This is a genomic window from Pseudomonas putida (genome assembly GCA_041879295.1).
Lineage (GTDB): Bacteria > Pseudomonadota > Gammaproteobacteria > Pseudomonadales > Pseudomonadaceae > Aquipseudomonas > Aquipseudomonas putida_Y.
The window spans coordinates 1-57,671 of sequence record CP047153.1 but is presented as its reverse complement, the minus strand read 5'-3'; the positions used below and the strand labels follow the sequence as shown (position 1 = coordinate 57,671).

53 protein-coding genes and 3 pseudogenes (1 of these 56 running past the window's edge) are annotated in these 57,671 nt (G+C 56.0%); 17 read left to right on the top strand and 39 right to left on the bottom strand.

What is annotated here, in order from left to right:
• Nucleotides 1-325: the 3' portion of a hypothetical protein gene (locus tag GST84_26620; protein ID XGB15888.1), read on the top strand. It extends 443 nt beyond the left edge of the window; 325 of the gene's 768 nt are visible here — the last part of the coding sequence; its start codon lies beyond the left edge, outside the window; its stop codon occupies nt 323-325.
• Here the strand turns inward: GST84_26620 and GST84_26615 are convergent.
• From GST84_26615 to GST84_26530, 18 genes and pseudogenes are all read right to left on the bottom strand, one after another.
• Entirely contained in the window at nt 320-796 is a 477-nt protein-coding gene (locus tag GST84_26615) for a hypothetical protein (protein ID XGB15887.1), read from the bottom strand. The two genes, GST84_26620 and GST84_26615, sit on opposite strands and share 6 nt — an antisense overlap.
• 5 nt (nt 797-801) lie before the next feature.
• On the bottom strand, nt 802-1,110 hold the full coding sequence (locus GST84_26610; protein XGB15886.1) for a hypothetical protein: 309 nt from the start codon (nt 1,108-1,110) through the stop codon (nt 802-804).
• 17 nt (nt 1,111-1,127) lie between these two features.
• A complete protein-coding gene (locus GST84_26605; GenBank protein ID XGB16081.1) occupies nt 1,128-1,553 on the bottom strand; it encodes a hypothetical protein in 426 nt (141 codons plus the stop codon).
• A 795-nt stretch (nt 1,554-2,348) separates the two neighbouring features.
• Complete coding sequence (locus tag GST84_26600) at nt 2,349-3,194, bottom strand: hypothetical protein (GenBank protein ID XGB15885.1); 846 nt, start codon at nt 3,192-3,194, stop codon at nt 2,349-2,351.
• A gap of 539 nt (nt 3,195-3,733) precedes the next feature.
• Complete coding sequence (locus tag GST84_26595) at nt 3,734-4,141, bottom strand: molecular chaperone DnaJ (GenBank protein ID XGB15884.1); 408 nt, start codon at nt 4,139-4,141, stop codon at nt 3,734-3,736.
• Nucleotide 4,142: 1 nt separating this feature from the next.
• Nucleotides 4,143-4,859, bottom strand: coding sequence for a hypothetical protein (locus GST84_26590; protein ID XGB16080.1), 717 nt, complete (start codon nt 4,857-4,859; stop codon nt 4,143-4,145).
• A gap of 130 nt (nt 4,860-4,989) precedes the next feature.
• A complete protein-coding gene (locus GST84_26585) occupies nt 4,990-5,142 on the bottom strand; it encodes a hypothetical protein (GenBank protein ID XGB15883.1) in 153 nt (50 codons plus the stop codon).
• 88 nt (nt 5,143-5,230) lie between these two features.
• Nucleotides 5,231-5,554: a hypothetical protein gene (locus tag GST84_26580; protein ID XGB16079.1), complete on the bottom strand. Its 324-nt coding sequence runs from the start codon at nt 5,552-5,554 to the stop codon at nt 5,231-5,233.
• Between the two features lie 276 nt (nt 5,555-5,830).
• Nucleotides 5,831-5,989, bottom strand: coding sequence for a hypothetical protein (locus GST84_26575; protein ID XGB15882.1), 159 nt, complete (start codon nt 5,987-5,989; stop codon nt 5,831-5,833).
• 267 nt (nt 5,990-6,256) lie between these two features.
• Nucleotides 6,257-6,508, bottom strand: a pseudogene (locus GST84_26570) (sugar O-acetyltransferase).
• A gap of 22 nt (nt 6,509-6,530) precedes the next feature.
• Nucleotides 6,531-6,764, bottom strand: a complete 234-nt coding sequence (locus GST84_26565; GenBank protein XGB15881.1) for a hypothetical protein — start codon at nt 6,762-6,764, stop codon at nt 6,531-6,533.
• 198 nt (nt 6,765-6,962) lie between these two features.
• Entirely contained in the window at nt 6,963-7,607 is a 645-nt protein-coding gene (locus GST84_26560; GenBank protein XGB15880.1) for a hypothetical protein, read from the bottom strand.
• 370 nt (nt 7,608-7,977) lie between these two features.
• On the bottom strand, nt 7,978-8,901 hold the full coding sequence (locus GST84_26555; GenBank protein ID XGB16078.1) for a DNA cytosine methyltransferase: 924 nt from the start codon (nt 8,899-8,901) through the stop codon (nt 7,978-7,980).
• Between the two features lie 132 nt (nt 8,902-9,033).
• On the bottom strand, nt 9,034-9,183 hold the full coding sequence (locus GST84_26550) for a hypothetical protein (protein XGB15879.1): 150 nt from the start codon (nt 9,181-9,183) through the stop codon (nt 9,034-9,036).
• Nucleotides 9,184-9,253: 70 nt separating this feature from the next.
• Nucleotides 9,254-9,595: a hypothetical protein gene (locus GST84_26545; GenBank protein ID XGB15878.1), complete on the bottom strand. Its 342-nt coding sequence runs from the start codon at nt 9,593-9,595 to the stop codon at nt 9,254-9,256.
• A gap of 187 nt (nt 9,596-9,782) precedes the next feature.
• Nucleotides 9,783-11,330, bottom strand: a complete 1,548-nt coding sequence (locus tag GST84_26540) for a DNA cytosine methyltransferase (GenBank protein XGB15877.1) — start codon at nt 11,328-11,330, stop codon at nt 9,783-9,785.
• 277 nt (nt 11,331-11,607) lie between these two features.
• A complete protein-coding gene (locus GST84_26535) occupies nt 11,608-11,925 on the bottom strand; it encodes a hypothetical protein (GenBank protein ID XGB15876.1) in 318 nt (105 codons plus the stop codon).
• Between the two features lie 643 nt (nt 11,926-12,568).
• Complete coding sequence (locus GST84_26530; protein XGB16077.1) at nt 12,569-13,531, bottom strand: transcriptional regulator; 963 nt, start codon at nt 13,529-13,531, stop codon at nt 12,569-12,571.
• A gap of 709 nt (nt 13,532-14,240) precedes the next feature.
• Between GST84_26530 and GST84_26525 the strand changes: the two genes are divergently transcribed.
• Complete coding sequence (locus GST84_26525; protein XGB16076.1) at nt 14,241-15,119, top strand: hypothetical protein; 879 nt, start codon at nt 14,241-14,243, stop codon at nt 15,117-15,119.
• Nucleotides 15,120-15,183: 64 nt separating this feature from the next.
• Here the strand turns inward: GST84_26525 and GST84_26520 are convergent, their stop codons facing one another.
• From GST84_26520 to GST84_26475, 10 genes and pseudogenes are all read right to left on the bottom strand, one after another.
• Nucleotides 15,184-15,549, bottom strand: coding sequence for a hypothetical protein (locus tag GST84_26520; GenBank protein XGB15875.1), 366 nt, complete (start codon nt 15,547-15,549; stop codon nt 15,184-15,186).
• A 63-nt stretch (nt 15,550-15,612) separates the two neighbouring features.
• Nucleotides 15,613-16,059 (bottom strand): hypothetical protein, encoded by a 447-nt coding sequence (locus GST84_26515; protein ID XGB15874.1) that lies wholly within the window; start codon nt 16,057-16,059, stop codon nt 15,613-15,615.
• A 120-nt stretch (nt 16,060-16,179) separates the two neighbouring features.
• Nucleotides 16,180-16,785, bottom strand: a complete 606-nt coding sequence (locus GST84_26510) for a hypothetical protein (protein XGB15873.1) — start codon at nt 16,783-16,785, stop codon at nt 16,180-16,182.
• A gap of 70 nt (nt 16,786-16,855) precedes the next feature.
• A pseudogene (locus GST84_26505) lies at nt 16,856-17,443 on the bottom strand (hypothetical protein).
• Nucleotides 17,436-18,104, bottom strand: a complete 669-nt coding sequence (locus tag GST84_26500) for a hypothetical protein (protein XGB15872.1) — start codon at nt 18,102-18,104, stop codon at nt 17,436-17,438. The pseudogene GST84_26505 and the gene GST84_26500 overlap by 8 nt, the downstream one beginning before the upstream one ends.
• A gap of 46 nt (nt 18,105-18,150) precedes the next feature.
• A complete protein-coding gene (locus GST84_26495) occupies nt 18,151-18,618 on the bottom strand; it encodes a DUF2726 domain-containing protein (GenBank protein XGB16075.1) in 468 nt (155 codons plus the stop codon).
• A 373-nt stretch (nt 18,619-18,991) separates the two neighbouring features.
• Complete coding sequence (locus GST84_26490) at nt 18,992-19,393, bottom strand: hypothetical protein (protein ID XGB15871.1); 402 nt, start codon at nt 19,391-19,393, stop codon at nt 18,992-18,994.
• 33 nt (nt 19,394-19,426) lie between these two features.
• Nucleotides 19,427-21,298, bottom strand: coding sequence for a UvrD-helicase domain-containing protein (locus GST84_26485; protein XGB15870.1), 1,872 nt, complete (start codon nt 21,296-21,298; stop codon nt 19,427-19,429).
• A 30-nt stretch (nt 21,299-21,328) separates the two neighbouring features.
• Entirely contained in the window at nt 21,329-21,616 is a 288-nt protein-coding gene (locus tag GST84_26480; GenBank protein XGB15869.1) for a hypothetical protein, read from the bottom strand.
• 1,809 nt (nt 21,617-23,425) lie between these two features.
• Nucleotides 23,426-23,953 carry a hypothetical protein gene (locus tag GST84_26475; protein ID XGB15868.1) on the bottom strand — a complete coding sequence of 176 codons (528 nt, stop codon included), beginning with the start codon at nt 23,951-23,953 and terminating at the stop codon, nt 23,426-23,428.
• Nucleotides 23,954-24,177: 224 nt separating this feature from the next.
• Here GST84_26475 and GST84_26470 point away from each other — a divergent pair, with 224 nt between their 5' ends.
• Genes GST84_26470 through GST84_26460 form a run of 3 tightly spaced genes read left to right on the top strand, consistent with a single transcriptional unit; the run spans nt 24,178 to nt 26,450 of the window.
• Complete coding sequence (locus GST84_26470) at nt 24,178-25,215, top strand: hypothetical protein (protein XGB15867.1); 1,038 nt, start codon at nt 24,178-24,180, stop codon at nt 25,213-25,215.
• Entirely contained in the window at nt 25,208-25,900 is a 693-nt protein-coding gene (locus tag GST84_26465) for a hypothetical protein (GenBank protein ID XGB15866.1), read from the top strand. Before GST84_26470 ends, GST84_26465 begins: the two co-directional genes overlap by 8 nt.
• Nucleotides 25,901-25,925: 25 nt before the next feature.
• Complete coding sequence (locus GST84_26460) at nt 25,926-26,450, top strand: hypothetical protein (protein XGB15865.1); 525 nt, start codon at nt 25,926-25,928, stop codon at nt 26,448-26,450.
• Nucleotides 26,451-27,113: 663 nt separating this feature from the next.
• Here the strand turns inward: GST84_26460 and GST84_26455 are convergent.
• The gene (locus GST84_26455) at nt 27,114-27,431 is read right to left on the bottom strand and encodes a hypothetical protein (protein ID XGB15864.1); all 318 of its coding nucleotides are present in this window, start codon (nt 27,429-27,431) and stop codon (nt 27,114-27,116) included.
• 768 nt (nt 27,432-28,199) lie between these two features.
• Here GST84_26455 and GST84_26450 point away from each other — a divergent pair.
• From GST84_26450 to GST84_26435, 4 genes are all read left to right on the top strand, one after another.
• Nucleotides 28,200-28,838: a hypothetical protein gene (locus tag GST84_26450; protein XGB16074.1), complete on the top strand. Its 639-nt coding sequence runs from the start codon at nt 28,200-28,202 to the stop codon at nt 28,836-28,838.
• Between the two features lie 207 nt (nt 28,839-29,045).
• Complete coding sequence (locus tag GST84_26445) at nt 29,046-30,047, top strand: endonuclease (protein XGB15863.1); 1,002 nt, start codon at nt 29,046-29,048, stop codon at nt 30,045-30,047.
• A gap of 1,345 nt (nt 30,048-31,392) precedes the next feature.
• Entirely contained in the window at nt 31,393-31,677 is a 285-nt protein-coding gene (locus GST84_26440) for a hypothetical protein (GenBank protein ID XGB15862.1), read from the top strand.
• A 24-nt stretch (nt 31,678-31,701) separates the two neighbouring features.
• Nucleotides 31,702-32,871, top strand: a complete 1,170-nt coding sequence (locus GST84_26435; GenBank protein XGB15861.1) for a hypothetical protein — start codon at nt 31,702-31,704, stop codon at nt 32,869-32,871.
• An 82-nt stretch (nt 32,872-32,953) separates the two neighbouring features.
• Here GST84_26435 and GST84_26430 read toward each other — a convergent pair whose 3' ends face one another.
• Nucleotides 32,954-33,322: a transcriptional regulator gene (locus GST84_26430; protein ID XGB15860.1), complete on the bottom strand. Its 369-nt coding sequence runs from the start codon at nt 33,320-33,322 to the stop codon at nt 32,954-32,956.
• 111 nt (nt 33,323-33,433) lie between these two features.
• On the opposite strand from GST84_26430, the gene GST84_26425 reads away from it, so the two are divergent.
• On the top strand, nt 33,434-33,757 hold the full coding sequence (locus GST84_26425; protein ID XGB15859.1) for a hypothetical protein: 324 nt from the start codon (nt 33,434-33,436) through the stop codon (nt 33,755-33,757).
• 38 nt (nt 33,758-33,795) lie between these two features.
• Here the strand turns inward: GST84_26425 and GST84_26420 are convergent, their stop codons facing one another.
• Nucleotides 33,796-34,413 (bottom strand): hypothetical protein, encoded by a 618-nt coding sequence (locus GST84_26420; protein ID XGB15858.1) that lies wholly within the window; start codon nt 34,411-34,413, stop codon nt 33,796-33,798.
• A gap of 296 nt (nt 34,414-34,709) precedes the next feature.
• Between GST84_26420 and GST84_26415 the strand changes: the two are divergent.
• From GST84_26415 to GST84_26400, 4 genes and pseudogenes are all read left to right on the top strand, one after another.
• Nucleotides 34,710-35,864 (top strand): annotated as a pseudogene (locus tag GST84_26415) (IS3 family transposase).
• Between the two features lie 93 nt (nt 35,865-35,957).
• Nucleotides 35,958-36,773, top strand: coding sequence for an HDOD domain-containing protein (locus GST84_26410; protein ID XGB15857.1), 816 nt, complete (start codon nt 35,958-35,960; stop codon nt 36,771-36,773).
• Between the two features lie 16 nt (nt 36,774-36,789).
• Nucleotides 36,790-37,446, top strand: a complete 657-nt coding sequence (locus GST84_26405; GenBank protein XGB15856.1) for an XRE family transcriptional regulator — start codon at nt 36,790-36,792, stop codon at nt 37,444-37,446.
• Nucleotides 37,447-37,562: 116 nt separating this feature from the next.
• Nucleotides 37,563-38,510 carry a hypothetical protein gene (locus GST84_26400; GenBank protein ID XGB16073.1) on the top strand — a complete coding sequence of 316 codons (948 nt, stop codon included), beginning with the start codon at nt 37,563-37,565 and terminating at the stop codon, nt 38,508-38,510.
• A 2-nt stretch (nt 38,511-38,512) separates the two neighbouring features.
• On the opposite strand, the gene GST84_26395 is transcribed toward GST84_26400, so the two are convergent.
• Together GST84_26395 and GST84_26390 are read right to left on the bottom strand one after the other, a co-directional pair.
• Nucleotides 38,513-39,808, bottom strand: a complete 1,296-nt coding sequence (locus tag GST84_26395) for a RepB family plasmid replication initiator protein (protein ID XGB16072.1) — start codon at nt 39,806-39,808, stop codon at nt 38,513-38,515.
• Between the two features lie 2,005 nt (nt 39,809-41,813).
• On the bottom strand, nt 41,814-42,281 hold the full coding sequence (locus GST84_26390; GenBank protein XGB15855.1) for a hypothetical protein: 468 nt from the start codon (nt 42,279-42,281) through the stop codon (nt 41,814-41,816).
• Between the two features lie 359 nt (nt 42,282-42,640).
• On the opposite strand from GST84_26390, the gene GST84_26385 reads away from it, so the two are divergent.
• Nucleotides 42,641-42,898, top strand: coding sequence for a hypothetical protein (locus GST84_26385; GenBank protein XGB15854.1), 258 nt, complete (start codon nt 42,641-42,643; stop codon nt 42,896-42,898).
• A 1,598-nt stretch (nt 42,899-44,496) separates the two neighbouring features.
• On the opposite strand, the gene GST84_26380 is transcribed toward GST84_26385, so the two are convergent.
• The 4 genes from GST84_26380 to GST84_26365 form a co-directional block, all read right to left on the bottom strand.
• Nucleotides 44,497-45,534, bottom strand: coding sequence for a ParB/RepB/Spo0J family partition protein (locus GST84_26380; GenBank protein ID XGB15853.1), 1,038 nt, complete (start codon nt 45,532-45,534; stop codon nt 44,497-44,499).
• Nucleotides 45,531-46,652: an AAA family ATPase gene (locus GST84_26375; GenBank protein XGB15852.1), complete on the bottom strand. Its 1,122-nt coding sequence runs from the start codon at nt 46,650-46,652 to the stop codon at nt 45,531-45,533. The genes GST84_26380 and GST84_26375 overlap by 4 nt, the downstream gene beginning before the upstream one ends.
• Before the next feature lie 380 nt (nt 46,653-47,032).
• Nucleotides 47,033-48,184, bottom strand: a complete 1,152-nt coding sequence (locus tag GST84_26370) for a tyrosine-type recombinase/integrase (protein XGB15851.1) — start codon at nt 48,182-48,184, stop codon at nt 47,033-47,035.
• Nucleotides 48,181-48,531 (bottom strand): hypothetical protein, encoded by a 351-nt coding sequence (locus tag GST84_26365; GenBank protein XGB16071.1) that lies wholly within the window; start codon nt 48,529-48,531, stop codon nt 48,181-48,183. The genes GST84_26370 and GST84_26365 overlap by 4 nt, the downstream gene beginning before the upstream one ends.
• A 1,282-nt stretch (nt 48,532-49,813) precedes the next feature.
• On the opposite strand from GST84_26365, the gene GST84_26360 reads away from it, so the two are divergent.
• Nucleotides 49,814-50,839 carry a hypothetical protein gene (locus GST84_26360; protein ID XGB15850.1) on the top strand — a complete coding sequence of 342 codons (1,026 nt, stop codon included), beginning with the start codon at nt 49,814-49,816 and terminating at the stop codon, nt 50,837-50,839.
• A gap of 110 nt (nt 50,840-50,949) precedes the next feature.
• A complete protein-coding gene (locus GST84_26355) occupies nt 50,950-51,405 on the top strand; it encodes a hypothetical protein (protein XGB15849.1) in 456 nt (151 codons plus the stop codon).
• A 60-nt stretch (nt 51,406-51,465) separates the two neighbouring features.
• Here GST84_26355 and GST84_26350 read toward each other — a convergent pair whose 3' ends face one another.
• Nucleotides 51,466-54,006, bottom strand: a complete 2,541-nt coding sequence (locus GST84_26350; GenBank protein ID XGB15848.1) for a hypothetical protein — start codon at nt 54,004-54,006, stop codon at nt 51,466-51,468.
• Complete coding sequence (locus GST84_26345; GenBank protein ID XGB15847.1) at nt 54,003-56,537, bottom strand: DNA topoisomerase; 2,535 nt, start codon at nt 56,535-56,537, stop codon at nt 54,003-54,005. The genes GST84_26350 and GST84_26345 overlap by 4 nt, the downstream gene beginning before the upstream one ends.
• Nucleotides 56,538-57,671 lie beyond the last annotated feature (1,134 nt).

Here is a 57,671-nt window from a genome sequence, read left to right as displayed (position 1 = left end):
GAGCGAGGAGCTGACATACATCAGCGCTGATCGTCTTATCCCCTTCAAAGCTAAGGCCTGGCTCGACTTGTCTCAGCGCAAGGCAAACGGTGAAGCAGTTGACTCGAAGAACGTCAGGAAGCATCGGAACGATGTCCTGGCCCTGGCGGGCCTGCTGACTGGCGAGGTGATTGAGTTGCCCGCAAGCATTACTGCAGACATGGCGCTATTCCTTGAGCGCCTGGCGGTCGAAGAGATCGACTTCAAAGCGCTCAAGATTCGGGGTGACCTCAAGACCATCATCGGCCGAATTGCAGAATCCTTCGGCCTTCAGCCGACCTCATAACGCCGGCAATTCCTCAAAGCCTTTCCCAGCGCCCGGCCCCAGTTCGGGCGCAGCGAAAGCGACGACCGCGTTGATGAACTCCTTCCACTGGTCAAGTGTGAAGCGCATCGGTTCTAACAGCTGGCCGGTTTCTGTCCAGAGCCCGCAGCTATCCAGCTCCAAAAATTCTCCATGCTCAACGCTCCACCAGGATCCGGTCATCGAGGTGCCCCAATCGAGGCGCCCAGCGAAGAATGGCATGTTGAACATCAACAAGAACCAGAGGTGCCCGTCTTTGGTAGTAACGTACTCCCGCATCGTTCGATTGCCCAGCGCAGCGCAGACCTCTACAGCTTTGGCAGCGAACAGCTCGTCAGCACTGGGTGAATCCGTAGTGAACCCGAAAACGTGCTCCGCGAGATATCCCAGGCGGCTTACAGACGTGTGAGCCATCTGAAGAAAGCTCCGCTCAAGCAGTTGCGAGTAATCCATGTTGCTTACCTCGTATGAGCCCGCATTCGCTGGGCATGCGCCAGCAGCTCTGGGCAGATGACCCGCCACACAGGTGCGTCTTCAAAACCAGCAGGTTCAACCCTGCCAGTGTCTTCAAACTTTCCGGATGCCAGGTGCAGATCCAAGACCTGATCGGGCAGTTGCCAGGCGTGGATACACACCTCATCGACCGCCAACTCGGCCTCCACGAGGTTTGTTGTGAGCACGCCCCAGTGCTCACCATCCTCGTAGAGCAGCTCCAGGGCTAGCCGCCCGTTTGGGTACAGCCGTGGCCGCAATTTCGACAGCTGCATGATGCTCTCCCCCGGGGCTATTTGACCGTTGCTGTCTCGGTGACCACAAACGGGACCACGCTGCCCAACGTAACACCGGCCAGGCCTTGTTTGCCGTCTTCACCGATCACATAGCCCTTCAGCTCTCGCTGATCAGCTCCGTCGCAGGACAGTGTGGCGGTAGAAGTCTCATGCTTGAGCTGGCGGCTGTTCCATTTCAGAGGAATGCCCAGGGCGCATTCATTTCCGGCCAGGACCTGAGACATTTCATATTCCACTTTGCCAAACCCTCCAGCCCGGTACTCGGTTGGCAGAACCGAGCCGAGCGCAGGATCACCGAGGTGATACAGCTTGACGTAGAGGGTCGAGCCAGTCGGAATGGTGACATTGATCTTTTTGTCATTGCACCCTGCCAGCGACAGAGCGACACAACCGAGCACAGCAATCTTTCGAAGTGGTGACATGCTTTTTCCAGTGAGTGTATGAACGTTCGAACCTGTGTAGCTGATCAAGCTCACGACAGAGCAGGTGCACAGCCCGGCGAATCTTCGGGGTTGTTGGGGAGTAGCTGGTAAGGACCGTTGCCAGTCGACTGGGCCGAGGGCGACGCTGAGTCTTCTTCCGTACCGTAGTACGTGGCATGCGCAGCTGAATTACATTTTGGGCAGGGAATGTCGCCTCCATGGAGAAGAGCACCTCCAGGCTCATCGCAGCTATCCTCATCCCAGAGAAAACCGTCGACGCACTGCGCATCGGGATAGGCCGCACCGAAATGCCTGCCTTGGTAATCACACCCTAGAGCTTCGTCACTTGCCATACACACCCCCAGACACAAGCAAATTGATACATAACACGTACGTATAACTGATGTTACCACAGCCTGAGGACAGATCAGTATAAGAGCTACAGCTGAAGAATGATCGGATAGCATGCGTTGAGGAAGGGATTTGATGATATGCCGGAAATGCTGAGAGGGTCGGCGGGCAAGCCGGTTGCTTGAGATTCTGATCAGTCATGAGAGTCATGACCAATGAGCAGAAAAGGAGACCCCAAAAATGTAGGAAAACGCGACCAATCCCAAGAGGACTGACCGCGCTCAACGAAACAGACTTGCGTCCTCAGAAATCGCAATGTCTGATTTTTCGAAGCGGCTGTCAATCCTCTCGCATCTTTTCGACCTTAGCGAGGCTACTCGACAGCACTGTGTTGACTGTCACTCCCAGGATTTTCCGGCGCTTCGTGGTTCTGCAGGCTCCTGGTTACATGCCCTGCGTGTGACCAAATGCAAGGAAGCGCTCGCAGGACTCTGGCGACGAATCTCCGAGGTGCCACAAAGAACCTTGCGTAGCGAGGTAGGCCGATGTCTCCTCCTCCGCCAGGACAGCAAAGGCGGTCGTCGAGATGAAGAAGCCATCGCATTTGCCGCTCATGACAGCGTCTTGCAGCACGTCTCGATGACGCTCAATGAAGTCCAGGTTGAACTTGGTCAGAACAGCCTTTGCAAGCTCCTTGGTAGGAACGCTCACAGCTTTCCCGACAGGAACCAAATCGTCCAGATTGAGAGCGATGACCCCGCCATTGTTGAACGGCGCCAGCTGCTTGGCTGCATGGCTAACACGCTTCTCAACTCCGCTCTCAGACCAGATCTTCTTACAAGCGATCGGATAGTCGCCCATGCCGAAGTCAACCAGGATATCGGGTTCTGCAGCTTTGGCTGCTAACCCTCGGCTCTTCAAGTCGGACAGCAGCACCAGCTCCCAGAGAGCGTCCTTCCCTTGGGAGGTGTTCCGATCATCCGGCTGCATGACGCTGCCGGCCATACGCTTGAGCGCCTCTTGAATTCCTGGCTCTTCAGGCAAGTTGGTGACCGCATCAGCCAGACGGTTCACGAACGCCGCTTCCCAGACCACCCGGTCATCTGGCTTCACTTGCTCTGCCCACGCTAGGCTCAGCTTGTCGGCCTGGCTAAGCAGTTGCGAAAGTGCGCTGCCGGACCGCAGCCTCACGTTGCGCTGCTCCAGCACATCCCGCACAAGCTGGGCCTTAGCAGCAATCTCTTCGTATGTATCTGTCCAAGCCTTGCTCACAACATCGACGGACTTCACTTCACAGCTCCTATGGAAATGACAGGTGGTTTCACTGGCATAATGGCTGCGATAGCTGATGCGCTGCTATCGCCACTGACAGAATGGGTGTTCGCCCTGCAACACTCTGCCAGAGCGGTTAACAACCCGCACCTTCAATAGGAGGAAGAACGAATCTGCCCGGCAGGCTGGCCAGATGGGTTGAGGGGATCTGAAGCGCCCCCAAAAACTGCTTGGCCGAGCTGGACCTCTTTAAAACCAGGATGCTCCAGGTTGACCGTCAAGCTGCTCTCAGTGAAATCCTTCCCAACGTACTTCTGCGCCCAGGATCGGCGCTGTGACGGCGATCTGGTCGCACAAGCACGCACGTGGCGGCTAAGCCATGCGTTGCAAAGCCTCTGCATGTCACGCTTGAAGTCGGATGAAAGTCGATAAGCTGCACCACAGTGCGAACAAAGAGCGCTGCCGGTGTTCTGTGTCATGGGTTGAGTCCGTGTCTCAGACGTTTTTTCGCTTGGGCGGTGAAAGTGCCTGTTATTAGGCTGGCAACGTGACGCGCATCATGGCTGCCGCGAGTTGCGAGCACTGAAGTAGTAGGCCAACACCACCCCTATCAAAGGGCCAGAAAAAGCGAGTAATTCAGTAAAGTATTTGCTCTCAGTAGCAGCGCCCAAGAAAACACCAAACAGTAGGATGAACACGACCGCCAGGCCCATAAACAGTGGCAAGCGTTTGTTGAACCGTTCAGTCAGTGGCTCTGCATGACCAATGCCCCCGCAGGTCCCACAAGGTAATCCTACATGGCCCCCTTTCAGCTCATTGGCCTTCACGCAGGCAGCGCAGGATGCGCCTTCAACGGCACGATTGCAGGTGCCCGTGCGGTCACAGTGAGAGCAAGGGTAGAGATTCGATTTTACTTCCATTCTGCCTCTCCTGGCGAAGGGGGTAATTTTTTTGGTGATAGGCATCCTAACGCAACATTGCCCGTACGGCACGAGTTCGCGAGGACTCAAACGGGTTGTCCGGCGGCGCTTGCCGCAATTCCTTAGCCGACAGGCTGATTTGCTTGATGCGGGAGCGCAGCCAGTTTGCATCTGCCGTGTAGATGGCACCGGGATTGTTGGCCAGCAGGGCACGCAGTTTATCGCCCAACTCGGCGTTGATCACCACACGTCCCAGCAGGTGGAAGTCGTGATGGTGCAGGGTTGCACAATCCTCAGCACTCATTGCCGCTAGGTTGGATGGGATGCCCGCGCAGAACTGGTCGGTCTGAAATATCCGCTTTGCATGCGCCAGCATCTCACCGGCAGACAGCTCCCCACACTGCAGGGGAATGATCACACGAGCGCCGGCCGTGATCCACGTGCGAACTCGCTCTGCGTGCACAGCCCACAAGTCGAGGGTTGCCGACTGGTCACCGATGACATCCGGTGCCACGATACTCAGCGCCCCGGGGTAGTCCGTCCGCCCCAGCACGCATTCGTAGGCGAAAAACACTTTCTCCCAGCTCACGAGCTCGCCTTTCTGAAATGCAGAAAAGGCCCCCGAGTCAATGAACACGGCGCCGCCTGCATCCAAATGACGTGGAAGCGTCCGAAGGAGTTTAAGGGTGTCGAGCAGTGTGGCAACAACACCTACTGGGACGCCCTCATCAACGGCAGCCCTCAGGTCCTGAGTGCTGGACATCCCCGAGTAATAAGCAACGTTCCAGGTCAACGGCATGATCTTCCTACCCCTGCTGCGCACGCGAAATCCGCGCCGCTTCCACGGCATCGACCCAGCTCTATGGCTGGGGATGCGTGCTTCAGGAGCTGACCTAGATCTGTACCGCAGACTGGAAGTACACGTTGAGGAGCTTGGCGGACGCCTTGCTGATGGCGTCGCTGTAGGTGGATGCGATCACCTCGACGGTGATGGTATTACCCTGGTTGCCATGGTAGGTAACTCGCCAATTCGGCTGCTGGTCCATGTTGGATCCTGTGTGTGCTGGCGCTGATTATCAGGCCTCGACCCACGCCCTGGTCATGCTTCACGCCCGGGCGCAGAGAGGAGCTCACTCACTGAACAGAGAGAGCGGCCATGGCTTCGAGCAGGGCGCTTTTAACCTCGTCGGTGTCACCCTCCTCCGACACGAAGGCAACGCTGTCCAGCTTCGAGTAGGCCTGCTGCATCGCAGCCAGCGCTTTGGGAGCGGAGGTCACGGCACGAGTGCAGGTATCGGCAAGGAGACGCTCTTGGTCTGGGTCGGCAGCCCGCACGGTGAGGTGCAGAATGTAATCCACGTCGGCCAGGTCCATACTCGGCACTTCGGCATGGCTGTAGAGCTTGGAATCGCTGACGCTCGCACGCTCGGCCGCCGGGAAATTGATCTGCAGCGCCATCGGGCCCTTACCGGCCTCCAGCGAGCTGGCCTGAAGCTGTTCAGCCAGCTGCAGGCCTTCCCACGCCCCACGCACCCACTCGACGGCGTAGCGACCATTACGGTTGCGCTCGATCAGCATGTAGAAGGTGTTGTCATTGGCCGAGTGGCCAAAGCGCTCGACGGCGATCTTCTTGATGCCCTGCTCAAAACCTGCACGCTTGTGCTCAAGCGTCTCCCGCGGATAAACCTGTTCCATCACTATCACCTGTTCTATCTGGGTGGGGCCTGAAGCGCCTTACGCGCCCTTCACTTCCGTGAAATTCCACTCCACGTGCTCGAAGGCAGCCTGCTTGGCTTCGTATTCGACTTCATCCTGGGTGGCGTTGTCTTCGACCTCGAACTCCACATCGGAGCCCTGAACGTCAGTCTTGATGGACCCTTTGAAGGTACGCATTGATTTGTCCTGGTAGATGACTACGGAGAAAAGATTAAACCATAGGACAATTTATGGCAACCATAAGTTGTCCTATACGATAACTTTTTCTGCTGAATCATCGAAACCAGCGGAACCACGGCGGCGGGCAGCGCCCGGCATGGCTTAAAGCTGGGCGATCGAGGGGCAAGTGAGTAAAGGGCATGGGGGACGACTGCCTGGCTCAGCCATCAGGACGCGACTGGGCGCCCACAGGAAGGCTATCCCAGCATGGGAAACCCTCTCCTCTCAAGCTTCTTCAGGAACAACGAGCCACTTCTTGAAGCGTGCCGGCGAACCCGCATAAAGCGCATTCGGCACAACATCCTCGGTGACCACGCTGTTGGCGGCAACCACGCTATTGTGCCCAATGCTGACACCCGGCAGCACCACACACCCTGCGCCAATCCAGGCGTTGTCGCTTACCGTGATCGGTGCTGTGAAGTCGTTGCTCTTGCGCCGCTCTGGATGAACGTCGTGGCTGGTGGTGCACAGTCGCACCTACGACAGAACGAGGCGGTCCTCAATCCAAACCGCGCAGTCTGGCGAGCCCATAATCATCGCGCAGGATCCGCAGCTGCTCTTTGTCCATTTCGTCTAGGGCCGAGCAGTTTGCATCAGTTAGCCCCTGCCGCTTCAGCAGCGCAGCGGCATCGGCCCTGTCGTAGATGTAGCGAGAGAGATCCGCAGCGGCGAGGAGAATGCCAGTCTGCAGCTGAGTCGGTTTGTTGCGAGGTTTGCGCGGGGTGGCAGCCATTTCGAGGCTCTCCATCTTGATGAGTGGCCTGTGATCAGGAATCCGTAAATAGGCACATGTGCCTAGCATGCGAGTAGGCACATGTGCCTATTTTTGCATACCCACCTGACCCCAGTTCGGTCCGAAGACCATCACCAGTGGCCAGTGGGCAATACTGGGCTCTCGGTACCGCGAGAGATCAGTGATCAGCGGGCATGCTCATGCCTTGGCCAGTGCCTCGACCAGCAGCGCCTCAAACTCATCCACGGCCAGCGCATTCCAGCGGTCATCGACCAACTGCTCGTGGTACCACTTGAGTCCGGAGTAGGTAACCCGCACGCACACACCGCCCAGCATCACAAGCGGATGCTGGCGCACCGACGCTGGCAGGAACACGGGTGGGTGGTCGGCCACAGAAGCGCTGATCGCGAGGTTCTCCATCGCCTCACGCAAGGCAACGGCGCTGACCTTCTTGGCCTGCACCTTGGCGGACAGTGCAGCTCGCAGAGTCTCGACAGCGGAACAGGAGCCGCGGTCATCTCCATTGCAGCGCGCAACAAAGTCGTCAAGCCACAGCAGCGACTCTTCAACCTCGCCAGCACTGGCGGACGTTGGGATGGCATCACTGCCCTGGTGCTGAACAGCCTGTTCCTGTCCTTGTTCTGTGAGCCATGCCGCTACCTGGTCGGCGCTCATGATGGCCAGGGTTTCCGAGCATGCATCACAGCCCAGAACCAGCTCGCAGCGAATGTCGCCGGCGCGCAGGCGCCCGTGCTGAGCATCGCTGATGTTCTTGTTGTGCGTTTGCCAAGTCAGCGACTTGCCACCGCACTCCGGGCATTCGGTGATCTTTGTGATGGTCATGCTTTGCCTCCTGTAGGCGTGCGACCTCTGGCGGCAACTGCGCCAGCAGGTCATTGATGATTGTCTTTCTATCGGCGCGACCCAGCTCGGAGACTGGGCATAGCGTGCAGTGGTGCGGACGCCGGCGGTCTAAGCGCCCGGGAGGGGAGCATGATCGCGGGTAACCAGCAGACTGCTTACCTGAACAACCCAGACTGGCCAGCAGCCGCCATCGGCGACCTGCTGCCGGGCACGAGCTCGTGCGCGCATCTCGATGTCCTCGGTTGACTCGTCTCGCTCAACGTTCAAGCCGAAGGTGTGAGTGCCCTTGTAGCTGGCGCCCATACCCTGAGGGGATTACAGTAGGGCGGAGTACAAGTGTGCCCTACGGTCAGGCGGCCTTCATCAAGGCCTCGATGACGCGCTGGCCGGCCAGCGGCGGTACCGCGTTGCCGGCCATGTGCATGGTCAGCCGGTGATTGTCTGGGCGCAGGGTGTCAGCCGGGAACGACATCGCAGCCAGGGCCTCGCTTGCGCTGAGCATCCGCATCCGGTCACCGTCGACTAGGGCCCAGCGGTCCAGGGTGGTTATGGTGCCGATCGGCCGGTTGATGTCCCGGCCGGTGGTGCCTGAGCCCTTGCTGTAGTAGGGCATGATGAAGCGGTCGCCGAACCGCTGGCGGCCATTTCTCACCCGGTCAAGGGTGGCTTGAGCCCGGCCTGGTTTCTCGATCTGTGACCAGCGCCCGGCGTCGAAGTCGAGGAAGCTGGCGGCCGGCACATGCCGCTCGCTCGGCAGTTGCAGCATGAGCGGCGCCTTGCTGCGCGTCAGCACCATGAACAGGCGCACGCGGTGCTGCGGCACTCCGAGGTCGGCGCAGTCGACGATATGCGGCGCTGCCTGATACCCCAGCGCCTGTACCGCTTGCAGCCAGGCCGGGTAGAGCACCCAGTCGGTGAACTCCGGCACGTTCTCGATCACTGCCGCCTGAGGCCGGTGGAACTCCAAAGCCGATACCGGCGCCCAGGCCGTCGAGCGCGATGCATCGTGTTCCGGGTTGCCCGACTTCTTACCTCGTGCCTTGGCGTGGCCCTGGCAACAGGGCGAGGCGAGCAGGATGTCGTGCGCTGGCACCTGCTCCCAGCGCGCTTGGTGCAGATCCTGGCAGACGTGCTGCGTATCGGGGTGGTTGGCGCTGTGCCATTCAACGGCCACCGGCCAGTGATTTGCCGCCCAGAGAACCTGGACGCCTGCGGCGCGCGCGCCGGTGCTCCATCCGCCGAGGCCGGCGAACAGGTCGATTGCTGTGGTCATGGTGATTTCCGTGTCAGGCAGCTTTGGGGATTCGGTCTTGTAGAAGTAGCTCATGGATTTCTCCATTCATGCGGCGCCCTCCGTGGCCGGATGCGGCTGAAGTGGTTGGTTATCTCTTCGTGTAGGTCTGCGTCAGCGCGCCATTGACCACATGCCCTCGGCGTAGCGGCCAGTAGCGAAGCGCAGAGTGGTCGCCGCCGCCAGGCAGTCGCTGCATAGATCTGGATCTGCGTGAATGAAGTAACCGGGCTTGTCCGGGTTGGCCACACAGCGCCCAAGCATGTGAGGTGGCTCATGCGTGCACTGATCAGTGAGAAGCCCTGAACGCTGTCCAGGGCCTCAAGCGGCTGCCTTACCGGCCAAACACCTGGTCAAGCACTGGCCGCGACTCGCTGATCGCAGTGCCCAGCTCGTCGACGGTCGTAGCGCTGGTCAGACGCTCCTCGACAGCAGAAAGCTCGTTCAGCAGCTCATCGTTGCCGCCTTCCTTGTAGAGCGTGTGCTGCAAGCCTTCGAAGGTGCGCTTCACCTCGCGGTGCGTGTCCTGGAAGTTGCTTTGACTGTTGGAGATGGTTGCCTGAGACCAGCTGGTAAGCGGGTTGTGGCGAGCCTCCAACTTGCCGGCACCGAACATGCGGTCATAGGAACCCTGCACGAAGCCTTCGATCAGAAGGCCGTTGTTTCTGTCATCCATTTTTCTACATCTCATCGTGATGACGTGATCTTCACGTCGTAGTGATGACGCCAGGCGCACCCGGCATCGGTTTTGCCGATCATTGGCAGCACTGTATCGGCGGTCTCTAAAGGGTCTTCAGCACGCTGTGCACCGGCTGAGCTGGCGCCTAGGCCGCGGTTACACCGGAGCCGTGGGCCGACCATGATCATTGTGCCGCCAGCTGAGATACGCTCAGGCCTACTGCGACTGGCCGCACCCAGATGGGCATGCTGCTCAGCATGAAAGTCTCCCCTTGAGCGGCCAGCAGCAACGTAGTGCCCATCACATGACCGATGGCTTTCGCTGCCTTCGGGGGAACTGCGTTGCCGATTCGTTCGCGCCAGGCCTGGTCGCTCAACCCGTCCAATTCCAGTTGCTCCTCTGGCTCGACAAGGCTCTGGATCGCCGCCAGCTCCAAGGTCGTGAAGGGCCGGTGCCAGGTACCGTCGAGGGATTCGATGATGCAGGTGAGCTTCTCGTCAGCGCCTGGAAGCTGGGTATCGGCAACGTGCCACCGGCCGTCGTCATGCTGACCGCCCGCGGCGCCCTGCAACGGCACCACGCCGTAGTGCCCGCCAGGCAGGTAGGGTTCGCCATTTGTGCGCATCTTGGCCGCTCGGGGATCAGCGACACTGAATGTGCCTTGCCCTGGGCTCTTGACGCCAATGATGGCGCCGCTGGTGTCTTGCCACCGGCGAACACCGTACTGCTGATACTGCAGGGCGCCGGCCCGGGCTCGCGGGTCAGCCACCGAGAACGCCCCGTTTGTTGGGTTCGATCGTCCAGCCACCGTGCCCATACTTTCGTTCCAGCCATGCACCCCCATGTATCCCGCTCGATATCCAGGGACGATGACCAGGTCACGCAGATACCCATCTTGGATCGCCAGGTTGTTGAGGCTGCGCCAGTCTTTCCCCGCCTCGACCAAAGCCAGGCGGACCCAGGTTTTCCATTGCAGAGCTGGCACTCGGTGCATTGGTCCGGCTCGCTCGATGTCGCCGGCAAGAGGCATGCGGCTGAGGATTTCGCCTACAGAGCGCAGGCTCTTCTTCTCAGGCTCGTACAGGAACGGCGGGACCTTCTCGACATGGCGAGCTACCAACAGAAATCGCTTGCGGCTTTGAGCCAAGCCGCCGATCACCCCGCAGTCATGGGTGGTTTCGGCGACAGCGTACCCATAGTGGCTTAGCAGGGCGCCGATCTGGTCCAGCAGGTGCCGGCCGCGGTTGGCCAGACGCGGGACGTTCTCGAATACCAGCATCGGCACAGGATCGTCGCGCCATGTCTCCGCCATCAGCCAGATGCAACGCAGGGTGAGCTCGTTCAAGGCCTGGTACTTGGGGGTCGCACTCATCTTCTCCGACAGCAGTCCGCTGGCGCCCTTGCACGGGGAGCTGATGAAGACGGTATCGGGCCGGCGGTTCTGTGCTGCACGGCGGATGTCTTCTGTGGTTGCTTCCCTCCATCCGGCTGGCGGTTCCTTGCCGTGGAACCTGATGTACTGCTCGCGGGTGAAGAGATCCAACTGCGTGCCCTCCACACCGGTCAAACGCTTGAAGTCGGCAAGGCCGGCCGGATCAACGTCGACGCCGCCCAGGCACTCCCATTCAGCCTGCATGTTGCCGACGATGGGCTTCGCCTCGTTGAAGCCTTTGGCACCACCGCCCAAGCCGCAACAGAAGTGGAAGTGAGTGAGGATTTTTTTGATCAGCATGCAGCCGTCCTAGAAGAGTTGTGTGGCGCTCGCCAGGTGGATTGGAGCGCCCCTGGCCTGCTTACTTACTGGATACAGAAATTAAACTATAGGACAACATTTATCAACGATTAATTAAACTATACGACAATTTAATTTTTGCCCCATGGGCGACAACCTAGGTCGCCGTACCTTCAGAAGGGCCAAAAAAACTCCGGCCAAACATGGCCGGAGTGGGTGTAGCGTTAATCGGCCGGGCAGCGTGCCGGACCAAAGTGCGGTGCATGCCAACCGATCGCTAAAAGGGTGGGTTCCGCAGGTAGTCGCAGTACTGCGCGTCCAGCAGCGCAGATGGTGAAGGCTCGATCGCAATCAAGGTCCATTCCCCATCGACAAACCGTCCCTCTTCGCCATAGTGGAGCCCGGACAACGAGTAGCTTCGCTCGATCGTCGCCCAGTCCTCGGGGTACTGTGCTTTGAAGGCCTCCTGGAAGGACTTGTTGCCGTAGCTGCCCATGCTGGTAACGACTTCAGAGAACTTCTCGTCTCGGTCGGTGATCAGCTCGATCGACCTGGCCATCAGTTTGGGTGAATCCTGTTCGTTGGGTGTGCGCATCAATGATCTCCGTTGCTGACTTCTGTCAGTAGCAGGATTGAGTAGGTGCGAGGCCGACAGCGCCATCGCGTTCACTGGTCAACTCGATATGGGGAACACCCGCAGATAACGAAGCCCAGACCAGCAAGGCACACTGAACAAGAGGGGGATCCCCAGTGCCGAGCAAAGGCCGGCTATAGCGCTGGCCCCTATTCTTCTCGATCAAGATCAGGCGTTCTGTATGTTTTCCACTGCAGCACCGTGTATCGACCGAGTTTCACCTTCGTCTCGGTAACCACCTGGCCAAAGGCGTAACTACCTGTCTCTGTCACCCAGACCTTAATCAAGTTCTGCCCAATTCAAGCGCCGAAGAGCCGCTGCAGCAGCGTTCGCCGGGGTGGTGCTTCTGGGAGTTGGGGTTTGTTCATGGCCACCTCTGTTGTGCTAGTTGTCCCGATGGCGCCGATATGTGCCATCGCTAGTGTTTGTTGCGGAACCGCCATTTCCAACCTGTAAACACTGGGCTGGCGCCATTCGAAATGTGCCATCGTTAGTTTCTGGTGATCCGCGTGGCACATTTGGTCGAGTCGCCAAAGTGCCACCTGCACGATAGGAGTACATTTGTACTCCTAGCGCCAGCAGCTGATCTCAGGCACCAGATCACTCAAAGGAACACCGTTGGAGCATGTTCCTTGGCCTTCCCCCTTCTCTGCCGCGGGGAGCCCTTTCTCTGTTCGGTCTTGCGCCCGTTCCCAGGACTGTTCAGGTTCACCCCGTAGAGCTCACACAAGCTTGCGAGCTGCTCAGCCGGTATCAAGCGGTGCGTGTTGCTCAGTCGCAGCAAAATGGCCTTGGGAGTGCGCCTGTGAGCCGTAGCCAGAACGTCGATCGCCGAGCCGTCACGGTAGCTCGCAACGAGCCGCTGATCTTCCTCGTCTGTCCATTTGCTGCCTTGGGCGGTCGACTCAGCGCCAGTACTGCTAGGCGCAGGTGCCTGTTGCTGTTGCTGTTGCTGCACCTGCTCAGTTGCCCGGGCTGGCGCCGACGGCGTCAGCGCAGGTACCGCAGGAAGCTCCGAATCAAGGACCGTTGAAAGCATGGCCAACCACCTGGTGCGATCAGTGTCGCGAGAGTGGTGGAAACCAACGCTGCCGATCACCACCATCGGGTTCACATTCAACGCTGCTGCGATCTGCCAGGCGTGGTAGTTGTCCAGGAGGTCCTTGCCGGTACGCCAGCGGGAGAACTGGGTCTGGCTGACACCGAGAAACTCGGCAGCCGAGACGTCTCCGTGGAACCCTTTGACCACCTTCAGCTGGTCAAGCCAGTTAGCAGCGGTCTTGACCAACTTCACATGCGGACTATTCGTCTGGTTCGAGAACGGCGTCGACCGCTTGGCTCGCTGGGATAACGAGGCGGCGCCGGCGGCGGCGGCCAGGCGCAGGTGTGCGGTGAGCGGTACGCGCTCATCGCCGCACTCGATGCCGGCTTCATCCAAGCCCGCAGACAGATTGATCAGGATCGCGATGGATCGATTCGTCATCTCATCTTGTTTGGCCATGCCCCCTCCCCTGGATCCGCTGAGGATCGCTACATGAGGCCCTGGGATACCGAGGGCCGCCTTCAGACCTACATCATAATGGCAAATCTAATTCACCACACGTACCTATACGTCGCGTGAGGTGATTTCTTTTATAGGTGATTGCCGGCCTGTAGTGCGTGGTCCGTCTGTGTGTTTGGTCTAGTCACACACACAGAACGCAGCTTACAATCTCCCATGGCGCCCAGCAGACGCCAGCTACCCGTCATCGCGAAGCTGCACGAGCAGCACTGCCAGCTACTCAAGATTCGGACCATAACTTTGGCCCTGATGCATAGCGGTGGACGGGTGACGCAGCAACAAGTAGGGCCGGAGAGATATCGTGGCAACCGAACACACTCGACCTACCACCGTTGCGCGTATCAAGCGCGTAGCTAAATTAATCAAGCAAGAGAAGAGCATTCCTCATCATGCTGCCCTTGATAAAGCTGCGCAAAAGGCTGGCTTCCAGAACCTCCGGCATGCCCAGTCAGTTTTAGGTACCGCACAGAAACTGCACCAGGCTTTTGTCTCTTTCTACTGGAAAGAACACGGCGAGAGCCCAGAACCCTTCAAACGTGGACCTGAACTTCGATCGGGGCGGACCACCCTGTCATTCCTGCTGCCGCTTCCCCTGAAAGACATCGTCCCAGGAAGCGCCCTAGAAAGGACAGCCTACCTATACGGTTTTCGATTGGAAGCCCCTGACCATCTGGAGCTCAGGGGGGATGCTTATAGCGAGCACGAAGGTCTGAGGATGGCGCAACAAGCCGCACGCGCTCTAAATTTCATAGCTGCGACAGGTTTCCGAGCCCCATTTGCGAACGAAACCTATGGCACAAGCCTGAATCTCTCAAAGAAAGCGGATCACAAGTCTACCTGGTACGACGATGAGTCGAAGTGCATTGTCATTCTGGATGAGCCATATCCGCCTTTAACCCGTGAAGAGATCGACTGGGCTGAAGAGCACGAGTTTCATACAGTTGGGATTAAATGGCGAGGGGTCTACTCGGCCGGCAACGTCCCACGCCTCCACTCGGTCTCAGCCTGTCTAATTGCGCGTACGGCCATTAAGCTCCAGGCCCTCGAAGTCCGGTTACAAGCTGAGAAGTGGACATACAACACTGAGGCATACAACAGCCAATTCATCAGTCCAGCGAGAGCGCTCAGTGGAAAAAAGAAGCGTGCGAGGATAATGCCGCCCCCGCAAGGGATTGAGCAGGATGGAGCTGTGCCTTGTGGTCCCGGTGAGCCAGGATTTCACTCGCGATGGCGGCCGGCTCGCCGCATGGACCTGGATAAGCACATACAAGTCGGCCCTATCTTGGAGAATCTCCCGTTCTCAATGATATTTAACTCTGCGTCAGGGCTTCTCGATGTCCGCATGACCCTAAACAAATGGTTCGAGGAAGAGTACGAAGATGCAGAGCTTCCCGACAAGCAGATGCGCCAGGACTACTACTCACCTTCCCCTACCCCCATCAGAGGAGCAGCAGACGTCCTGGCAGAGCTAGCGGTAGTCAGGCAGACCGTTTCAGTCGGGTATCAAGACTGCAAACCCAAGAAAGACCTTCTTGACCGCCTAGATAGATCCGAGAAGTGGGTTCAACGGTTCGCTGCCCGTAGAAACCCATAGCCACCCCCGCTGCCTCAAACAACAAAGCCCGCCGATGCGCGGCGGGCTTTGGGTTGTGCGAAGCTCAGTGAGCAGGGTTGAAGATGAGCACGCCGACCCCAAGCATGAGGAACGGAAAACCTACCACCGCCATCGTCGTAACCGCATCCTGAGCGTAGAACCGCTCACACGCCGCCCCAGCAACCAGGAATCCCAGCATCAACACGATGAAACCGGCGAATCCCCTCTGGAACAGCACCACACCGGCCGCCGACAGCATAATCACAGCGGTCTTCTCTGGCGACATGTTCAGAGCGATGTTCACCAGCTGCTGATCGATCACCATGGGGCCGATACAAAAAAACCCCAGGGCCACGCAGATTGCGCCCAGCCCCCTGTAAACCATGCTTCGGTCAACACCACTCGTTGCGTCCAACCCAGGCTTATGCATCGCCTAACTCCCTTCTGTTCTGTGTGTTTGGCTGCCTAAAACAGCTGGGCCGCCGTCAATCCGTTAGTCGGTCAGGTAAACCCGCTTCTTCGCCTGCTCTTCCCGCATCCCCATGTAAGCCATCAAGGTGTAGAACAACACCAGACCTCCTGGCGCTAGGTACATGACAGCCTTAGCCCCGAGGACGCCCAAGGCATCCAGCTGAGCTCGGATCTGCTCAACCTGGTCACCTGCAGGTACCGGTTCGATTACCTGGGTCAGTCCTGTTCCCATGATCAAGAATAGGGCCACACCGAACAGCCCCATGAACTTCCACTGACGTCGCGCAGGTTTGGACATTACCAGCATGGTGATACACAGCATCAGGCTAAGGATGTAGTACCTGGCTGTGGCTTCAGTGAACCCTAAGTGTTCAACCCCGGCATCGAACAGGCCGACGATACCAATCATTGCCCCCGCGAGCGCAACCCCTGCAAACCAACCAAAAACGATCCCGAACAGCGATTTCATATCTCGATTCCTTATGGCTGGTGCTCAGCGCATCCAGTTAACTATTAGAGCTCCACCCCTTGTTCGGTGGAGCCTTAGATTCGGAGGTGGTCGGCACCGGCCACCCCGAGACTTCACCGACTACTCGGCGTAAGCGTCCAACTGCTTCTTCAGTTCGGTGCGCTGCGCATCGAGCATTTGGTTGAGCTGATCCGCTTTGAACACATCGAACGGAGCCCGGACAAACGCCAGCACCTCGATCGCCGCCAATGTCTTGCCTTCGACTTTGCTCGACTGCTCAGAGGCCGCGGCGTCGGGAAGGCCCAGCATCTTGGTGCAGGCGCTGCTCGTGTAGTCGTAGCAGCCCACCTTCGCCTCACCTGCCAGAACAGCGCTGCGGAAAGAGACGCTCGGGAAGATAGTGGTACCACTCACAATCCCAGCCATGATCAGTACCAGGCCGAAGGCACTGCCCATAAATGCGCGAAAGGCGCCGATGACGAACGCGAAGACGCTGACACCGGACAAAAAGAACGAGAGGGTTGGAGGAGTTACCAACCACGAGGCATGTTTCAGGTCCTCGGGGCTCACAGGAGCCTTGAAGTTCAGAACGGCTGCGCTGATCACGGCAAACACGACGAACAGCACCGGCACGGCCAGTAGCAGGCTTGCGATGATCAGAGGCCCCTTGGCGGCCGTCCCTGGCGCAGGGTCGACGTATTCACTGGAGGATTCCTGGTTACTCATAATGCTCACCTGCTGGGTTAGTGACTAGGGATGTAGGGGGCGTGTTTTCCTGGCTGTGCAAGCCCTTGCGGATCTCTTCTTTCAGCTCCTGGCGCTGGGCATCGAGCATTCGGTTGAGCTGGTCCGCTTTGTACACATCGAAAGGTGCTCGCAGGAAAGCCATCACCTCGATCGGCGCCGATGTCTTGCGTTCAACTTTGCTCGACTGATCGGATGTCGCGCTGCTGGGGAGGCCAAGCATCTTGGTGCAGGCAAGGCTCGTGTAGTCGTAACAGCCGACCTTCGCCTCGCTTGCCAGCACGGCGCTGCGGAACGAGACGCTGGGGAAGATGGTGGGCATAGCAAGCACACCAATCATGATGAGGAACAGTCCCAAAGAGCTGCCTCTGAAGGTTTGCAGGGCGCCACCCATGATGCACATGAAGCTGAAAAATGCGCAGATGAACGACAGCGATGGCGGAACCACCAACCAGGAAGCGAGGTGCAGGTCCTCGGCGCTCACGGGAGCCTTGAAGTTCAGGACGGCGGTGCTGATTGCCGCAAACACGACGTACCCCACCACCGCAGCCATGAAGACGCTCGCGAAGATCAGTGATCCCTCGCCTGCCGTCCCCGGCGTGTGATCGAAGTAGTCATTGGAAGAATCGTGGTCACTCATGATGCTCACCTGTTGAGCTCGTCGCTTCGGATGTGGGGAGGGTGTCGGGCTGAGTTTTCAGGCCCTTGCGCATCTCACCTTTCACTTCCAGGCGCTGTGTATCGAGCATCTGGTTGAGTTCATCCGCTTTGAACACATCGAACGGAGCTCGAACGAAGGCCATCGCTTGGACAGGGATGAATTGGTGGACACTCGGCTGGGCCGGCTGATCTAGGTTGGCTGCGCGACTGGGTAACCCCAGCATCTCGGTACAGGCGAGCAAGCTGTAATCGTAACAGCCGATTTTCGCTTCCCCAGCCAGAACAGCACTGCGCAGTGAGACACTCGGTTCAGTGGAAACGGCGCCGATAAAGCTGATCATGAGCACACCGAAGCTCAGGGTCATCGGGCTAATCAACTGAAGCACGAGTGCGAAGCCTATGATCAACAATGCGCCGGAGATAAAGGGGAGCAAGTAGGGGGCGTGCACCAGCCAGGATGCATGCTGTAGATCCTCAGCACTGACCGGTACTTTGAAAGTCAAGACGCCGATGCTGATTGCCGCAGCAATGACATACAGCCCTAGCAACGCGAGGAACAGCCCCCGGAAAGTCAGCTTTCCTTCGCCGGCCGAAGCTTCTGCGCGAGCGAAGTATTCGCTGGATGAATCGAAGTCACTCATGGTGATCACCTTCTGAGTTCTAATTGTGGATGAGAGGTCCTGAGCTCTACAGCTTCAGGTCCTTGCGAATGTCTCTGGCCGACGGCATCCCGCGGTACCGATGCACGGTGACCCCGACGGCCTTCATCAGCTCGTCGCGACGCCGGTCCTTTGCCTTGGCCTTGCCGCTGTTGTGCGTGGAGTCGTCGACCTCGACCAGCGCTACCGGCTTGAGCTGCTTGTCGCAGAGCAGGAAGTCGCAGCGGTTGTGGGCGACCATATGCCGTGCGTGGTTCTTGTCGGTCATGGCGGTGGCTTTCACCTTGATGAAGGCGCCGAAGACCACCTGGGGCGCGATGACCAGGTCGTCGCGTACCGCCTCCTTGAGCCGCCAGAAGAAGTCCTGCTCGCGCTCGGTGAGCAGGGGGATGCACTGGTAATGCTTGGTCGAGTAGCCTTTGCGGCGCTTCAGCATCGCAATGGCGAAATACGCAAAGGCGCAGATCACCAGCGCGGGAACAAGCACTCCATCCATGCTGTTGAGAATTGACATACCTACTCCTAAATAGATTCTTTACGCGTACCAATACGCACACTGGCTAAAAAATGGCGTGTAGTCCGCCTGTGATGTTGGTCAAGTAAATGTGATTTCGCTTCCAGCTCGGGAGGAGCACGCGCCTCCGCCGATCAACAAACCTGCCCTGGGTATTGCTCGTTGGGCGTGGAACCGTTAGGGTGAGTCATCCTCCCTTAGCGACACGCTCGTGTCGTGCAACACCTCTCTCCAATCCTCCCGTAGCCAAAGCAAGTCACCGTCCCGCAATCATGCGCGCCGACTTGACCAATCACACAAACGAACCATTCGAAGCCCGCCCCGCCTGGAACGATCATGAGCGCCAGCAACGTCGCTAGACGTGGTCGTCCGAGAGGTGCCCGGTGACCGCCGGCAGCTGTTGCGAGGGTTCGACACCCACGGCCCGCTTGCCCCGTCGAGAACCCCGGCCTTTCACCTCGCCCGCGGCTGTCGCCTCTTTAACCGCCCGAGCAGCCATGCCCTCATTGACCATGTCCAGAATTTCCTGGGACATCCGCTGTTGAACAATGCGGGAGTTCCCCATGCGGTAGTTCGCGTCGGTACGCTCCGTATCTGCAGCCTTCGCCCATTCCCGCAGGGTGTCCCGGGCCTCGGCGATGCTCCCTTTGATCTTGACGAAAATTTCGAACATCAGCGGGTCGATGGAAACGGATGATTTTTTGGATTTCCCGCCCGCGTCCCGGCGGTAGAAGATCCGGATGAAATCGTCAGCCATGCTCGCGCCCTGCTCCGATCAGTAGGTAATGCATCAGGCAACTTCCAGGTGCAAGTCACAGACCAGGCGGCCGGTGATATCAGGGCAACCGATGAACAGGCCACCATGCAGGCGACCCTGACGCACCATCGAGGCCACGGTATCGGCCGCCCGGGATACGGAGACACCCACGACACCCGCAATCGCGGTCGCAGTCAGTGCCGCATGACGCAGGATCGCCAGCTCGATGCGGGACTCAACCTCATCGCCTTCGAACAGCAGGGCAGCGTCGGCGCCGACAAGCTCAGCCACTTTGGAAAGCGCCCCCACGCCGGTGATCGCAGAGAAGGTCTCGGCCTCTTGTTCAGGGCTCACAACCAGCACCAGCCCCCCCGCTTGTTCGGTGTACTTGGCATCAGGTCGTACCGCTTCACCCACCACCCCAGCGGCCTCGCAGTAACGCAAAACTGCCTGGATCTGCTCATTCACCTCAATGGATTCCATCGCACGGGTCAGTGCCACGTACAGCAGGTGGAGCTCTTGGCGCAGCTCAGGGGTATCCAGCACCAGCGGCAGGCCGGCATCGGTGATCAGGTTGAGGAAGTCGCTCAACAGAACGACCTGCGGGAACTCCAAACCTTTCGAGCGGTGGGCAGTGCACAGAATGACGGTCGCGTCATTGATGTCGCTGACGCAAGCATCCTTGATCCGCTGTACCAGGCTCGGGATTTGATCACCGTACTGCTTGGCAACACTGATGAGGGCGTGGATTTCTTTGTCATCGGTGTCGTTGGCATAAGCCTCCAGATCCTGGAGAGAGCGGAACGCACTGAGCAAAGGGTCGCGCAGGCGTACACCCGTGTTGGCTCGCAGGTGGTGGACTTCTACCAGCTTGTCGAACGGGTACTCGTTGACGCCACCCACGAAGTGCAGACGCTGGCCTTCCAGCAGTTGGACAGCACTGGCGAACAGCTTCGCATTGGTGCGCCCGATGATCGCGTACGGCTTGGTGCGGTCGACGGCGAAGCGGGTAGTCAGCTCATGGCGTGAACTCCGCACTGGCTCCTGCTCGCCGGCGAACTCACGCAAGAGCATGGTGGCCAGCTCGGCGATGCCGGCGCCATAACGGTGGCTTTCGCTCAGCGATACGACTTGGTCGAACTGCGACGGTTCGAAGGTGTTGTAGGCACCGCGGAAACCGAAGATTGCCTGGAAGTCGTCACCGGCCAAACGCAGCGGGCAGTTCTGGCGCAGGATCACCGCAGCAAAGACAGGATTGGTGTCCTGGTACTCGTCCAGAAGGATCTGGTCGTAGCGGTGGCTCAGGTCAGGGTCACCCAGGCTCCACAGTTTCAGGTAGCCATCGTGCGGCATTCGCAGATGAGCGGTTTCCAGGAACTCGGCACGCTCGTCTTGGCTATCGCCGCACCCGCGAGACCATTGGCGCAGGCGCTGCAGGTCTTCCCAAACAACCTTCGCCCACTCCGCTGCTTTCTCACGGTCATGGCCAACGATCTGTGCCGGCACATGCGCTGCCAGGATCTCCCGGTCTGCAGAGACCATGTAGTTGTGCAAGGTGACGTAGAGGTGGCGAGCGAACGCCATTGGGATGCCGTACTGCTTGGCCAGCTGGGATGGGTGGAGATCACCTTGCTTGCCGACCTTCTTGAACTGGCCGCCGACTTCCCAAGCAAGCCCATGGCTGGTCCTGGTGGTCACATTGGAAGGGAAGCGAGTAGCTGCGTCCTCCTTGTTGGCCTTGCCAAAGGTCACATACAGCAGGCGGTGGGCTGGGAACCGCAGGGCGTGCTCGATGAGCAGCGAGGTTTTACCAGCGCCCGCCTTGGCGCGGATCAGCAAGCGCTTGGCGGTACTGCCCAGGGCAACAGCCTGGTCTTTGTTTGGGGTGAAAGCTTTCGCGGCCATTGCCGGCCTCCTTGAGGTGCGAGTGGTGAATCAGTCGTCGTCTTTGCGGAACATGTTGAGGCTGTCGTTGAAGATGCAGTGAGGGTCTTCCTGATCCATCAGCCGCTCCTTCTTGCTGAACTTCACACTTGGGTCAGCAAACAGGTTGAAGAACAGGACCATCGGAATGCTGGCTGCGATGACCAGGAGCAACGAGCCGGCGAAAGCCCAGCCACCAAAGGCGTGTCGAACGTATGCAGCAAGCAGACAGGCTGCTACTGCCAGAGCGATCGACCCAGCTCCCTTCCCAACCTGTTTCATCACAAAGGACTTGTTCATCTCGGTGGCTCCTTGGCACAACCATTTATGGCTCCACGATACCTATAGATTTGTATGGATGCAAGACAAATTATAGTTACGTGTTACGAATACAGGCACAACCATTTATGACTCTGTAGCGAGAAAAGCATTGGCCGCTAGCACAACCATTTATGCCCGAGGAGAGGCAAAAGCGGAAAGCCGCAGCACAACCATTTATGCTCATGCGAAGCCATAAAAGCCGGCCCCGTCGGCGCCGATACGCCGCCCAGCAACGAAAAGGGAGGCGCTCGCTGGCAGAGATACCCCGGGCCGCAATCGCCTATGGGCATGCACACATGCAATGAGCTGAGAATCATGGAGGCAATGAAGTGCTTCCCACCCACGAGACACCGAACAGAGAAAAACGGCTCCAAGCAGCCTGAGCTGAGACGAATCCGACCAAGCCAAAGCACCACCACTCGGCACCAGGTGCTGACTACCGCCAGCCAATCGTCAATACCCGCCTGCCCGGTCACAAGCGGCACCAGGAGAGCAGCCGGGTCGGCCTCGCCAGGCAGGTCACATACCACCCACCGCCAGCCAAGCATCACACGCTGCGAGTCGGATCGAGCACCGCCCGCACAGATCCAGCTTCACCCACCACCGGCCGCCGGGTATCGCACTCTGCCGGCCACGCCAGGATCACAAACCGCAGCAACAGGTCTCACACCGCCCACCACCGACCGCGACCGATCATCGGAGGCCAGCTGCAGGACCCAGCATCGAGCCCCTGCACAGCCAGCCGCTCTCCTCCCCCCGTCGCATCCTTCTCAGCCCGTCGCTCTCCTCCCCCGTCAGATCCTTCTTGGGGTCGCCACCGACTGCCGGTGGACTGTTTCGCTTGACGCAGCCTGCCGGGACTGACCGTTGAGCGCCGGCCGCGGGGCGTAGCAAAAGGCACAAATGGTTATGCTGTCGGCAGGAGCAAAAGCGCCAAACCTGCGCCAGCAAAACAAGCGCCAGCACAATGAAATGCCAATACGGCAGCGCAACAACGAAACCCCAAACTAGCGATGGCACAATTCAACATCTGGAACTGGTGCGAGAACAATAAGATTCCACCACTCATGCTCCCACGCACAGCAGACGACGCTGGAAGTTGCAGTGAAATAATGGAGATGAAGAAGAGAAGAGAGAAAAGAGAATCCACAGAAGAAGAATGAACCCAATACGTCATCAGCAGAAGGGAGCCGGCGGGTGCAGAGGCACAAGCGGCACAGAAAGAACTGGCAGATCCACAACAGCCAGCCACACGACAGGCACCCAAACCAAACTTGCAGAACGAGGAGTGGAACAACGAGCAGCGGAAAAAGAGAATGCGACACAAGTGCCGGCGCCAGAATGAGGCCGATGGTGCAACCGGAATAAGAGAAAATGAATGAAGAGAATTAAATTAGATTAAGGGAGCGGGCGCGAGGCAGTTCGGGTCAAACACCGCCAGGCCCGGATAGAAGTCAGCTCACCACCGAATGCAAAAGCAATTCTCTGCGGCCGGATCACACTACGCTCAGCAAGAGCCCGGATAAGACTTCGCCAAATCACCGGTAGGCTTCTGGTCCGCTTTACCAAAGCCGCGGGATCCCACTGCGCATAACACCGGTTTGCTTCTAGTTGGCTTCGCCAAAGCCGCAGAGTCACACAACGCGTAACACCGGTTTGCTTCTAGTCCGCTTTGCCCATAGCCCGGTTCCTACTTGGCCTGTCACCGAATAGTTTCTGGTCACGCTCAGCCACAAAAAAGGCCCTGCCGACGTTGATCGACAAGGCCTTCGCGAAACTGATTAGGGATTACTCATCCACGTCGATCTCTCCTTCGAACTTCGTTTCCACTTGGTCCAGCATGCTGCCCACCAGAGACTCAAGAGATGCCAGATCATCTTCTCTGGCCTTGAGCGTCAGCTTTACGCCATGGCTCATATTTCGTACGCGCTCGTGCATTTCGGCTCTGAGGTCAAAGAGTTTGGAAACCCTTTCGCACAGGCTCAGAACAAGCTTGTGATTGGGCTCGAATTCTCGGGCTCGCTTCACTCTCTTCGTGAGGCCTTTGTGGCTCACGTTCGTAGACATCCATTTCCCCTTGCCGGCCTTGAGCTTTCGGTACACCCGTACGAATGGCCTCGACTGGCCTCGGTGCTGGTTGAAATCGATCCCTATGCGCCCCGTCTGGAACGGCTGCATGACGTAGAGCAATTCGCCCATGCGGACCAGGATCTGATCGATTCGAATCAGGTAGTCGACGGCGGTGTCGACCGACTCCTTGCCTTTGCGCCGAAGCTCTTCGAAATCGTCGATGGAGGGGGGGTTGTGTATAGCCATTGTTTAAGCGTTCGCCGGGGGGTTGTGTATAGCCGCGCCGAGGAGGCGCGCTCTGGCGGATTTTCTTTGTCATCATCCAGTATTGTCAATACGTGTTATGTATCTTAGACTCCCATCAATGCATACAGCACAGTAGCTACATCGCACTGAACTGTAGGTACTGCACACTGCACAGTGCGCATCGTTAACCCTTCTAAGTCGCTGGTTTATAAAGGTTTTATTTCATGAAAGGTCGCGTAGCAATCGGTTTGGATGCGGGTCGTAGTGCTATTAAAGTCGTCGCTTACCACGACGGAAAACGAACGGAGATCATGTACCCCACTCTGGCGGTTCCAGCTGTCGAACTCACCGACCCGACGACTGCGGCTCGCGCTCAGGCCGAGACCGAGATTGTCGATGGCAAGGCATACTTCACTGGCGATACCGCTCGCCTCCAGGGCAACCTCACCTCCTCTATCGGGTTGAACGACAACTGGACGGATACCCCGGAATACCTGGCGCTTATTCAATCGGCTTTTACCAGGCTCCGTGCCAAGGGAGTTCAAGGCATTGATGAGGCATTTGTAATTATCGGTACCCCGTCTAAGTTGTTCGGCTCTCGTAAGGACAGTCTGGTCGAGCGCACTCGGAAAGCACTCCCTAAATCTGTCGAGTTGAAAGCACTTCCTCAGCCAATGGGCGCTTACTGCGACTACATTCTTGATCAATCGGGCATGCCCATTGAAAATCTGATCAATGGTGCTAATGGAAGGCCAAAGTCCTATGGCGTCATCGAAGGCGGTCATTACTCGACTGACTTCCTTTTGATGAAGGAGGGTCAATATATTGAGCGGGGCGCTGACTCTTGTGCCGGGATGAGTGCAGCGGCAGAGCAGTTGCGCCGAATCTTGGGCCAACGCGAGATTCAAGCAAGCCTTGTGGAGTGTGAGGAATCGTTCAGCACCAAATGTCTTTTCCAGTATGGTCAAGAGGTAAGCATTCAAGAGCAAGTTACCGAAGCCCAACAGCACGTGGTCCAGGAGGTTATCTCTAAAGGTAACTCGTTGTTTTCCGATGATGCACGGTCGCTAAATGGAATTTTGGTTGCGGGAGGAAGCGCCGAGGCTATCTATGATCGTGCCAAAAATGTATGGCAACACAGCATTCTTGTAAAAAATCCTCGCTGGGCTGTTGCTGACGGTTTTGCTCGCTATGCCCTTGGACAAATCATCCGGAGCATCGTAAACGCGAATGCCAAAAGGGTGTCTGCTGTAAATGGCTAAGTTAATTCGTGTATATGACCCTAATGAAACTGAGCGCAAAATAAATCTGAATATCCCAGAGGACGTTTGCCCAGGTTTGCTGGAGTTCATGTCCGAACTGCCATACGGTAAAGACACGCCTCTTATCAGGGGTGTCTTTTATCAGTGGTTTTTGAGCCACAGTGAGGCCGGCACCCTAGACGAAGCTCTCAATATCGCTCTTGCTGGCCCGGGGGGAATGATTGCGACGGGCCGCCAATCCAAGCGTGAAAGTGCAGCTCCACCGAGTCGAAAGAAACGGGTACCACGGCAGCGAGAGATCACCGCAAAACCTGGGGCTGCCAAAGCTCCGCCAGTCGCGCCGCCCTCAGGGCCCCTTGCTCCCGCGGAACCGTTGGAGCCGATGGAGCCGGCCATGGTTGTCGAGGAGGTTCGCCCTCCCCTGCAACCTGAGCCGGTGGGCGCTCAGATTGGTGCTCCCTTGCACACAGGTGCTGTCGAGGTTCATGCAGAGTCTGTCCCCTTCGCCACCCCTGACAACGGTATGAATGCTCAGGACTCGTTGATCGACCAACAGCCGCAGCTGCTCTCAACAGCAGATGCCCTTGATGAGGCCAGCTCATCGCATGGCTCTCAAGATGCAACACCGGCCGAACCTACAAACGCTCAAAAGGCAGCACTCGATGCGTTGGGAACCATGTTCTAGCCCTCCACAAACAATCAGGTGAACGATGAAAATTGGCTCCAAACTGCTGAACGTCGCTCAGCGCATAGCGGCAACCACGACAGATTTTGTTTTGGTATCGCTGGTACTGGGTGGATCGCTAGCACTACTGGCTTTAGTCATGGCTCATAATGCCCATGTCGATACGTCGGGCCCATTCGACGTTGCTACCCCGGGCCTGAGCTGGACTGAGGGGGCAGCACTCAGCCTGGCACCTTACTTCCTTGTTCTGTTGCCTTTGGTGTGGTTGATCTACGAAGCGACACTGACCAGGACCTGGCGTGGCACGACGGCCGGCAAGCTGTTGTTCCGTGTCAGGACGATCTCGCTCAACGGCAACCTATCCATCTGGCAGTGCATCTTGCGCACCACCTTGAAGATCATGTCCGTCTTGCTTCTGCTCAGCATCGGGCATCCGCTCGTGCTAGCCGTTGTGCTTGCAGCCTTCATCGCGGTTCCGGTTTTCACTGTGAAATCCCAGTTCATCTTCGACCTCTTGGCGTCCACCACCGTGACTAAACGGGGCACGTGACCACCCGCACCAAATCGCATGACCGGCCTCAGGGCCGGTTTTTTTTGGTCAAGAAATGGTGTTTATCAGCCCATGTTGAACATCACCTGAGGCAAAGTTAACGGATACTCCCACTGGAGAAGCCAGTCAGGTCCGAGGTCGCGAAGCCTCCTTTGTAGTCAGCAACACGGTAACGGGTTAGCGCACTACCCACATACCGCCTGATATCTCCGCTCCCTAATGCATCCCCTGTGTTTGCCTCTGTGTTCTCGACTCGGTGATGCACCGCCAGTCTCTGAGATCAGACAATAGTCGAGTCCGGGCATCTCCCAGGAACTGACAACACAGCTGGACGATTAGGTCGAAGCGGTTATCCCTCAGGTCGCTCACCACTACGTGAGCAGCGCAAATGACTTCCCCGGACGTATGTCCTTCACATAGCAGCCAGGTGCAACTGGTGGGGATTCGCAAGCTAGCCAAGCAGGACGTCGTACTGCTGTCGACTATCCTAATGGCGATAAAGAGGTGAGCTCAGTCTTGGTAACGGTGGACTCTCCACCTACAGCGCCGCGGCAGCTGTGGTTACCAGGACTGGGCTCTTTGTATATCAAAGGCCCAGTTTTTTTTTCGCCGCGGGCGCCTTTGTTAGCCCTTACGTCCCGAGGCGTATTAGCCTCCATTGTCTCAGTGACGTCGGGCCTTCCACAGACCCACCGTACTACTGCCGCCGGCAGACTGATCGATGTTTGGAGAGTCGCCCGTCTCGATCACTTTTGTCCTCACTTCCGATTTGTACGCCCCCGTCTCCAGTTTGCCGATGTACTCCTGCCAGTCCTCCGCCGCATGATTCTCGTTAGGAAGGGAATGACCTTTGGTCTTCATCCCACACCTCACACGATCCCGACTAGCTGCGTCCATCGCATAGGTGGTTATTGAATAGCCATCCCTCAGCTTTTCTTGCACTTGAAGCTCCAAAAGCCTGCTCATTTCCGATTTGTCCATTGCAACCTCGGTAAAAACATGTGAGGGGCGAGCGGCAGGGAGCCGGGGCCACGAGATGAGGATCGCACACGCCACTACCATCCAGGCTCTACCCTAGCGGCAATGGGACCATTTCTTCGCTATTAGCTCTGAGATACCAATCTGAAAGGTAAGGGTTAGTGCCAGCTGCATAACGCTTCGCAATTCTCGGATGCGATCTCACCCAGGCTTTCAATCCCTCCCAAGCCTTGCTGCGATAAAAAAGCGTTCGACTGTCCCAGCCCCCGTGGTCCAGCAACTTGATCCCGAACTCCTCCGATAAGGCACGGGCATCGTCAATAGTGAACCCCCTGAGAAATACCCGAGCTTCACTGCGATATTTGACGATGTACCACCCAAACTCCTCGCATCTGTCTCTAGTAGGATCGAGCTCAACAATGTTGCACACCCCGAGGTGCACACCATCATGGACGGCTGACCGTGGGGTGATTGATGAAATCCAGGGACCTTCGTAAATCATTGAGGCCTCGAAAAGCTGACCCCTGATGGTGGCGCTGTGGAAGACGTTATTGTTCATGGCCGAGCTCTCCGCACTACCTGAAATTTTAGCCGATCTCCCTTCTGCAGCTCGTTGAGACGACTAGCGGTGCAGCGATTCGCAACTAACGCAGATGGCTTTTTGCCACCGCCGGCAGCACCGGCCCCATCTGCATGAGCATTTTGCCACTAGCCTCCATGGCCACCCATCAGTATTATAGTTACATGTTATTCAAACCTCCTGAGGCTCACGTGATCAATAAAGCAATCGCCGCATTAGCTGCCACCTGCGTCATCATCGCCTTACCTGGTTGTGCAGCGAAGCCAATCACCGTTGAGAAAGGCCCGGTGCGCGTTCAAGCAGCACAGATCAACGGGCGCTTGGTGGAGGGTGTGCCTGTCAAGGCCGTGACCGAGGACGCCGCCCTTGGCGACATGACTGCGTACGTGAATGACGTTCTCAAGAAAGCTGGCTACAACCAGACTGCGGGTGATGCCAAGGTCACGTACACAATCAGCGAGGTCTATGCGGGCCCGGCCTCACAATACAAGGAAGCTCACACAGCAGTGGGCAACGCTGTGGCCACGGGCGCCTCTCTGGCTGTATCCCTCGCGACCTGCTCACTGCTGAACAATTGCACTGACTCTGGGATGGTTGGGAACAACGTCGCCTCAGGCCTAACCGCAGCATCCGATGCAGCACAGACCACCAACGGCCAGAACGTCGACAAACTCGCGGGGACGAACCTGGTGATTCACACGGTTTGCTTAACCGGCCGGGGTTGCGCCAGTTCAGCTGCAGCGACTTCTGATCCATCGATCTCGCTGAATGATCTCCGTATGCAGAACGCAATGCTTGGCCTTCCCCGCACGATGAGGATCGGCGAGTAACACCAGTGCTGTGTGCGACCGGCTGCTAAACAGCCGGTCGTTTTTTGGGTTAGCGCCCATCGTCATCCCCTTCTCTTCTGCATTACCTTCCCCTTCCTCCCAGAAACGCCAGTCCATGGCATCCAGTTTCAGCTAGAGCGTTATGCATCTCCATTTATCAGGCCTTCCACCGATCTGGTGCAGGTCACTTTTAGAGGAGATCGCGATATGGCAATGCGCATCATCACGGGACCAGCAGCTCAGCAAAACTCCGCCGCCTGGTTCGCATGGCGTAGTGAAGGAATCGGAGCTAGCGAGGCGCCCCAGATCATGGGCACGTCAAAATTCCGCAGTTCTTATGAGCTTTTCAGACTCAGGCTAGGCATCGGGCCTCCCCCGCCGCCGAACCCCTACGTCGATCGTATTCGAGCCAGGGGTCATCAGCTGGAACCCATAGCTAGGGCGGCTTATGAAAAGCACACCGGTACCACGGTTACGCCCATCATTGCCGAGAGTGACTCGATCCCATTTATCAGGGCATCGCTAGACGGGTTCAATCCCTTTCTAGGGATACCGGTCGAGATCAAATGTCCAGGGGATACAGCTCATGGGCTTGCTCTCAAGGGAATCGTCCCACCGGAGTATGTGGATCAGGTTCAGCATCAGATTTTTGTTGCTGAAGCCAGCTTCGCCCACTACTACTCGTTCGATGGGACTAAAGGCGTGCTGCTCAAAGTCATGCGGAACCAGAAGCGGATCGATCAAATCCTAAGAGGTGAGCTCGACTTCTGGCATCGGCTCCAAACAGGCAAATGGAGTACCGATGAATGGGAAGCCGCAGCGGCCGCCTGGCGACAGTCAAACCAGCAATTACAGGAAGCCACGGCGCGAGAGGAAGCAGCCCGAGCTGTACTGCTGTCTCAGATGCCGCCAGGCCGCAAGCGACATGAAAGTGAAGGTGTCTCTGTTCAGCTTTCCACGCGTAAAGGACATGTCGACTGGCGTGCTTTGCTCAAAGCACATGGCGTTGATCTGACTGAAAGCCAAATCGATGTCTACAGGAAGCCTCCTGGAGAACATGCGACAGTTCGTGATCAGCTCAGTGTACCCCTGACCACGCCCACCGCACTGGCGGCGCCGCTGACTCAACCGGGGTTCCCCTCCGTGCAAACCGGGCAGCCAGGTCCTAAACCCCCGGCACAGGCCTTGAAGAAGGACTTCGTTTTCTAACGCCACACATCCCCCGGAAACGGGGGATTTTTTTTCCCTGTTTTGCACAGGTATGTGCGGCATCCCCTCTCATAAAGCGAACCTGGGAGACAGAATGAAACGTATCAATAGGCATGTATCGGCGTGGCTTGTAGTAGTTTTTGTCTACATAGCGCTGGTAGTAGTTACGGGTGTAGCGTATAAGTTAGCGCTTTTCGCATTGACACTTCTTATATGTGTACCAGTAATCGCTTGGTGGAAAACAGGGAGCTTCACATATTGGCCAGTTATTCATACCAAAAGTGACAATGCTTCATTTAAACCACAACGGACCTACGAGCTCGAACGCACAGGACAGACTCAACGCAAGCGGGATACACCCAAGGCATATGACCTTAGCGACATTCCGCACCCACCAACGAGACGAAACGATGCACATCTCAAGAATCTTCCTCAAGGCAACGGTATCACTCCACCCACCACTAAACAGCGGCCAGAAACCGTGCAATGCGCACTCGTAGCCAAAAGGGTCAAGAAACCGATCACGGAAAATGTAGCCCCTACTATTGGATCCGTGGGTGACCTCTTCGAGGATCAAACCCGCATAGTAGAGACACCCGGAGACATCCTCATTGTTCCTGATGGAGACGTCTTTCTTTAACTGCATCACATAAACCAGCGCCTTATTTAAGGTGCTGGTTTTTTTATTCATCAAATGGATTACACTTCTCCCACCCACGCCCTGAGCGGCTTTTTGGCATACGAAAAATCGTGCATACCAAATTTTGCACGCATTAAACCGCACTTTTTAGGGAACTTTTCTGGCGCCGATTTGTTGACCCTCATAACAACACGTCCCTATAATTTGTCCCGCATCGCCAATCAACGGACTAGATAGGAATTAGGGACACAGCATGTCTTTCAGCTTTGACACATACCAGGGAGCTACGGAAATCGGTCTTTCGTCGCTGGGTTGCCTCTCAACCGATGGCAAACCGCACTGCCCACGATTCAATAAAAGCTGCTCTAACAAGTGCGCTTCAAAGTGCATGCTCAAAGCAATGACAGACTTCCCAGAAGCCAAGACTGAAATTCTCCTGGCTGGCGTCGTTATCGCGTCAACATTTGCATCAGATATGACTGAGGTTCACGCGGCATTGTCCGGCTTCGAGCGGGCAATCCAGGCTACCTGCATCTGATCACTCGCCCCTGCATCACCAATCACATGCCTGCGTAATGCACAGTACAACGATTTGAAACGGGCCAGTCTTCCACTTACGCGTTATGGATTTGATTGACGTTCTCTGTCACGTACGTATAATCAATAAAAGCGGCCTTATGCGGTCGCTACCAGAGGTAATGCTTCATGATCCACGAGTACTCCCCAATCGAAATCGGCCTGGACGCCCTTGGTGTGGAACCTGGTCAGAACCCCAGCACAGTGTTCGGGGTGGATGATCTAAGCCAAGCGGACCAGATCCGAAAAGTAGGTGAACGGATCGAGCACGCGATGAGTGCCTACCCTGAGATCAAGACTGAGATCTTGGCCGCCGGCATCAATGTCCTCCTCGATGTGTCCAGTTCGCTGGCGCAATTCAGGAGTGTCGCTCTCCCTCAACTGGACCGATCTGTGGATACCGTGGCTGCGTAGGTTGGATAAATCAACGAGCCCTTTATGGCAGTAGAAAAGATTGATGCCCTGGAGCAAGAGACTGCTTCAGGGCTTGTGCTAGACACCGACATCGAGTTACTCCCCCCCTCCGAGCCATCCGGCCCCCCCTCGACCTTTGAAAAGCTGTGCGGGACTTACATCTCGAACGAGGACCGCTCACGCAAGTTTGTGAATCGTCTGGCCTTCGAGATGGATCGCGATGAGCGCGTTCGCAAAATCTGCAGGGTCAAGCTCCGTCAAAATAAGTGCGAACTCAGCGACTTTGAAGAGGTCCTGCAAAGGACGCTGGAAGTCTTCTTCGGCTCTATGCTGGCTAAGATTGAAGATCAGGATGCCGTCTATGCGGTTGTGTACGCTGTGGCGCACAACGTCAGCCGAGAAGTCCTGAGAGATCGCCAGAAGCTGATGATCAATCATCGCTCCATCGAGGACATGCAAGAGAAGGGTGAGGAACTGGAGCAGGTCGGTCTAGCCGACCAGGTAGAAGTAGACCACGATCGAGATATCGATACAGAAGCTGCCACCATTAAAATGGCCGCAGCACTTAAACGGGTGATCAACGGAGAACAAACAGTGGCCAGTTCCGGCATCTATGCCATGGATCAAGATCCAATGGTGCGCCTCGTACAACCTCAGCCTACGGACGACCAAGAAAACGATACGGACACTTCATCGCGAACCAAGCCAGCTGATGCTGGTGTGAAGCGTCCCCGCGGCGGAAGCCGGGCCGAGCTTTCGGTTGATCAGCAAGAACTGGTGAAGATCGGCTCTGACCTGGGCCTACGCAATCAAGACTATGCCTTTGCCCTGGGCATTGGTCTCCCTAGACTCTCCTCCTACATCTATGGCCGGACTGCGTCGGTGCCCACGGAGGTAATGGAAAAGGCTCGGGGTCTTCTGGCAGAGGAGCCGCACCGGAGAGAACGCCTTTTGCGTTTCGACCGGGACATGAACGTCATCTTGGCTGAATGGATGACTCGCCTCTCCATCGATGCCGAGAAAGACGAAGACATGGCCACCATACTTGGGGTGACCAAAATGACGATCTACCGGTGGCGTAACAACGAGACCAAACCAGATGCAACGGCTCTGGCTCGTTATGAGCAGCGGATCGACTACGAGATTCGTATGAGAAAAGCTGTAGAGCAGCGGCTTCAAGCAGAGCGCTCTTAAATACGAACCCGCATTTATGCGGGTTTTTTTTGGCGAAAAAAAACCGGCTGCTGAAGCCGGTTTTGTGACGAGCTAATGGGACTCAGCTTTTCCAGGATTCGACGACGTCACCACCATATTGAGTTTTCCACTCTTTCAGCTGGCGGTGATTGCCGCCTTTGGTCTCGATAGTCTCACCGGTGTGGGGATTTTTGTAGACCTTGACCTCACGTGGCTTACGCTGCTGACGATCGCCTTCTGGCCGTGCATTGATTTTGCGCAGACTTGAAGCCGGGTCAAGAATGGCGATGACCTTGCCCAAATTCGCGCCGTACTCTTCCATCAGGCTTTTGAGCTTTTCCTCGAACTCAATCTCACGTTGCAGCCCTGAATCATTTTTCAGCGCTTCCAAAGCAGAAAGTTGCTCTTGCAGTGCTTTCTCTGCAGCACGAAATTCAGCCAACTTGCTCATGCGTAATCCTCATTGGTGTACAATTCAGCAAACAAGTATCTATAACTAATTTGCATAAAAATTACTATACCCTAGGTGCTGTTCTTTTTCTACTGAGTCGACGGAAATCCCATGATTTGCAACGCTGATGAGTACGCAGAAAGCGGCCGCCACCACCACATTGCAACACTGCTTGCCGGCCGTAACTTCGAAGGCGTCTACTTGATTTCAGAGCCACCCAAGACCGCATCCATTGAGGGAGAGGCTTGGTTGAGTTTCATCGCCTCCGACCTCACCGGCAGCATCAGATGCATCGTTGATCCAGCAAGGGCAGGCTGGGTAGGGAGTGAACGCTTCGCGAGCATTCGGGTGTATCTGAAAGGCCAGGTAGTCCACTTCCAGGACCAGTTGCATGCACGCATCAGCGAGCTACACCAATTGAAAATGCAGTGGTAAAAAAAAAGACCTTCTGGAGGGTATCCAGAAGGTCTTTTTTACACCAAGGCCCGAATGCAGGCCTTGCTCAATGCAACACGGGTGATGCTCGCCATCGTCATTACCTGATAAGCGGCAACAGCCCTCCCCTCCCCCAGCGCCACAGTGGCCAGCGTCAGCAGAGCATCTGCCGGCACGAGCGCAAACTCAGCGGAACTGGAATCTTCGAAATCAAGGGTGATTTCCTCATCATCTGCCACCCGATCGCCGGAGCATAGCCCGTCAAACGCATGAGGGGCCTCGGATAAGATGAGGTCGAAGAACTCAACGAAAGCGCGCAACTCGCTGGTGGAACCAACTGAAAACGTGCGGCCATTATTGAGGGAATTTTGAACGGTGTGAATCACATACTCGACAGCCTCTACTTCGCTGAGGAGGTCCTGCTCGGCCGACAGTAGCGAGTCCTGTACAGATGACCCAGTGGCAGCATCTGTCAGCCCGGTGACATCCAGGTCACCACCCAGATCGCTATAGCGACACTGGGCGAGCACCTTGATCTGGGCTACGTAGGAAGAATCGGCTTGGACCTCTTCCGCGAACGGCTCCCCATTGGGGAACAGTCCGGAAATCAGCAGGGAACGAGTTTGCGCTTGATTATGTTGTGGGTACGAAATCATGTGGGTCTCCTGAAAGAGTGTGCTGTTGAGGCTTTTCGCCTAACTGCCTTGCCTCAGGGGATGTGTCACATGCGTGTGTAAGATGAAATCACACACCAATAACGAAAAATACTATCAACATTAATTCAATACAGGCAGCGTACATCTCCGCGTTAAGGATTTCTGAAATTACTTTTTTTTGGCCATTTGACACTATCGGCGCAGGAATCCAATTCTTGAATCATTAATGACCGTGAATCGCCCCTAGTTTCGTAGACACCTCCAAGCCTCATAATGAGGCCCAAATAGGAGGTGCCATGAGTCGTCAGCGTTACCCCGAAGAATTCAAGATCGAAGCGGTCAAGCAAGTGACCGAGAAAGGCAAACCCGTCGCCGATGTCGCCCAGCGCCTGGGCATGTCCGTGCATAGCCTTTACGCCTGGATCAAGGTCTACAGCAAGCCCCAAGAGCAGCGTCAGCAAGACGACGATCAGCAGGCCGAACTGCGCAAGCTGCGCGCTGAACTCAAGCGCGTGACGGAAGAGCGAGACATCTTAAAAAAGGCCGCCGCGTACTTTGCCAAGGAGTGCGGCTGAAGTACGCCTTCATCAAGAAGCACTCGACTGATTACCCGGTGCGGCGCCTTTGCCAAACCCTCAAGGTGCACCCCAGCGGCTACTACGCCTGGCTGGCCGAGCCTCAATCTGCCCGAGCAAAAAGAAGATCAACGTCTGCTTGGCTTGATCAAACACGCTTGGCTAGAAAGCGGAGGTGTATACGGCTACCGCAAAATTCACGATGACCTACGTGAGCTGGGAGAGGAATGCGGACGAAATCGAGGTCGGGCGCTTGATGCAGGCGGAGGGGCTGCGTTCGCAAACGGGCTATCGGCGGCGTCCAGGGTTTTTACGGTGGAAAAACCAACAGTGGCCTCGCCCAACCACCTCGCGCGGCAGTTCAAGGTCAGTGAGCCGAACAAGGTCTGGGTGACAGATATCACTTACATCCGCACCTATGAAGGATGGCTCTATCTGGCGGTAGTGCTGGATCTGTTCTCACGCCAAGTAATTGGTTGGTCAATGAAGCCAAGGATGTGCAGCGACCTGGCTATCGACGCAATGTTGATGGCTGTGTGGCGACGCAAGCCACAGCAGCAAGTGATGATTCACTCAGATCAAGGTAGTCAGTTCAGTAGCTCAGATTGGCAAAGCTTCTTGAAGGCTAACAATGTAATCAGCAGCATGAGCCGGCGGGGAAACTGCCACGACAATGCCGTAGCCGAGAGCTTTTTCCAGCTTTTGAAGCGGGAGCGAATCCGACGAAAGATCTACACAACCCGTGAAGAAGCCCGAAGTGATATTTTCGATTACATCGAAATGTTCTATAACCCTAAACGCCGACACAGCAGTGCTATGCAGCTGTCTCCAATAGAATATGAGAAACGCTATTTCCTGAGCTTGGAGAGTGTCTAGGAAACCAGGGGCGATTCACCGTGCCTGTTCAAGACGTTACAATTTGACTTTCTACCTACGGATAGATGGCTCAAAATTTCACTGAGACTTTTTATGAAAGCCCTAGCAAAAATATTCAAGAATCCCGCAGCCTTACCCACGATCTCTTCGGTGGTTATGGAGCTACTAGCGATGTCTAGGGATCCCTCAGTGCCGTTGTCCAGCATTGTGAAAGCAGTGAGCCTTGACCAGGCTCTCGCCGCAAAAGTACTACGCACGGCCAACTCTGCTTATTTCGGACGCAGCGGAACTGTTTCCCGTCTCGAAGATGCCATATCTACAATTGGCATACACAACTTCCGTACCACCATTATCACGACAGGCCTACTGAAGGCGCTGCCGGACGCACCAGGTATTGATATGCCGACCTACTGGAAAATGGGTTTGCATACTGCGTTCATGGCATCTGCCCTGGCGGAGAGCATAGGTGCAGAGCGGGATATCGCTTTCACTACGGGTTTGATGCAAGGCATAGGCGCCCTACTCATTCACCTGGTAATGCCCGATGAAGCCTGCACTGTAGTTCAATCCGTTGATGCATTCGACCTTGTCGGCCGGCGTCCTGTCGAGCAGGCGCAGCTTGGATTTGACAATGCTGAGGCTGGAGCAGAGCTGCTGAAGCGCTGGAAATTCCCGACCCCAATCCAAAAAGCGTTGCTCACGTATTCCAATAGATCCCCCCTACCCGATATCCTTGGCCAATTGCTATCAGTATCCTCGACCTATGCTTATGGCGTGGTTATGGGGTTGGATAGATCATCACTCGCAGACTGGGTGGACCCAGAGATAGCAAAATCTCTTGGCCTCTCTCATGATTTGTTGGATAGCTGCCGACAACGTGTGTCTGAATCAGTGCTGATGATCGGTTAAGAGAGAAGGATTTGTAGTGAACCCAGGGCTCCGCCTATATCAGGCCATAATCGATAGATCTGAACTGCTATCGCTCCCCTTCCAAGAGGCTAGCAAGGCCTGTGGTTTCACCGCAGACACGCTGGCCAGTTGTTTTGGGGATGAGTCAAAAGCCAAACCGCGTCCCCTCCATGACGTACTGGATCGAAAACGAATCGACCTGATCGCTGCATTTCTTCATTGCTCGGGGTTTCGAGTTCTACAGATGGCGGACGTTTTTCGCTGGTCGGACTACTGCCTGATCCAGCAGTCAGCGGTGTTCAATTCGAAAGCCGTCAACCAGAGCCATGAGACCGCGGCCTATTTCGAGGAGGTCACGAAGGCAGACGTCGCCTCATCCCCGATTTTCATCCTGGATGAACTGATCGCAGCCACTTGGTCAGAAGATCTCAAGGAGGCCGCCGAGAAAATCGACGTACCGTTTGAGACGCTCAATTCATGGCGCACGGGTCGCCCTAAGCCCTCCCTCCGCGATCTTGCTGCTATCAGGATCGTAGCGAAGCGTATTGATCTCGGAACCCCAGTGATCATGATGGCGTTGGGCGTACTGGCGAAATCTGATTTCCAGCTGGATGGTTGCTCAGTCGACATTGAAGACGAGCTAAACAAAGCCCTCGATATAGACATCCTGTAGTATCTTCTGCGTAGTTATTCCCAAAAGGGATATAACACGTATTGATAAGATAAGACCCTATTGCTAGTATCCATATGGCTACGAACGGTATTTTACTGAGCCAAGGGTTCTTCTTTATGCGTTTCGATGCCCAGTCTGCATCTGCCAAGCTCTCTAGTTTGCGAATTCCTGCTCCCGACATCGAAGTGCTCGATGAGGTTTACAAATCAGAGGGTGATGACCTCACCGACGCAATCGATCGGGCAAAAGCCGGCGACAACTCAGCCCTGCACTATCTTCGTGGAGTCTTCTTCACGATTCTGCCTGGATGTGCTGAGCGCATCCTACAAGCCAACCTCCCCCAGCCATCACTGCCTGTGCTAATCGGCATCGGGAAAACGCAGGGGCCACAGTTCTCTCAACAGCTCAAGCACTGGTCTGAGGGTGGATACGCAGACTCAGATGTTGGTAGGTCTCTGTGCGAGACCTACCGAAACGCTCACTCGCAGTTCTCCTCATCGCAGGAGCCAGCGGTGCTGATCGAAGCTTCTGACATTGAGACTGCCGAGGAGCCCGTCACCTCTGACAATGACTGCGAGCCTGCAGGCGAGAAGACATTTGTTACTCGGCATGTGTATGGCGGGAAGGTCGCAGTGTGCTTCCAATCTGATACGACCAGGGGTGGTGAACATACGATTAGGATCGAAGCGGCAGAGTCGACCGCATCCAAGAGATTCAACTGGTCTGACAAGATCAGCATTCAGCTATCTGGACGCGAGCTGCCCGGCGTGCTGGCGACATTCATGCAGATGCAGACGAAGTTCGATGGGAAAGGGCATGGTGCACAAAACGAAAAGTGGTTCACGATCGAGAATCAGCCCGGGAAGGTTTTTCTCTCGGTGAATACGAAAGGCCGGCCACCTCGATCGGTGCCTATCGGGCCAGGCGACTGCTTTGGCGTGGTGACTCTGCTCATTGAGCAGATGCTGAAGAACTCCCCTTTCCTCTCCGCTGATACGCTGTTGAACATTGTCCAGCGCACCGCACAGATAGCCCCGCAGCCGTCCTCGAACGGCCACAGATAGCTTTAGATCTTCGCTCCACCCAGCAAGAATTGCAGGAGTGTTTCCGGGTTTGGGGTCTCAGGGAAACGCTCCTGGAACTGGATCGCTACCAAGCAATTGATCACCATCGTGTTCAAACCCTTCGACCGGTATTGCGAGTAGGCCAATTCGTCTTTGCGCAGCTCGGTCTCATATTTCGCCGCAAGCTCTTTCTTCTGCTCGTCCGACAGTTCCATGAACTGGGCGCGGATAGCTTCACGCTGAGCTGCTCCCCACTGTTCCAGCAAGTCTGCCATTTGGTTCGATGGTGCTGCTTTCGGCGCTTGCGATGGCGCCTGCGCTGGCTTCGACTTCTCACCGGTTTTAGAGGCGGCTGGCTTTTTGCCTCTGCCTGGTTCCGCGGCCTTCTGTTGAGTTGGCGCCTTGGCGTAGTTGTTGGCTACTGCAGCCTTGAAATATGCCGCTGGACTGGCAACGTTAGCCCCTTCCTTGCGCATCTGTGCCTCGGTGTAGTCAGCTTGCGCAAGCAGGTACTCTTCATCGTGAGTCATGCCAAGCTCATCGATATCCTTTTGACTCAAGGACAGTGCTTTAAGGCGCTTTGACACGTCTTGGCTAACCAGCTCTGGTGATGGTCCAAGGTCTAGGCCAGGCTGAATCAGTGTCTCCAGCTTGAACCAAAGCTTGTCCATTTTCCGGTTTAGCTTTGTGACGTGCGGTGTGATGCGGAATCTGCGTTCAATGCTGTTGACCTGGTCGATTGCGCGACCCAGCATTTTGTTGAAGTCGCGAAATTCGGCATGTGGCGTAGCAGATCCTGACAGCACAACGCTCCACTCAGACCAATGTGCACGGTACGTCTCTCCCATTGGTGAGCCGAGGTAGCGAGATGTGATCTCGTGCAGAGTGAGAGCAGAGAAGCTGGAGAAGTGGTACTGCATCCGCAAGTCGATCAAGTTGAAGATCGCTGGGTCGAGTAGCCGGCGTTTCAGATCCGGTGGGAACGAAAAGCGAAGGGTCTGACCATCTTCCAAGATGTAGGCTTCAGCGATCAGGTTTGCGATGCCCCATTCGCTCTTGCGCCCAGGGCTTTCACCCTTGTAGTCAAACTCCACCTGTGTCTGAGACATGCTCACGAGTACCTTCTTGAGGTAATCACGGCTGTTCGACGTGGTGTGTCCAATGTTGTCCTCGACCTGTTTGATCGGGATCTCATGAACCATCTCCTCTCTCGGCCGCTGCTGGGCGAATTGAAGGAGGGTGTTGTAGAGTTTTCGCTGAAGGAATGTGAAGTCACTGGCGGCAGAGACGTTTCGCATCGAGAGGGCTTCGGTTGCCTTTTTCAGCTCGACTGCTTTGGATGGCTCTACATCACGAACGACCTGGAGCTTGGGTGCCCTCTTGCGTTTCGCTGGACTGGTATCCGTTGTCGCTCCGGCTGTACGCTTGGCTCTCGGAGCTCGCTGTGTGGGGGTTTCTGAGTCCATGTGAATTGTGCCATCGGTGACTGTGGTGGCACATTACTCGAACGTATGACTTCTGGTCAACGAAAATACGGTTCCAACGTCAGTGCCCAATTGTGCCATCCCTAGGGACCGCTTTTGCCCTTCGCTTTTGACTCAAAAAAGCGATAGCAAAAAACCTACAACAGCTTGTTTCTGTTTTCACTGCTTTTTTAAAGCTTTGTTAGTGAATCCCTCAAACCCTTGATACACAAGGGCTCTAGCCATTTTTCTGTGCCATCTCCAGGGGAAACAGTGCCATCCTCCGAGACTAATGTGCCGGCGGTAGATGGCTCCGGTGCCATCCTTAGAAACATGTGCCACCTTTAGACCCATACTGTGCCATCGCTAGGCGATCTCGTGAATTGTGCCACTGGTAGGAATGTGGCTTCCTAGCGATGGCACAATTGGATCGAGCCCAGCAAATACGGGCCCTCCAGCCATTACTGATGATCGATTTCGCATCAGCACCCTCCCTAACGATGGCACTCTTCATCACGATTCGTGGCACGCTAACCCTCGCGATCTGCCGAAATTGCTTTAGCAGTGCTCTAACAATGGCACATTTCGTTTCTTTAGGCTTATCAGACACCTACAGAACCCCTCCTCCCCCTGACGATGGCACAATTGATGTTCTAGGGAGGTGCGACTCCCCCCTTAGCCCCCCTAGTAGTGGCTTGCCACGACGCATAATGACTCAACCTCTTTGAACTAGTTGAACGAAGCCCGCGATCGGCATCGTTGATATAGTTTTCACTGTGAAAAGTGGCATAAGACTGGTGGGGAGGTACTCGAAGCGTGGCACATTTGGCTGGGTGGCCACTGCCCATACCTCATCTAGAGATGGCACATTTCGGACGGCTTCCCAATTTCACCCACTAACCATGGCACATTTGGGCAATTTCGAGCTGTCGCGCCTCTAGAGATGGCACATTTCGCTGTTTCGCCCTGTGATCAGACAGCCAGGCCCAGGGAGGTCCATGCCTACGAAGGGCGCCACCTCTAGCCATGGCACAATTGGCGGCATGAGGTTTTCACGTGAAAACACTGCAGGCGGTCCCAGCAGGTCACTCGATCAAGAGCCCTGGGTCGCTTGAGCCATGACAGAGAGAAAAAGGGGGGGCGATCGAGTCGACCAGGCTACGAAACAAGATGTCAGGCTGATACGCGGTGCCTGGCCGTACCTGTCCATCATCGATACGTCGCAGTCATCATCGATCCCTGCAGGCGAGCTGGCTGCGTCTGATGGAACGAGCATGGGCGATAACGGCGGAATAGGACACCATTGCCAGAGTGCCGGTGGCCTTATCGGGAACAGCCGAGTTGCCGGCCTAATTGGCGGGAATAATGTATGTGCTCCGCCTGGAAAGGCCTCCTAAATGGCAGTCGGACCGAGCGAGCCCGCACGCAGCTAAAGCCCGGGCGGTAACCAGGTGCGCAGAACACTCTCTCTATGGGTATGGGCAGCATGGCCCTGGTCTTGATCGGTTGCAGTCTTGGCTGGCCTCGCGCCGGCAGTGCTTGCCTACACGGTATCAAGACCTGTAATGAAGGGCTGCTTGATTATGTGGGCCGTATGTTGTGGGCGTCCTGGTCACATATGGCAGTGAGCGCCAATGACGCTGTGAAGGCCCAATTGCTGTCAGAGTTTGAGCTTTCGACCGCTTCGCGGAAGTCACCCTCCTACAGCGGTTAAGCCTGGGTAGTAAGCTGAGGTCCATTACCGTTGAGATGAAGGGCCAGTACCTCGTGATTCGACTTAGAAGCTGCCTGCGGAAATGAACAGGCAAAAAAAAACCCCGCTAAGCGGGGTCTGGGGTTATCAGAATTGGAACCGAGGATCACCTGTATCCACTAGACCATCCTGAGCTGGGTTTGCATGCGCAGCAGCGTCAGCTGCTGGCGACGGCTGGCTCACCGGTCTTACCTTTGGTGTAACCGAAAGGCTGATGAATGGAGCACCACCATCCACGCCGTCTTTGCGCCAGCCTGCAATGCGCATTTCGTGGTTGAAGCCGAAGCTACCCGCGTAGTCGGGACCTTTTTCCTTCTTGTCAGCTTCCTTGAACAGGCTGGCATTGATCCCGCCTACTGACAGTGAGTAGAACTTCTCGTTCGAGCCGTTCTTCTGCTTGAGCCAGACCGCTACCTCAAGCTTCAGCTTATGGCTGCGCTCCTTGTTCAGCGGGAACTCCATATAGCCGATCATCACGGGTGCTGCATCAGATGTGCGGTTCTTGTTCTCGAAGATGGTTCCGGAGCCTTCGCTCAATACCAGTGCAATAGACATGCGTTTCTCCTGATCTTTTGGGGGCGTATGCGCCATAGCTTGCACTGCTGTTATGCAGCACATGGTTTTGTATTCGACGCATAACACGTAAACGTACTTTTATTGAATCCAATGGTAACAGATTGATCTGCTTGCCCCACGCCCTCTACTCTACAAATCAAAGGAGGACCCCATGCCAGGCCAAGCATACGCACCGTCTATGTACTGGTTACGTTGGGCAGGCGAGAACAATTGGGCGGTTCATCTATGCACTTCACCTAAAGTCCTTGATGACCGGGGGCCTGATTTTCACTGTGAAATGGCTAAATTATGAGCTCGTTTCATCCCTACGTTTCACAGTGAAATGACCACGCGAGTTGATGGACGGCCCGGTACCGGAATCGAACCTGGAGATCGTCGGGCTGCGCAGCACCGCGCAGATGTACTACGAGACCGCCCAGCGAAAAGGCCTGAGCATTCTTCAGCTGTGCAAGCGCATCGCTTGGAAGGCCCAGGAGCACCTGGCCATCGTCAGCACCGGTCAGGACGTGGGCGACAAGATGGAGGCCTGGGTCGAAGAGGAACCCGCCGATAGCGTCAACATCGCGCCCACTCACTTATACCCATGGCATCTATGATTTGGTCGAGTACGTGCTGCCCCGAATTGCGCCGCCGGCCGGATCCGCTTCCGCGAGAAATACGAAGGCAGAACGCTGCGCGAGAAAACAGCCCTGACCGTGCCTTAAAGCCGCTTCGCCTGGTCCTGCCCGGAGAGTCTTCATCATGTCGCCGGCCTTGATTCAAACCGAACCCGCCCCGGTATCAAAGGTAGCCGGTGATCCGCCTCTTTCCGCCGTTGCCTGGGGCAGTACGCTACGGGCAACGGCGGTGGTCACCGCGTGCAGCGGGGCACAGCTCAATGGCATGACCATCGACTCGGGACCCTCGCTGTATGAACCCAAAAGCAGCAGGTTCTTAACAAGCTGGCCCGTTATCTGGGCTCTTGGTTGTGAGTGTTTTCACTGTGAAACGCACAGCTTGATTCAGCAGCCGGCACGGATTTAATGCACTGCCGTTAACCCTGTCGATCCTCGCATCCCCTATGACCGTTGGGCATGTTGGAGAGCAGTTCGCGGTAACCGCTCGTAATGGTGTGCCACCCCGCGGGTTTTCACTGTGAAAAAGTCGGAATGCCGCCAGTGGCGCGAATTGCACCACGGAGCTGATTAAGCCAGGACAGTTCGATACCTGTTTACGTACTGAGCTGCGTTTTGAATCCATGAGTTCCCTCACCGAGGTGAAGCTTTTCACAGTGAAATAGAAACCCGGAACCTGTCCGTATATGAAGGGGGCCGCGGCTTTTCACCGTGAAAAGCTCGATGCCAGATTGAAGCCAGGCGCGCAAAGTCGGATCACTCATGTCCATTTCCTTTGGATCTGCAGGCACTACCCCAGACCAGCAACCCGTAGTCTTTTCACCGTGAAAAGGGAGGCGGAAATCTATGGGCATTCACAACATGCACATTCCTGGACGCTGGCTATTCAACTCGGCAGTCGGCGGCTCCTTATAACTTGAGTCTCCTAGAAGATGTCCGGTAGCACCCGTCTTGGTAAGGAGTTCCGTCCAAGTGCCCGAGCGCACTTTTCACCGTGAAAAGTGGGGATGGGTCGGTGCTCGGCAACTTGCCAGCTGCGACGGTGATGTATGGATCGCAGGAGCAGAACGAGACTTCTGGGCACGACTCGGAGAAGGAAGAGAGCAGGTGGAAGCCGATTACCTTTTCACTGTGAAACGACCCGCATTACAGCAATCGGCGGGAGCGCGTCGAACTGTGAAATGGTTTGGCTAGGAGAAGGCAGCTAGAGCGTTTCACAGTGAAAAGCATGACGGCGTGACTTCATTCATCCAGCAAATGAGCTGGCTATGCGGTGCGCAGTGAGCAGTGTGAGGTGTGCACTGCATAGTAAACACTGCACAGTGCGCAGTTGGTAGTGAGCGCTGATGGAGGGAGCTGCTACATAGTTGAGATGGGAATAGGGGCTAGTTTTTCACAGTGAAACGCCTAGGAGGGGGCGTTATTTTTCACTGTGAAAAATAGCCAGGAGGACAAGAAGTGATGTGATCCGAGACCGAGCTTTTCACAGTGAAACTACGAAAAACTCAACAATATCAGTGGATTAAAAAAGGAAAGGCGAGGGCGCCTTGCCGCCGGAGGGACCGGCGGCGGAAGGGATTTTAACTACGCGTTTTGAGCATCTCCTCGATGTATGCGAGTACCTCTGCGGGATCAATGCCTTTGGGAGGAGTGAGAATCAACTTGCGCCCATCGATACGGGCATCCAGCTGGGTGCGTTCCTTGTAATCGATTTGCCGCGGAGGAACAGGGGCCTGAGGTGATGTCTTGCGCCGAATCTCACCTTTGGCCCAGTTGATTGCGCTGTCCTGGGATGCACCTTCTTTAATACGGTTTGCGGCGGCCAGAACGGTTTCAATATGTCCCTTGTCAGCCAAAGCAACCATATCGGAGACAACCCTGTTACCAATCAGGTCAGGATCTTCTTCCAGCAGAGAAATGACACCCTCAGGCAACTTGAAATAGGCAAGGCAGCGGCTGATCGTGGCCATGCTTCGACCGACACGGCGGGACAACTCCGCCTGTGACTGTACTACCTTGTCATCGAGAAGCTTCTTGTAACTTGCACCACGCTCGAATTCAGTAAGGTCTTCCCGGGCGTCGTTGTCCGTAACGGACAAGATCGCCGCTTCTGCATCCGACAGATTCCGGATGAGCGCGTAGATGTAGGCTTTTCGGAGCAGCTCATGAGCCAGGAACCGGCGCTCACCAGCAATAAGCTCGTAAGTACCGTCAGCAAGTGGGCGAACGATAATCGCGTTGTTGAGGCCTTTATCTTCAATCGTGTTCGCGAGAAGGCCGAGTTTCTCGGGGTCAAATTTACGGCGTGGCTGATACTTCCCGCGGCGTATGAGCGTCAATTGCAAGAACTTTGCCTCGCCTGGCAAGCGCTCGCCGCTCAAGAAAATGTCATCCAAGCCCGGCTGGTGAACGTGATCAGCATCAGAAACCGGTGCACGTTCCAGCGGCTCCGCTGAACTGTCCCTTTCTTCATCAAGGTGCAAAGAACTGAGCACCTCGCTCATCGGCCGGAGGTTAGCTTCCGGAATAACCTTCGGAACATGTACGCCCTGGATGCTAGACGAACCCTCCGCCGGCGCGATCACAGTAGGCTTGCCGATCGGGCTAGAACTCCTCATTTACCCTTCTCCAGGACTGTTTTGATTCGGCCAACCATTTCCTCGAACACATTGCGGAACGCGACCAAAGAATTCTCACCACCTTGTTTCCAGAGGGAAAGAGGTACGCCGTCTTCCAGGCTTTTCGAGTAGTCCTCGGAGTGGAAGAGCGGTTGTTCCGTAACCTTCCCTGGGAACAAACTAGACAAGCGAGCGAGGTTCGCTTGTAGGCGGGGGCGGTTGCGCATGTACATGGTGGGAACTGCCACGATCTCTGGAGCCCGACCGAAATCGGTGCTCATTTCATTGATCTTGTGCGCCAGTCGAGATAGCGCACGGAAGGAGAATTTGTCCATACGGATTGGGCACAGCAGGAAATCAGCTGCGGCTAGGCTGTTCCGGGATAGCATGGTTCCAGAAGGTGCGTTATCCATGATGATCACATCATAGCTTGATAAGTCGCAGTGAGGGAGCTGACCTTTGCGAGCTCGTTCGATGAACAGTGAGTACCGGAAGTCGGCACCCTGGGCGTTACGGAGCACAACGTCCATATCGTCCAAGGAATCGTAAGCTGGGATGAGGTGGGGGCCGTGCTCGCCAAATGGTTTTTTGATCACCTGGTCCAGGGTCATTTCTGGGAAGTTTCCGAGACGGATCAGGTTCCCGAGGTGGCCCTCTACTGCTCTGTCAGCAGGAAGGCCAAGCTCTACAAGCTCCTCGGTAGTTTGGTCAGGGTCATAGCCCAGCATGCTAGACACGTCGGCTTGAGGATCGTTGTCAATGATCAGGGTCTTGAAACCTGCCAAAGCGAACTCGATGCCGATATTGCAAGTGGTGGTAGTTTTCGCGGTCCCACCTTTCTGGACGTAGGTCGAGCAGGTGATTGGTCTCGAAAACCCTTTAGTGTTCCCATTTGCACGACGAATTGACGCAATCAGGAACATGTCAGCTAGCGTGTAGCTCCTGACCTCTACGGATCCGCGTGCGACACGTGCGATGTTGAGGTCGTGTTCCTTTTCGATGGCTTTGAGTGTCTGCGTGCTGATCATCAAGCGTTCAGCCACAAATTGTGGGGTGAAGGTTAGCTGAGTGAAATCAGTGAAGATGTACTGATCGAGTGGCGCAGCAGCTGAAGTCATGTGGTTTACCGAGGTCAGGTAGGTAGGATGACCGCATTTTCATACGAATCCATACGGTCAGACAAGAAAAAACGCATTTCTACCTGATAGAGATAGACCACTTACTGAAATCTGTCATCTGGTAGTGTCTGGGTTCAAACGCTGTCAACCAGATGATTTTGGGTAATTAACTGATTTAGCGACAAAAATATCGAGGGTAGGGCGCTCAGATGTCCGTAACGGAGAGGGCTGTATGCTGAGGACGTACACTGCAGGTATGAGAGTTGTTGGTCGCAAATGGTCGGATGTTGCTTTCATCCCTCACAGCAGCCGGGCCATCAGCGAAGGGTGGCCTTGGCAGCCACCGTCACTGATTCAACAACGCTGAGGCCTGGAGAGATTTACCGGTGTAGTCGAGGGGTGCTTAGGGTTTGAACGACACCCGCATGCAAAGCGTCGTCCTCCGTATGCAGGTAACGACTGGTGGTTTCGATTTTGCTGTGACCAGCCAGAGCCTTGATCATCACCAGGTCACCAGTAGCTTTGGCAAGGTGACTGAAGCACGAGTGGCGGAGCCAGTGCGTTGAGGCCTCCTCAAGTCGATCGGCCAAATCGAACTGGCTGCGCTCTATTGCCAGGGCTGCAGCATGATGCATGATCTCTTTGACTGCTTTCAAAATGGTGTCGTTATGCGCGCGTTTGAGCTTTGAGTTCGAGGCCAGGAGGAGGGGGGTTGTGTCCTTCACTGGCACCTCACGTGACAACCCGAACGCCTGGCGATACTGCAATAAGTCCTCATAGAGGTCTTCTGATATCGGCACATCTCTAACCTTGTTTCGTTTGCCCAGCACCTCCAACCACAGAGTACCGCTTGCTGATCGCCGGATTTTGCCCATGGTAGCGCCGGTCGCTTCGAACGTTCGCACGCCGGTCATGTAGAACAAGCTCAACATGAAATGGTCGCGAGCTCGTTTGAGTGGGCTTTTTGTAGCTGCGATAGCCTCAAATGCCAAGCCTATGGCTGCCTCGGGAAGCAGCCGTTTGATCGTCAAGTCGACGTCGACTTGGGGCTTGGCCACGAGCGACACTGGGTTCGCTTTAAGGCGTCCACCCTGGATCATCCACTTGTACATGCTGCCGATCTGGATCAGGGCGTACTGCTGCGACGCTTTGCTAAGTGGTCCAGCGAACGGTCTCCAGTCTGGATGAGAGCGCTTGTGCTTTGTATGCGATACCCAAACCTCAGCCGGCTGTGGGTCAGCCATAAAGCTGATGTACTGGGTGATGTCCATCACAGTTATTTGGGAGATCTGTTTGCCCTGAGTGTGCAATGCCCAGAGGATGAACCGCTCCATTTCCTTCCGCATAACCCGTTTCGTCTTAGGGTTCGTTCCTTTGGCATGGAGCCACATCCAGGCTGCTTCGATGTCGTTTTTTGCCTGGATCACATCGACCTGGTCAATGACGTCGACAGGCTCGCGATCAAGCAGCGCAACCTCTGACTTGGCCTGGAGGTACGGAATTCTGTGTATGGCTGGAGTGTTCGTGTTCATCGTAAGTCTCGCGTTTTGCCGTTGTAGACAAGCCAGTCGTCAATCTCATCGGGCTCGAACCATCGCTGCGAGCCTGATGGTGCTTCGCACTGGTACTCTTCCTGTACACCTCCAGCCGAATCGACACCTTCCCGTGTTGCAACTACCACCAGAATGGACCCGAACGCCGCAAAGTTGTCGATCTCGCTGTCGACGACCAGCTCGGCACCGCGGCTTAGGTACCGCCTCCACCGGTAGCCGTCTATGGCGACCCCTGCGAACTCTTCGTCATCTTCGTCGTCATCATGATTCCAAGTAAAGGGCTTGTCAGCAGCTGCAGAGCTTGCGACCGCTACTGGCGCCTCGATCGGTGTCTCTTGTACCTGAGTGATCTTGCGCTGCCGTTTTGTTGGTGGCGCCAGCACCATGCGAGCTGCTTTCACCGCAGCCTGTTCGTTTGGGCTCAGCGTTGGTAGAGCCCGGGCCAGGTCGTCCCATTTGAAGTCCCTGTCCTCGTCAGCAGCGATGCGGCTCATGTGCTCTGGACGAATTGACCAACGGCATGCCACATCAGCCATGCGCCAACCCTTATGTAGGATCAGTTGCTTGAAGTCATCTCGGGACAGCTTCCCAGGGCGCAAGAGCAGCAGCCCACGAGAAATCTTTGCATTTTTGGCTTGATCCACAGCGCAAGTCTTTTGTTGTGAAAGCCTTGATTTTAGGGGCATCCACGATGAAATCAAGTAGCTGGATGAGCCAGGTTGACTGCGCCCGGTGAATCCTGAGGTGAGCCCAGAAGAAGGATTTTTTACGTGCTCCTGTGTGAAATCTGGCGATGTTAGCCCCTGCGAATTGATCAGAATCGACGTAGGAGCGTCATTCGGGGTCCGTACATCCCAGTGGTCGCCGCGGCTTATGAGCAAGGTACCGTGGGGCTCTGTCCTCGGAAGTAATACTGAGGACGATTCCGGAACTGATTCCTGGACCGTAGCGTTCATCCTCCAAGTTCACGAATTACTTCCTGCCGTTGGCAGCCATGCCTCAGCCGTCTGGACCACCGCCGGCGCACAGACTGCTCGACAAGACGGTTTTGCCCGGGCGTTTGACCCAGGAGCATCGGTGAGGCTTTGCCAATACAGCAGGCTTTCTGCAGCTGGTCGGGCAATGATCGGGTTGCGGCCGCTCTGTGCTAGGGTTTGAAAAGTGTCCATGGTTCGATTCAGCTATGGTGCCCCGCAGATCCAGTGTCACCTTGCTTTCGCATTTTTGGCCGTGGCTTCGCATTTATGGCTGACGTTGATACTTGATCTCCAGCGCAAGCAAATTTTTCAGAACCCCTTGTTCATAGGGGGTTAACGAGAAATCCAAAACGCCTCTCTGAAAAGCCAGCTACTGATAGCGATAGGCTTTTTGAGGGGCGTTTTTTCTTGCTTGAAAAAACTCGTGATAATCGGAGATATTCACGAGTTTTTCATTTTTCGGATACGTTACGTATGATATCCAATACGAATTTGTTGTTTTAGAGACGTGAGTGTATGCTCCCCTCTAAGGCCAGCCCCCTCCCTGTGAGGAGCGGCCAAGGCACGTACTGGCCCCTCGCCGAGGTCGCCGGCTCCTAGTCTCCCGACCCTATCTCCAAGGATACGCCTCATGGCCAACACCGGACTCCCATCTGACAAAAGGCTGAGCACCAGAGATCTTGTCCACCTTTACGCGAGAGAGCTGCTTGATGCGGGTCGCGAGGTTCGCCAGGCGGAAATTCGCGAGTGCATATACATTCACCATGACCTCAAAGCCTCGCCCAATCTGGTGAACGAGGAAATCAAAAGGTTCTGGAGTGAGACCGGCCCTATTCTGAGCGCCAGGCTGCGAAGACCTGGTGTTCCAAACGCAGTGTGCGAAAAGCTTGATGAGATCTGGGATGTCGCTCTAAAGGCGGCCGAGGAGACTCATGCGGTTGAGCGCAAAGCGCTTGAGACGGCGACAGCGGCTGCCGTTGATGCCGCCAAGGCGGCGCAGGACAATGAGCGGGCAGCTACTGCTAGCCTTGAATCCCAGAGCAGAGAGCTCGCTGGCCTCATCGCGGACAAGGAGCGGTTGACCGATCAGCTGGATCAGTCGAGTGCTTATATTCGGCAACTTCAAGCTGAGGTCGCAGATCTCAACAAGAGACTCACTGCCGCAAGTCAGGCTCATGGTGAGGAAATCAAGCGCCTGCAGGATGTGCACAGTGGCGTAGTTGAGCGTGCCCAGGACATGCATCGCGGAGAGCTTGAGCGCCTTCAGCAGCAGCTCCAATCAGCAAACGATGCGACTGAGTCTGCACGTGCGAAGGCCGAGACTGCGCGGATTGCCGCGGAGGAGCACCTTGAGAGAACCGAAAACCACCTGATGATGGAGACCGCCAGGGTTCGGGATGAAGAGAGAGGCAAAACAGAGAAGGTCGGCAAGGAGCTGCAGCAAGCTTTGACGCTCATCGACCAGCTGCGGATTCAGCGCTCGAAGGCCACTGACGATGCCGCTGAGACCCGCGGTCGTCTGGAGGTTACCCAACAGAACCTGAGCGCCCTAGAAGCACAGAACAAGGAGCTGCGTGAACTGAACAGAACCCTGCAGGCCGCTCTGCTGGAAGGCTTTAGAGGTGGTAAAGCAGCAGCTTCTGGCACGGATGAATAGTTTGCTGAATTGACATTTTGTCAATTTGTCAAGTATTTCTTGTGGTTTTCGGATGAAGGGTGGTAGTTTAATAACGCACCGCGTGGTGCTACTTTAGATGAGGACTTTTTATGGCTAACCGCAAGACATGCACGGACAGTGCATCTAACGAGGCAGCGCTTCTGCAGGTGTTTGCCACCAACACCTTTCGTAAGGTCATCTTTTTTGCTAGCCCAGATACGGGCGGTTCGCGCAAGGATGGCTCCGAAAACAACTGGCCATTGATGGCTGTGTTGGTCGAGGACCAATCAGGCGAGCTCGACGTTTATGATGGGGATTTCCTTACTGCTACTCGTTACCCGCGCTACCTGGAAGTTAAAGCCGTCTTGGATGCGGCCCAGGCTAGTAACGGCAATGTGTTTTATGCCACAGCTCCACTTCCTTTCACTTCGGGCAAAGGAGAGGATGCAGCTGCGTTGGACATGCTCTCAGTTCAAACCGACGTATTTGATCAGTCGACGCGAGCAAATTATTTCAAACTGCTGAGCCGTTTGACCGAAAAGCAGTACGCTCAGACCTACGACTGATCATGGCTCCCTGGCTTTCTTGATGTCAGCCAGGGAGTCATGATCAGAGCCGGCAGCTCGTCAAAGGTCCAGCTGCATCGGCGCCATCGGAATGCCCACCATTACCACGCCTGGCTTAGGCTCGACGGTAGGCAACTTCCCCGCCCGAATCAGCGTGCTCAATTTCAGTTTTGGGTCGTAGACCATCAGGTCTGACTCCAACACGTAATCAAACCCATCTCTTGTCCCACAAATCGGTATTTCTTCCGCTTTTACTGCTGCGCGGATACCCTCTAGCTGCTCAGCAGGGCCTGGCTTTTTCTTCCTTGGTGCAACGAATGCAGTGAAGTTGGCGCCTGCCTCTTCAAGAGCCCTGAGCGCTGCGGATTCGGCAGCAGGGCTTATCCTTTTCGTTGGGGTTGCATCAGGATCAGGTATGGCTACCGCCACAGGTGCCGGCGCCGGTACGCCTAGATCACCATCATTGTGTATGAGCGAAGCGCCCGGCCCTTCTTCTCCTGCAGTTGAATTCACGCTTTGCTCGGCTGTGTCCACGATCGAGGATTCACTGGGCGCGAATGCGCCGAACACATCATCCACATCATCGACGTCATCGCTCCCTGAGTGCCCAGGTTCTATGGCGAGAAAATCTTCCTCCAGTTCCACCTCCTGCCCGGGACCGAACGAGCTAATCGACAAGCTCTGCAGGTCCTCATCTAGCAAGTCGTCATCTGCACCACCACTCATGAGCGGGTCATCATCCTGCGCCGCTAGCGCTTCAGCGGAGATACCGGATTGCGTCCCTGGAACGTCACTTTGCTCGGAATCACCGCTTGCAGCGCCGGCGAGCGCAGATGTTGCGTGCTCGGTTGAGTCGACTGTTGGAGCATTAGGTTGAGGAACACTCGCGGTATCAGCTATGGGTTGACTAAATCCTTCATCAGCCCGAACTTGTGGTGCTGGTGCTGGTGCTGGTGCTGGTGCTGGTGCTGGTGCTGGTGCTGGTGCTGGTGCTGGTGCTGGTGCTGGTGCTGGTTGTGGCTTCACTTCTTGCTTGCCGGCGATGTTCATCTTCGCGGCGATTTCAGCACTGAAACCACGGGCAACGATCTCCCGAAGCGCATCTGCTTCAGTGATTCCCAGATTGTGCGTGAACAATGGGCGCTCGATATCCAGCTTAGTACCCATGTTGGGTAATCCACTGAGGCCCGCAAGCTCGGGGGTGGTGGCAACTGGCACGACAATAATGCAAGGTTCCCAGGTCGTGAGGTGAGCACCCGTTTGTGCGTTGCGCAACGATACCGAGTACATCGGCAAAAATCGGCTCATGTCGGCGTGATTATGTCGCGAGTACAGCAGCCCCTTCTCTTGGAGCGTCGTCATAAGATTGAGGGTCATTCGGTACCGACCATCACCCTCCTCCAACGACCAGCCCATTTTGGCCAAGATGAGAGATCGAAGGTCCTTTTCCCGGATGACGATCAGTCCATCGTGTTTCTGAGCAATCTTCAGCGTGGAATCTTTGGCCTGGTCACCGGTGCCGTTAACTCTGCCGTACTCCGTCATGATCTCGACGAAGCTGTGATAAATGGCATTGGACTCGTCTTCTGAGATCTCGTGATCACTCAGCGTCTCGGTGATGCTCGACTCGGCCATGCCGGTCTTTTTGTCAACCAGGATCAGGAACTCCATGAGCGCCGTCATGCGGTCGTCCAGGCTGAGGCCATTGCGGTCAACCGGGAAATCGCTTGGGTGGTGGTAGTGGGCGATGACCAGGTTCACTGCTTGTCGATCGCGTGCAGGTAAGGCCCAGTATTCCGGGAAGCGTGCAAGAATTCTCGCACCCAGGGCATCGTGCTGGATCCGGTTGTCATCCTGCGGTGTGAGCGCTCCAACCTCCTCCTGGGTCTTAACACTGCCGTCGGGTAGGAGCTCATAGGCTTCCAGCTTACCGATGTCATGCGCCAGGCCCAGAATGGGGATCAGCGGATCAGTGGCGTCAAACCGATATTCCTTGTTTTTCAGGTCAATGATTTTGAATTTGGGCTTGCCCCTGGCCTTTACATAAACCCCGTCGAATACGTATGCGCCAGCATCCTCCAGTGCGGTATCTGCCACGGCCAGACAATGCTCCCAAAGCCGACGATTTCCGTGCCCCCCCTTGCGATGCGATGCAGGGAAGTGCGCATGTGCGGAATAGGTGTCCCAAATAGCCCAGAAAAACGCTACATGTGCCGGCCACTTCTTCTCATTGGCAGCAACCCAAGCCAGCACTTTTTCACTGCCGATGGGGAGACGCTTTGACGCTACCTCGATGCGAGGTAGCGCTGAGGTGGGCATGGGAACCTTGCCGAGCGTCGATCGGGCGCCGTTGAGGATGTTTCCTTTCTTGCCGGCGTATAGCTTGTTCAGTGCTGACAACCTGGTGAACCAGATAAACCAGACACCGATGATCAGACCGGAAACAACGCCCAGGATCCAGTGTGAGACGTTATAGCCCACCAGAGGCCAGTTCTCTAAAAACTCCATGGGAGAACCGCCAAAGGCTCGGGCCGTAAGCAGAAGCCACCAGAAACCGAACACGATGGCCGTTGCGCGAATGACCTTGTTGTTGGCGTTCACAGGAAAGCTCCGCTGTCTGTTTGGACCGTAGGTGACGGCGCCCCGTCTGAACTGGCTGGTTGTTCCTTCGGAACCGGGGCCCCGTTATTGTCCTTTAATGTGTTGGAGCACCCACCGCCCCCCTTCACAAAGCCACTGCAACCCCAGAAAGGAGACTTTTCAGCGTTCCGCAGGTACATGGGTTTGCCGCAGAGGTCACATGGAAATGACTTCGGCCGCTCCACTGGGTCGCCGTCGCGATCGTTCATGGTGTGATTGCACTGCTCTCGATCAACGCAGGCCCAGAAGTGCCCTTTGGGGACTTTGATTTTGCGCATGCCGCCTTGGCATTTCGGGCAGGAAACGACATTACCTTTGGAGTCCCGGGTATTCGCCGTCGGGTCGAAGTAAAACTCGACCTTGCCTGTGTCGAGCAGCTTCAGCCCGGCCTCGAACTTGGTGGATTTCTTCGGATTGACAAAGCCCTTGAGCCCAAGCACTACCTTGTCCCGGAGCAAGGTTTCTGCTTCCGATACTTTCAGCATGCGACTGGCAATCTCCCGCCATATGGAAAATCCGCACTGCCGCTCGCACATGAACGTTCGGGCCTGGATCTCAACTGCGCCGCCGCAGGTGGGGCAGAGAGCGCCAAGCTTCTTGACCTGGACACCTGCGTATTTTTTCTTGATGGAGTCGAGGATTTCCGTGGTCAACTCTGCAAGCTCGGATTTGAAAGCGTCACGCTTGTACGCCCCCTTTTCCATCTGACGGAGCTTGTGCTCCCATTCCCCGGTGAGAACTGGCGACGTAAGGGCATCGATGCCGTTGTCGACCAGGAAACGGTAGACAGTCATCCCCTTTGCGCTGGGAGCAAAGTACTTCTTCTGCTGGATGAGATAGGGCTCTTTTTTTCGGCCTGCGCCGTCCTTGGTGGATTGGAGCGATTCGATCATTGCAGAGCGCGTGACCGGTGTACCCAGCCCCCGCTCCTTCATCGCCTCACGAAGGTCCTCATCCTCTACCAGGCGCCCTGCCGTCTCCATCGCGCCCAGCAACGTGTCCTCGGTGTACCGTTCTGGAGGCTTGGTTTTGAGCATCTTCAGCTCCATGCCCAGCGGAGTGACTGACTCTCCTTTGACGTACCGTGCGAGCTCTTTCTTGTCGTCGGAGTCACCATTTTGATCGGTTACGTCCTCGACGATCCCGGCTCCGTAAACCACCATCCAACCTGGGGACACAAGCACACGACCTGTCGACCTGAAGAGCTCGTCAGCCACCGTCGTAAGCCGGACAGTCACCGAATACTCAGCTGCTGGATGGAACACGGCAATGAAGCGCTTGACGATCATGTCATAGATTTTTTGAACGTCCGGCTCCAGGTCCCCAGCTCGCTTTCCGGTTGGAATGATAGCGAAGTGGTCCGACACCTTCGTCGAGTCAAAAATCTTCTTGTTGGGTCGTACCCAGCCTTCATCGAGCACGCGCTGCGCGTGATCTGCATAGGGGGTTCCAGCAAACATTCCCATGACCTTCTTCGTGTCGTTGATTGCGTCATCGGGAAGGTAGGCAGAGTCAGTCCGCGGGTAAGTAGTGAGGCTGAGCTCCAGGTAAAGTTTCTGGGCAATCTCCAGTGTGTATGCTGCAGAAAACCCAAGCTTGCGGTTCGCCTCTCGCTGCAGCGAGGTGAGGTCGTACAGCTTGCCAGGGCCCGTCTGGGCCGGCTTGACTTCATCCACCACACTGCTCGGTGCGACTCCAGAGCACTTGCTGATCAAAGCATCGGCTTTTGCTCGATCCATGATCCGGTGCTGGGAGCCACCCTTCTGCTCAGTCGTCTGTGGTGCCAACCACTTGCCGGTGTATTTACCAGCAGCAACCCCAAAGCTCCCGTGAACCTCCCAATAGGGCATGGGCCGGAAGGTCAAAATTGCCAGCTCCAAAGCACAAACCAAGGACAGCGTTGGGGTCTGCACGCGGCCAAGCGGGAATATCTCGGCTTTAGCAGTCTCTCGCTCATAGAGGCGTGAGATACCCCGGCTCGCGTTGATGCCGACGATAAAGTCGCCTTCGCTTCTGATCTCTGCTGCCATGGCGAGGTTGTCGAAATCTGCGCCTGGCTGCATGTTCTTGTACGCCTGCCGGATAGCGTCATCGACCATGGATCTCATCCACATCCGAAGCATTGGCTTTGTGCATCCAGCCATTTTGTAGATGAGCCTGAATATGAGCTCGCCCTCGCGGCCGGCATCGCACGCGTTCGCAACAGCGGTGACGTCAGGCCGACGCATTAGGCGTTGCAGCACGTTATAGAACTTGGCCTTTGGCTCAATGACCCTCAGGTCGAATTGATCTGGGATCACAGGCAGATTGCCGATGTCCCGCCCTCCCTTGGCCATTTCCTCTGAATGGATTTCAACCAGGTGGCCGGCAGCGGGGGCAAGAATAGCGTTCTCGCTCTCCAGCCATGATTCCACCTTGCTGAATCCTCCGACCGCTTGCGCGATTGAGACCGCTACGGTTGCTTTTTCAGTGATGATCAGTGTCTTGCCCATGCGGACTAGCCTTCCAGTGCAGAATTACATTTCTTCCAAGCTGCCGGCCTAGCCAGACGGCTGCTGGGTGAGAAACAAAAAAGCCATCGACTCCAGTGCTGGATCTCGATGGCTTCACAGAACGAGGTGAGGCGGCCGCTGCTATGCGTCTTGTTGCTCACCTGGAGTTGCAGGCGTGCTTGCCGAGTCGGAACCAAAGGCCGAGGCGAACATGGCGCTGCGCTCTGCATCTCCTTGTTTCGGCTGCGGCGCCTGGGTACCGTGGCCCTTGAAGAGCTCAGCCGCCCAGCTTGGCACGATCTTGATGTGGCCAGAGTCCGGGAGCACAGGGCCTGGCATGTCCTTGGCCTGAATGAACGGAATTTTGGACACTTCGGCGATCCCTGTTTCACCATCCGGCAGGGAGATTGCCTTTACGTCCATACGGAATTCGCCGTTGACGATGATAGGCATGCCGCGGGCGAGTTTCTCAGACAGCGGCTGCAGATTACGGCCGTACCAACGAACAGGGATGCAGGCATCGGTGTCCTTCGACTGCCGAATCAGCACGACCAGGCGGTCGTTGATTGGAGTACCGTCTACGGGATGTTTGCGGTTGCGTTCCAGCGACTTGGCTTGAATGAAGCCTGCGATACGGATCTGGTTCGAGGCGTTCTTGTTGAGATCCATTGCCTTCCAATCGAACGAGTTGAGACGGTCTTCTGTGCCAGCGCTGGGTAGACTCTCCAGCTGTGCCACAGAATCCGGAGTACCGGAGTCCTTTGCCGCTGCGTGCACGGCTACATCCCATTTCCGCATGAAGTCGTCTCGAAAGCGCCCTCCAAGGTGCATCAGGTTTGGAGCTTCGAATCGGATGCTCTTCACCCGTGCAATACGGTTATCACCCTCGATGGCGCCATCGGTGTGAACGAACGCCATGATGAGGTCCCACTCCTTGATGTCCTTGGGGATCGGCGACTTCTTGGGATCGTAGTGGATGGGAAGCATGTGGTTTTCCGCCCGGGTCTGCTGGATGTAGCAGATCCCCTTGACCGGATCATTCAACCGCAGGACGCCGGCGATGTAGCCAGAGTTGAGCATCCCGTTTGGATACGAATAGGAGTCAGGCTTCCGCTTTGCGTCCTGGGGCAGCAT

Coding starts and splice junctions, on each gene's coding strand:
- GST84_26395 (XGB16072.1), bottom strand. CDS start 39,808: ATGCGAAACGTCTCTGCCGCCAGTGACTTCACATTCCTTCAGCGAAAA.
- GST84_26480 (XGB15869.1), bottom strand. CDS start 21,616: ATGAACAAGTCCTTTGTGATGAAACAGGTTGGGAAGGGAGCTGGGTCG.
- GST84_26360 (XGB15850.1), top strand. CDS start 49,814: ATGGCCAACACCGGACTCCCATCTGACAAAAGGCTGAGCACCAGAGAT.
- GST84_26400 (XGB16073.1), top strand. CDS start 37,563: ATGCGTTTCGATGCCCAGTCTGCATCTGCCAAGCTCTCTAGTTTGCGA.
- GST84_26460 (XGB15865.1), top strand. CDS start 25,926: ATGAAAATTGGCTCCAAACTGCTGAACGTCGCTCAGCGCATAGCGGCA.
- GST84_26605 (XGB16081.1), bottom strand. CDS start 1,553: ATGTCACCACTTCGAAAGATTGCTGTGCTCGGTTGTGTCGCTCTGTCG.
- GST84_26590 (XGB16080.1), bottom strand. CDS start 4,859: ATGTCCAGCACTCAGGACCTGAGGGCTGCCGTTGATGAGGGCGTCCCA.
- GST84_26375 (XGB15852.1), bottom strand. CDS start 46,652: ATGACTTCAGCTGCTGCGCCACTCGATCAGTACATCTTCACTGATTTC.
- GST84_26385 (XGB15854.1), top strand. CDS start 42,641: ATGGACGGCCCGGTACCGGAATCGAACCTGGAGATCGTCGGGCTGCGC.
- GST84_26515 (XGB15874.1), bottom strand. CDS start 16,059: ATGAAATCGCTGTTCGGGATCGTTTTTGGTTGGTTTGCAGGGGTTGCG.
- GST84_26550 (XGB15879.1), bottom strand. CDS start 9,183: ATGCTTGGGCGCTGTGTGGCCAACCCGGACAAGCCCGGTTACTTCATT.
- GST84_26345 (XGB15847.1), bottom strand. CDS start 56,537: ATGGGCAAGACACTGATCATCACTGAAAAAGCAACCGTAGCGGTCTCA.
- GST84_26510 (XGB15873.1), bottom strand. CDS start 16,785: ATGAGTAACCAGGAATCCTCCAGTGAATACGTCGACCCTGCGCCAGGG.
- GST84_26390 (XGB15855.1), bottom strand. CDS start 42,281: ATGTCTATTGCACTGGTATTGAGCGAAGGCTCCGGAACCATCTTCGAG.
- GST84_26545 (XGB15878.1), bottom strand. CDS start 9,595: ATGGATGACAGAAACAACGGCCTTCTGATCGAAGGCTTCGTGCAGGGT.
- GST84_26615 (XGB15887.1), bottom strand. CDS start 796: ATGGATTACTCGCAACTGCTTGAGCGGAGCTTTCTTCAGATGGCTCAC.
- GST84_26610 (XGB15886.1), bottom strand. CDS start 1,110: ATGCAGCTGTCGAAATTGCGGCCACGGCTGTACCCAAACGGGCGGCTA.
- GST84_26355 (XGB15849.1), top strand. CDS start 50,950: ATGGCTAACCGCAAGACATGCACGGACAGTGCATCTAACGAGGCAGCG.
- GST84_26425 (XGB15859.1), top strand. CDS start 33,434: ATGATTTGCAACGCTGATGAGTACGCAGAAAGCGGCCGCCACCACCAC.
- GST84_26445 (XGB15863.1), top strand. CDS start 29,046: ATGGCAATGCGCATCATCACGGGACCAGCAGCTCAGCAAAACTCCGCC.
- GST84_26520 (XGB15875.1), bottom strand. CDS start 15,549: ATGCATAAGCCTGGGTTGGACGCAACGAGTGGTGTTGACCGAAGCATG.
- GST84_26370 (XGB15851.1), bottom strand. CDS start 48,184: ATGAACACGAACACTCCAGCCATACACAGAATTCCGTACCTCCAGGCC.
- GST84_26555 (XGB16078.1), bottom strand. CDS start 8,901: ATGACCACAGCAATCGACCTGTTCGCCGGCCTCGGCGGATGGAGCACC.
- GST84_26580 (XGB16079.1), bottom strand. CDS start 5,554: ATGGCGCTGCAGATCAATTTCCCGGCGGCCGAGCGTGCGAGCGTCAGC.
- GST84_26420 (XGB15858.1), bottom strand. CDS start 34,413: ATGATTTCGTACCCACAACATAATCAAGCGCAAACTCGTTCCCTGCTG.
- GST84_26410 (XGB15857.1), top strand. CDS start 35,958: ATGAAAGCCCTAGCAAAAATATTCAAGAATCCCGCAGCCTTACCCACG.
- GST84_26525 (XGB16076.1), top strand. CDS start 14,241: ATGGCGCAACAAGCCGCACGCGCTCTAAATTTCATAGCTGCGACAGGT.
- GST84_26585 (XGB15883.1), bottom strand. CDS start 5,142: ATGGACCAGCAGCCGAATTGGCGAGTTACCTACCATGGCAACCAGGGT.
- GST84_26595 (XGB15884.1), bottom strand. CDS start 4,141: ATGCCTATCACCAAAAAAATTACCCCCTTCGCCAGGAGAGGCAGAATG.
- GST84_26565 (XGB15881.1), bottom strand. CDS start 6,764: ATGGCTGCCACCCCGCGCAAACCTCGCAACAAACCGACTCAGCTGCAG.
- GST84_26430 (XGB15860.1), bottom strand. CDS start 33,322: ATGAGCAAGTTGGCTGAATTTCGTGCTGCAGAGAAAGCACTGCAAGAG.
- GST84_26560 (XGB15880.1), bottom strand. CDS start 7,607: ATGACCATCACAAAGATCACCGAATGCCCGGAGTGCGGTGGCAAGTCG.
- GST84_26475 (XGB15868.1), bottom strand. CDS start 23,953: ATGGCTATACACAACCCCCCCTCCATCGACGATTTCGAAGAGCTTCGG.
- GST84_26485 (XGB15870.1), bottom strand. CDS start 21,298: ATGGCCGCGAAAGCTTTCACCCCAAACAAAGACCAGGCTGTTGCCCTG.
- GST84_26465 (XGB15866.1), top strand. CDS start 25,208: ATGGCTAAGTTAATTCGTGTATATGACCCTAATGAAACTGAGCGCAAA.
- GST84_26435 (XGB15861.1), top strand. CDS start 31,702: ATGGCAGTAGAAAAGATTGATGCCCTGGAGCAAGAGACTGCTTCAGGG.
- GST84_26490 (XGB15871.1), bottom strand. CDS start 19,393: ATGGCTGACGATTTCATCCGGATCTTCTACCGCCGGGACGCGGGCGGG.
- GST84_26380 (XGB15853.1), bottom strand. CDS start 45,534: ATGAGGAGTTCTAGCCCGATCGGCAAGCCTACTGTGATCGCGCCGGCG.
- GST84_26500 (XGB15872.1), bottom strand. CDS start 18,104: ATGAGTGACTTCGATTCATCCAGCGAATACTTCGCTCGCGCAGAAGCT.
- GST84_26470 (XGB15867.1), top strand. CDS start 24,178: ATGAAAGGTCGCGTAGCAATCGGTTTGGATGCGGGTCGTAGTGCTATT.
- GST84_26535 (XGB15876.1), bottom strand. CDS start 11,925: ATGCGCACACCCAACGAACAGGATTCACCCAAACTGATGGCCAGGTCG.
- GST84_26540 (XGB15877.1), bottom strand. CDS start 11,330: ATGCTGATCAAAAAAATCCTCACTCACTTCCACTTCTGTTGCGGCTTG.
- GST84_26495 (XGB16075.1), bottom strand. CDS start 18,618: ATGGATGGAGTGCTTGTTCCCGCGCTGGTGATCTGCGCCTTTGCGTAT.
- GST84_26440 (XGB15862.1), top strand. CDS start 31,393: ATGATCCACGAGTACTCCCCAATCGAAATCGGCCTGGACGCCCTTGGT.
- GST84_26455 (XGB15864.1), bottom strand. CDS start 27,431: ATGGACAAATCGGAAATGAGCAGGCTTTTGGAGCTTCAAGTGCAAGAA.
- GST84_26575 (XGB15882.1), bottom strand. CDS start 5,989: ATGCGTACCTTCAAAGGGTCCATCAAGACTGACGTTCAGGGCTCCGAT.